Below are 57671 nucleotides of genomic sequence, written 5' to 3' on the forward strand. Positions count from 1 at the left end.
ACGCAGGTCTCGTGGGCTCGGAGATGTGTATAAGAGACAGCGTAAAAGCCAGAGCAGAAATAGTTCCCAAGACACCTAGGAGAGCTAAACTTAACTTGATTTTTTTCATCAGCTTATTAAATTTTAAACAGTTAATAATGAGCTATTTATTTGAATTTTAGTCTATAGGCTTTCATTTGGGGTCCGATAATTATCACAGACCCCATCAGAAAACTTATTATCAACTAACTTATTATATTTACTTTAGTCGTTTTGAACCATATATGGATTGGCCTGTATTTCTCGTCTTGGAATTAAAAACTGCCACCTGTTATCTCCAGCAGGCACTTCCATTGATGCCGATGTAGCCAATGTAGAGGTTGTTCCCGTACCATTTCTATTCAATGTCTTGTCTAATCGCTTCAAGTCCAGAAAACGGAAACCTTCGCCCCATAGTTCAATTCTTCTTTGAGTTAGAATGATTTCCAATATGCCTGAAAGATCCTGTGGCGTTTCGTATGAAGGATCTCTGTTAATGGCCAGTGTTTTAAGGATGGCTTCTGCTTCTACATTTAAACTTCGATGTGCTTTTGCTTCTGCTGCGATCAAGTACATTTCAGCTGCACGCATAAAAGGAATATCACCGGCACTAACGGCAGGATCGGAAACCACAAATTTCTTTTGCATGTATAATGCCCTAACTTGTGAAGGTTCTGACAATCCGGTACCGGCGTTGATTACTCCAGGAAAGTTTAGATAATCATTCACATTATTGCAGAAAAGTTTTTTCCTAACATCTGTATTGGAAATTTCGCCATATAATATTTGATTAATTTTTTTGGGATTTGGCCTGGTATGTGCCGAATTAAAATTAGAAGACATATAAGCATAAAAGGACCCATAAGTAGGCAATTGCTCAGGCAATTGATGTGCGCCCCACATCCACTCAGAATTTTTCATATCGGTAAAACCATCCAAGTATGCTGCATTTGACATTAATTGATACCCTTGAAGTGCCTCAAGTGCATATTTTGCGGCATCTTCCCATTTATCCTGGGTTAAAGCTACCCTAGCCTTAAAACCCTTTGCTACGCTAACATCCACATGGGTCCTATATATACCTCTGGCCGATGCACCTGTTAGATAAATAATCGCCTGATCTAAATCCTTATTAATTTGTGTATATACCTCTTCTACTGTAGCTCGTGGTTGTGGCGCTTCAGAATATGTGGTCATAATGGGCACTCCTAGATTCGGTTTACCAGAAGCGTCATTATTAGCTGGAACTCCATTTACAACATTATATCTTTTTGCAAAAAGCTGTACCAACATGTGATGTGCCCACCCCCTTAAGGCTAAGCATTCACCCTTGATGGGATTTTTTTCTGCATCAGTAGCGCCTGGTACCGTATCAATGCCATCCAATATGCGATTAATATTAGCAATTACACGATAGTACATCCGATAAGAAAAATACGGCAGATCATTAGTAGCTGCACGATGATCGGTCCATTTGTAGGCTCCCCTAAAATAGCTCGTTCCCGCCGCAGTATGTACAATATCTTCGCCCATAAAATCCATCACAATCATAATGGCTGCATGGCCATCCTGTTCCTGATCAGAATATTGCATATAAAGTAATCTGTATACACCGTTAAGTGCCACCCTTACATTATTGATATTATCGAACAGTTTATCTGAAGAAATCTGATCCGAAGGTTCTGTATCTAAATAACTCTTCTTACATGAACCCAAGCTAAAAAATAGAAGGGTTAATATCAGATATGGAATATATTTTTTCATTGTATTAAATACTTATAATGTTAAATTAAGGCCAAAACTAATAATACGAGAAGGTGCATAGGTATAAGATGCCGACCCCGTATAAGTTTGTGTTGGATCTAAACCTTTTCTCTTAGAAGTAATGAAGATGTTCTCTCCATTCACATATGCCTTTGCATTGGTTAGCTTTAACCTAGACAAGAACCTTTTAGGCAGGTTATAGGTTAGCGCTACTGTTCTAAGATTTAGATAATCGGATTTTATCAGCCATCGGTCACTTTGGGATAAGTAAGAAGTCGAATTGGTGAGTTTATTGATATCTGTTACATCTCCCGGTTTTTGCCAACGTTGTAGCATATCTTTATGCAGGGCCCTACCATTGGTAGAGGAAGAAGTACTTCCCCTATACATTAAAGACTGATAGTCATTATCATAGGTATATCCACCCACCTGATAGATAAACAACATTTGCAGAGACCAGTTTTTATAGGTAAAGGTATTGTTTATGCTACCAAAGAAATCGGGTATGGCACTACCAGCAAAATACTGTCTTGCATAGGTACTACTGGATGACAAAGTATCTCCATTTATGATCACCTGGCTTGCCGTTGGCACATCGCTACCTTTTTCTGGCCTATAAAGATTTGTACCTGTTGCAGGGTTTACCATAGCCCAATCATCTAACCAATATTCATACATAGACTGACCAGTCTGATATTTTTTGGTCACATTGATACGGCCTTCGTATGACGATGGTAATGAAAGTATCTTATTGCTGAACTTGGTCCAGTTTATATCTATATTCCAATTAAAATTCTTAGTCTTTATAGGAACTCCCGTCAACTGTACCTCTATTCCCTGATTGCGCATACTTCCAAAGTTATCTTCACGTGTCAATACCCCTGAAGTTAATGGCATATTTACATCAAACAATAGATTTTTAGATTGGCGCCTAAATAATTCAATGGTAGCTCCTACCCTATTCTTAAGTGCAGAAAATTCCAAAGCCACATCGGCATTCATATTCGTTTCCCATCTTAGGGAATCATTCCCTAATTGTCCAAATATCATCCCTGGCTCCGTTCCATTATTATAACCTAAGGTATATAGGGTCTGATAAGTAAAATAAGAACCTGTACGATCGTTACCTACTTCTCCATACGAGCCTCTCACTTTCAACTGGTCGATCCATTTCACTTTGAAAAAAGCTTCCCGATCTATATTGTAGGCACCACTAACCGACCAGAAATTACCCCAGCGATAATCTGGGTGAAACCTTGACGATCCATCACGTCTAAATGATCCGGAGAGTAGGTATCTTCCTTTATAACTATAATCCAATTTCGAGAAATAGCCTTCAGTTTTATAATCCCTATCGTAAGACCCTAAGCCAGTTGTAGTGGTCATGTTATCTAAAACTGACAATCCACTTATCCCTTCACTTCTCTTGGCACCACTTAGGTAATCATAGTAGCTCCAATAATTTTCATGACCTAGCAATACGGTAACTTTATGTCCGTTAATGTTTTTTGTCCAATTTAATAATTGGTTAAAGTTCAGATAGTAGCTTGTGCTATTCACGCGAGTAGTACGCCCAACACCTACAGCATCTCCCATCACGCTATTATCATAAACGTTACTTCTATAATTACCTAAGTTTACACTTAGATTCGAGGTAAACTTAAAATTCTTTAAAAACTTAGCTTCTACATTTGTTACTGCATTCACCGAGTTTCTACGAACCTGATTGATATTGTACAATGTTTCATAGACTACATTCCTACCAGTAAACAATGGTCTGTAATCTCCCACATCATACACCTTGTTTCCCTGCGCATCAAGAACATAAGCACCCGTTATCGGATCGTGCTTAAAAACGGGATATATAGGAGCAAGTATTAAATCGACATAAAAAGGATTTTCATTGATACCGCTACTTTCATTGGCCTGATCTGATTTGGTATAATTACCAAATACGTTCAATCCAAATTTCAGCCAGTCTCTTGGTGTTGAATTTACTCTTAACCTGCCCGAAAAACGTTTAAAATCGGAACCTTTTACATAGCCGTTCTCATCCAAGTAGTTGACAGAGACATAATGGTCTGTTTTAGCAGAGCCTCCGCTTAAGGTAACAGACATATCGGTCCTCATGCCCAGTCTCTGCAGTTCCTTTCCAAAACTTAGGTCATCAGGATATAGTAATCTGGCATTTGGGTTCAATCTCCCATTTGCTAAAACAATCTCATCATCTGCCACATTAAAAGGGTTCCATCCCACATACCCCTTTAATCCTAGTGTAGCCGTATTAGCTGCATTAACACTATCCACCGGATTAGTACTGGTGCCTAATGTACCATTTCTCAAAGCTTCCCAAACCACAGGGAAATACTCATAAGTATTTAAAGTCTCATAGTTTGGTAAACCTCTTTCTGAAAAAGCTTGTGTTAGCTTTGCTGTAATATTGTTTTTACCACTTGTTCCTTTTTTGGTTGTGATTAAAACTACACCATTGGCAGCCCTTGCCCCATAAAGTGCGGTTGCCGATGCGTCTTTTAAAATTGAAATATTGTCAATATCTTCCGGATTAATGTTGCTGATCACCCCTTCATAAGGAGCGCCATCTAGCACATACAAAGGAGCATTATCTCCCGTTATAGAACCAAAACCTCTAATCCTGATATCCGGTCCTTCGCCCGGCTGTCCGCTACCTGCTGTAGTTTGCACACCAGGAGAGGCACCTACAATGGCAGAATTCAAGTTACTGATAGGTCTTTGCTCAATATCTTTGGCAGAAATTTTTGTCACAGAGTTGGTCAATTCACTTTTTGTAGAAGTCCCAAATGCAATAACCACCTCGTCCAATTGTTTGCTATCCTTTACCAGAGTAACTTCGTATTTGATAAGTGCCGTAAGTGGAACTTCTTTGGTTACATAACCAATATAAGTTAACAGCAATATTTTGTCGCTAGCCTTAACATTTAAAGAGAAATTACCTTCTGCGGTACTGATGGTACCTGCTTGGGATCCCTTTACCCTTACGGATACACCAAATAAAGGCGATCCATCTTCTTCATCTGTAATTTTACCGCTAATTACCCTATCCTGCTGAACTACATTATCCTCCGTATTTATCGTTTCACGTACAGAAATCGGTTTAAGGGAAATGATCTTGTCTTCAATGGTATAATTTAATGACATTCCCTTTAACAATGTTGTTAATACGACATCGATGGGTGCATTGGAAAAATTCATTGAAACGATCTTTTTATCTGGCACTTCTTTACTGTTGTAAATAAAGTAATAACCAGTTTGGACACGAAGTTCCCTGAACACTTCTTTTAAAGTAACGTTCTGTTTTTTAATGCTTACATTTTGGCCTGATGTTTTGGCACTTACATGTAGGGCAAAAACAAACACAATGATGGCAATGATTCTCATAACCAATAAGGCTTTTTTTAATAGTAGTTTTTGTTTGGTCGAAAAATCGGCTCTAAAAATAGAACCAGACAATCTACAATGTATTTTTTCTTTCATACATTTGTACATAAGGGTTTAGGATAAATAGTGTTCTCGTTATTATTTTTTTAAGCCTGAATTTTGCTTTTCCTGGTTGCCGCCAGGAAAAGCTTTTTCTTTTCTTATTTTTTCATGCAGGTGATTACATTGTTATCAATGCCAAACCTAACGTCTCCAGTTGATTCCAATGCTTTAAGCACCTTCGAAACATTTGAATTTCTAGGTATAACTCCGGTAAAGGAAATATCTGGTTTATCACCTTCATACTTTACCTGAACATTGTACCACCTGGTCAAGTCTTTCATAATTTCGTCAATATTGGTATTGTTGAATACAAAAAGGTCGTTCTTCCAAGCCATTACCTCTTCGATATTGGCCTCTACCTGCTTCGTCTCTTTCGTATTTTCCGTATATAAAATTTGCATTCCAGGTTTTAGTATCTCTGAATGTCCATTTTTGGAAAATTGTACCGAACCTTCAAGTAGGGTAAGTTCAGATCGATATTCATCTGGATATGCCATTACGTTAAAATGTGTACCCAATACCTTAATTTCTGAACTACCATTCAATACATAAAATGGTCTTGTTTTATCTTTTGCTATTTCAAAATAGGCTTCACCTTTAATCTCCACTCTTCTATCATCTTTTGCAAAAGCAGCAGGGAACCTAATAGCGGAAGATGCATTTAGCCATACCTTACTTCCATCAGATAAGACCACGCTAAAAACACCACCTGCAGGTGTTGACAAGGTGTTTATCTTCTGTATTTCATCTTTCGTATCACTATTCTTTACCCGATAAACCACCTGTCCGTTATGGTCTCTCTCGATCATGATATCCCCTTCGCTAGCCAATTCCCCCTTTGCATGTTGATCCAATATGATCTTAGAACCATCAGCTAAGGTCAAGGTTGCTTTATTTCCTCCGGGAACCACATCATTACGGTACGAAAGCGCAACTTTTTTACTATTTTCTTTTGAGCTAGAAATATGCAACAAGGTAAATCCACCAATTAAAAACAACATAGCTGCAACTGCATATTTCCATATGGCAGTATATTTTGTAACCATACGGCTTTTCTGTTGGGTAATATTGGCATACATGGCATCCCAGTCTATTTCATGAACCTGAACATCAGATTGAACCTGTTTATTGTGCTCGTCCATAAAGGACAACACCCTTTCTTTGGTATCTGGATCATTGATGTAAGCAAACAGTTCTATGTACTCTTCCCGGCTTATAGTTTTAGCTATATACTTCTGAAAAAGTTCATTTAACCTTTTGTTTTCGTCTGCCTGCATCTGATGTTCTTGATTGTTCATTTTATATTTTTTAATGGTTGCTTTTACTTCACCACCAATAAAGTTTGCTTCTGGGCATGAGCTCCACCTTTGTTAATCCATAGGATATAAGCCCCCGTTGGTATTCCAGCTAAATCTAACTTTACATTTTCACGTAAACCTACCTGAGCAAAACTCTTGGTCAGTACTATTTTTCCGGTCAAAGATATCAGATTTAGGGAAATGATACCATCTAATGAAGATGGTGATTTTACCCATACATAGGCATTAGCTGGATTGGGATATATAGTGGTCTTTTCGCTATTGATGCCAAAAGTTAAGGCCTCTATCCCTAAAATTGTAGGTTTGCCATCATTATCGTATTGCGTTAGTCTATAATAATTTGTACCTGACAATGGCCTTGAATCTGTATAATTATATAAGCTAGCCTCGTCGGTATTGCCTATAGAAGCGATAGTTTTAATGACTGTAAAATTATTTAAAGAAGAACTTCTCTCTAAAGTAAATTTTTGGCTATTACTTTCATTCAGTGTTTTCCAACTTAGAATAGCACTACTACCCTCTTTTTTCGCTTTAAAGTATTCGAAAGTTACCGGCAAGGTACCCTGAAATTCATATGCCCCCAAATCTACAGCTCCATCAGCAATACGTGGGTTTCCACCCAAATCTGTAGTAATACTCACAGGAATTAGGGCATTATCTCCTTTTTGCGTAGCTGCACCTTCAACCAACCTTAAGAAATTTACATCACTTGAACTTGTACTAGCAAATAATTTCGTAGGAGATGCATTAACTATATTGTTTGAAAAGGAATCATCCGAACCGGCGGTCATTGCATATACCTGAAAAAGATTATTTTTAAAGGTTAGGATAGCAGTAACAGAAGCCCTTATATCTGCATAATTACTTGTAGAAATGTTGCCATTAAATATATTATTATAAAGCGCTATTGTAGAATTTGCCGCATTGGCAAAAAAAGATATCGCGCCACCAGAACCATTGGAGGCCTTATTTTGGTAAAAAGTACAGTTTATAATCGTGGCGGTTGTCATTACCCCTGAGCTTCCAGCCGAAACATATACTGCCCCTCCACTTGAACTGCTTTCATTGTTGTAAAACAAACCATTATATATGTTTGCAATTCCAGAAGCCAAATATATAGCCCCGCCTACACCACCATTTGATTTATTGGTTAAAAATTTTGTATTGAGAATATTTAGCAAACCTGTAGAACTATTAGAATAATATATAGCTCCTGATGTAGAAGCAGCCTCATTTTCAGAAAAAGTGCAACTTTCTAACGTAAAACTAGGTGTATTAGTTGTACCAGATACCCTAGTAATGTAAATTGCCCCTCCAGAAGTCCCACTTTTATTACTTAAGAATTGAACATTATTAAACAGTAATATTCCTGATCCAGAAGTATATAAGTAAGCAGCACCTCCTGCTCCCGTACCTTCATTATTCTTAACCATCAAATTGCGAAATTCTATCTTACCTGAAGCTGCTGAACCCCTTAAATTGATAGCAGCTCCTTGATTTTGGTCCAAATCAAGCCCAGCAGTTACTGTTCCTGTACCATTTGCATAGCCATCTTGAATAGTAAAACCATCCAAAATAGCTTTTTCTGTGCCATTATCACTTATCCTAGCCGTTATTATATGATAAGCATTGTCTGTTTTATCGCCAATTGCGCCTAAATCTCCACTCAATATTGTAATATTGGATATGTAGTTTCTATTGTTCAATGACACTTCTGAAAGGTCACCTAGAAATCCTCCATATATTTTGACACCAGTCCTTAAAATAAACGCCATGTCTCTATCTGTAGTCGATGTGGTTCCATCAACTAAAGTAGAAGAAATTTTCTCCGTAGGCTTATAGGTCCCTGCGGCCACCCAAACTTCGTCTCCAGATGCGGATGCATTGATCATACCCTGTAGATCTGCCGAGGCATTGGTCCAAGATGAACCATCTCCTGTTCCCGTTGCTAAAGGTTTTACATATCTGACTGTTTGTGCAAAAAGCGACAAAGAGGTGAGAGCGAGAAAGATAAAAATAAGGTAAAGTTTTTTCATAAAAGTTGGTTTAGGTTTGTTGTTGCTTATATAGACTGACCAAACAAACAGACGGACCGTTTAAAACCGATTTTTTTCAAAAAACTTTAAAACTTGGCAAGAAAGTTAAGGGAAGGGTACTAACTGCCTTAAAATATGAAGTAACCTACTTTTACGAAAACAGATTCAATACTATTAATAAAGAATGGTTGTTATAAGAAAAACTTCCAAAACAGCATAAAATAAAGGATGTTATTATGTCTGGAAATATGGTATTTCAAGTGCTTCAATACTTCAACGATGACATTCTTTACCCTGCTCTTAGACAAACCTACTGTTTGGGCAATTTCTTCATGGCTCATATTTTGGTACCTGCTCATGTTAAATATTTCCTGTTTCTGAACAGACAGTGTTTGAAGAATCCTAGATATCAGCAAAGTACTTTCCTTTAGGTTAATCTGCTCATCAATATTATTTAACGATATAGAGGTATTGATCCAGGCATTATTTACCATTTTTTCATTTCTGCTAATCTTGGCAAGATAATCGTAAGTCTTATTTCTGGCAATGGTATAAATATAATTCCGGGGATGTTCTATGGCCAATAATTTCTCTTTGTTTTGCCAGATTACCAAAAAGGTCTCCTGAACAATTTCTTCTGCATCTGCTTTACTGTGCACAAATGAATCAACGAAAGACAATATCTTAGCTCGGTAAAGGCTAAACATTTTACTAAAAGCCAAAGAATTTCCATCCGAAATCTCCTTTAACAATAGTTTTTCTGCTGTTAAATCGTATAAAGCCATTAAAATTATTCAAGTATGAACCGAACAATCCATTAGAGATAGATATATTACGGTTAGTTTGTCTGTTTAGGTTGAATAAAATTAACAATCTTATTTATTAATCAAAAGAAAATTTTATAAGTTTTAATTTTTTTGAAACATTAATGTTAAAAAGATAATCAATTACATAAAAGAACAGCCCTTTTCAAGAGGCTGTTCTTTATACTTGACCTTAGGTTATTTTGAAAAGTTAAGCTTAACCCCCAATTCTACCCCCCCATAGGTGTATTTTTTAAGGTTACTGTTAATGGGCATCGTGTAAGATGCTTGCATTTGATATTTTTTCAACACATTATAACCTAATCCAAATGACAGGCTATTACTGCTATGGTAGAAAGCCATCAAGTTAAATTTATCTTCAGAAAACTGTGCATTCACACCAGCGTCGATAATATTATCGTATCCTTTTAATCCACGATAGAATATTTTTGGAGTTAAGGTTACCGGACCCTCCAACAGTTTATACGCTGCAGAAAAATAAAATGTGCTATAGCTATAGCCATCGTTCACCTCTTCACTGTAAAACACGCTTCTTAAATTAGGAGCAACCGCACTTAAGCTTAAGTGATCGTTAGCATAATGAACACCAAAATCACCATCAAAAATATAACCCTGATCATTAAATTGCTGTACCAATTGATCATCTACTTGTCCAATAATATTGGCGGCATTGATCTCTAAAGAACTTACTCCAGCCGAAATACCAAACCTTAAATTTCCTTTATCGGATAGTTGCAAATTATAGGCATAGGAAGCAGCAAACCTATTTACATTGATTAATCCATCCTTATCAGTATTAACATATAAGCCAAATCCATTCTTTCCTTTTCCATAATCAAGTGTTGCAGTATTTGCAACCGACTGGCCATTATTTCCTGTTAGATTATTTTTATAAGACAGCCCCAAATTCAGTCCTTGTCTTTTCCCTGCAACAGCAGGATTATATAAATATTCGTTTAAAAAATACATGGATATCGGTGGGCTCACCTGTGCATTAAGTTTTAGGGTACCTAAAAGAATTACAGCATAAACTGCAGTGCTATATAGAAGTATTCTATTTCTTTTCATTGATGTTTGGTTAAACATATATGGTTAAAATTATTTAGTCTAATAATGGTTTTGGGAAGCAGGTCATCTACCTTTTATGATGGTAATGGTTCCTTTGATTGGCTTAAGTCCGGCTCCGATATTGATTTCGTAGTAATAACTACCAGTATCAAGTACACCACCATTATAGGTACCATCCCAATCATTTTGATAGTTATTTTTTCTAAACACTACCTTTCCTACCTTATTGTATACCATCACTTCGTTTTTAGGATACATCAATGTAAGATTTTCAACTACCCAAAGATCATTCTTGCCATCTCCATTTGGCGTTAAGATATTATTTGGTGTCAGTTGGCCGCTATATAATTTCAAGGTCACTGATACTTTTCCGCTCGGGTTACTTGTTCCCAAAGTAGGTTCGCTAGTAACAACATAAAAAGTGCGAAGACCAGCACGTAGTTCCTCAACAAAGTTAAAGTTCCAAACGCCCCTAGCATTCGTTGTTGTGGTTGTAGGATAGGCTACACCATCAACATAGATAGTAACCGTACTTAATGGCTCTCCTAATCCACTCAATTTAGGTCTATAACTGGTTAATACACCATTTACTACATTGGCCACAGCAGGTGCCCCCGGATCTTCCATTAAATTATTAATGTATACTTGAACATATACATTTTCATCTTCATTTAAATTATTAACGGGCTTCAATCTTAAACTAAATAATTTCTTAGTTTCATAATCTATTGCAGCACTATTGTTTACCACAATGACCCCTGTAGCTGGATTGATCGCAAATGCATCATTTGAGTTTCCCGCAATAATTGCCCATGTAATCGTACCTGTCAGATTTGTAGTTGGACTGGCTACTCGCGTACCTTGCGGGCTATTTTCGTCAATGTAAACTTTTAAAGGATCGGCAAGAGGGCCATTATACTCTATTGCGCCTAAATCTACCACTCCATGAGCTATCCTATTGTTGCCTAAAATATCGGTAGTTATTATTGATGGGACAAAAGTATTCTCCCCAGCATTTACTGCCTGGCTAATTTGTTGTAATTGAAGAAAATCGGGATTGTTTACATCTTCGCTATCAAATTCTGGATTAATGCCCACCATATTTCCATTTACACCATCCTGTCCATATTGTTGCGTTATGGTATGTTTTACCTCTAGATTGGTGCCTGCTGCTAAATTAATCAAATCAGGGCCATCTATCGCAGCTGTATTTGCATAAACGATACTATTGTATATCTTAACTAATGATGTGCCATATCCAGCTACAACAGCTCCACCTTTATAAGTCGCGGAGTTTCCGTAAAAAGTTGAGTTAATAATGGTAGGGGCTGTATTAGATGATACAAACACTGCACCTCCCCCAGCAAGCGCTGTAGCAGATGCACTAGTATATAAAGATGAATTGTTATAAAAAATGTTGTTCACTAGGATGGGAGAGCTTACCGAAGATGCTGATAAACTATAAATGAAAAGAGCACCTCCACTACTGGTGGCTTTATTCCTATAGAATTTATTACTTTTTAGAGTTGTACTGTTAGAAGAAAAATAAATTGCTCCAGCACTAGTTGCCGCTTCATTACCCTCAAACCTTGTATTTTCAATGATGCAATCCTTAGTATTAGTACCCAAATAAATGGCACCTGCATTGGCCGTTAGAGACTTATTATTTAAAAATGTTGAACCAGTTATATTAAAGTTTCCGGTAAGGACACTGTATATAGCCCCTCCAGCAGCATTAGCAACGGTGTTATTCTCAAAGGTACTGTTCTCTATTACCAATGAGTGGGTGCTGGACCTCGCATAAATAGCACCACCGGCAGCCACAGATGAATTTCCTTTGAAAGTATTGTTGCTAAAAATAACTGTAGGTGTACCACTACTTGAATATAAGTATACTGCACCTGCGCCGTAAGTCGTTCCACCAGACTTATTACCTATAAACTGTACATTAGTAAACTTATAACTTCCAGTTCCAGAAATATATAGATAGACAGCACCTGCATAATCTGTCGCCTCATTGTTTTTAATAATAAGGTTAGTATAATCTACAGCAGTTGTAGTTCCTCTACTTGCTATTGCTGCCCCACAATTCTGCGGAATTGATAAAGTACCCGAAAAATTTACACTCCCTTCTCCATTGGCATAACCATCTTGAATGGTAAAACCATCGAGCGTACAACCTGCGGTAACACTATTACGCGTACCAACAACATGATATGCATTATCTGATTTATCTCCGATAACCCCTAAATCGCCGCTTAGTATGGTAATATTAGCGGTATAGTTTCTAGCTGTTAACGCTGTTTCAGTGCCATTAAAACCTCCGTATATCTTAACACCCCCCTTTATGATAAAAGACTTATCTCTATCAGTTGTTGGTGCTGGGGGCGTGCCAGTTGCTAATGTGGCAGCAGCAAGTTCGGTTGGATAATATGTTCCTGCCGCAACCCAGACTTGGTCGTTTGCAGCTGAAGCATTAATCATGGCTTGTAAATCCCCAGAAGCATTAGCCCAAGAAGCTCCATTACCTGTAGCCCCGGCTTTAACATAGCGAATAGTCTGTGCTATTGCATCTGTAACCAGCAGTAGAGAGAAGAAAAAAAGCAATGTGTAAAGTTTTTTCATCTGTAATAATTAGTTTTTAGTGATGATAAAACCACCCTAACGAGAGATAAGGATAGTTTCATATTAGTTAATTAGTTTGTTAGGTTTATTGTAAAAAGAGGCAAACATATATTTAATCAAAAACAACGGCTATTCATAGACGTTCGTTTTTTCATCATTTACAGGTTTAATCCCTTAAAACTATATGATAGACTGTTATAAAAACAAACAGGACCATTTTAATCTATTTTTTTTGATCCGCAGTCAATTTCTGTCTGTTTACCCTACTTTATTTTAATAATTTTCGGTACAATAGCCAGTTATTATAGTCTATTGTTAAAGCTTTAAGGCTTTTCAATAAAAATTTAAAATTATATAAAATGAAACTTTTAAAACTGAGTCTCTTCTTTCTGGTATTTGCAGCTAACATGGCATATGCTCAAAAATGGGAAGTTGGAAAAACCTACACTGACGAAGAAAAATGGACAGAATTTGTGGTTGGTGATATGCCTCTTATAATTAGCGTACCGCACGGGGGAACCACCTTGTTAACAGATGCTGCTATCAGGAGTTGCAAAGGAGCGGTCACGGTAACCGACACCCGTACCATTGAACTGGCCAAAGAAATAGAAAAAGCTTTTTTAGCCAAGTACCACGTTCGTCCGTTCATTATCATTTCTAACCTATCGAGAAAACATTTAGATCAAAATAGAGACCTAGAGGAAGGAACTTGTGGGAACGAATCTTTGAACAAAACTTGGAACCAATTCCATGATTATATAGATACAGCCTTAGCTATAGCTACCAAAAAGTTTGGTAAGGCCATTTATATTGATCTACATGGTCACGGACATAGCAAGCAGCGTTTAGAGTTAGGTTATACCCTATCGGCCGATGAACTAAGGGGATTGGACAAAAATCCATCTAAAAATAGCAAATTAGTTGCCAAGTCATCGGTAGCCAATTTACTTGCCATCGATAAAAAATTGGACATCAATCAACTTTTAATCGGCGATAATTCATTTGGCACCTTAATTACCGCTGCAGGTTTTGAAGCAGTGCCATCTAAACAAGATAATGCCCCACTTGAGGAAGATAAATATTTCAATGGTGGCTACAATACCAGAAGATATACTTCAGAAAAATATCCCAACGTTTTCGGCTGGCAGATCGAAAGCAACTACAAAGGTGTTCGTGATAAGGCGGGCAGCCCCCTATTTGCCAAATCATTTGCCGAGGTGATAGCCAGTTATCTTAAAACCTATCTAAACATCAACCTTTAATCTAAAATAAGCTCAAAAACAAAAAAGGTTCCAACAAAATTTGTTGGAACCTTTTTTTAGTCTGGTATAAAATCGTTATACTTTGATTTCTACTTCAACACCACTAGGCAATTCAAGCTTCATTAACGCATCAACTGTTTTTGAGTTTGAGCTATAAATATCCAAAAGACGTTTATAGGCACACAATTGAAACTGCTCACGAGCTTTTTTGTTTACGTGTGGTGAACGCAATACAGTGAAAACTTTTTTCTCTGTTGGCAACGGAATAGGTCCGCTAACTACTGCGCCTGTAGGCTTTACAGTTTTTACGATTTTTTCAGCAGATTTATCTACCAAGTTATAATCGTAAGATTTTAATTTGATTCTAATTCTTTGGCTCATCTTATTTATTTAATTAAAACCGATAGTTAGAGCTATTAATAACTAGCGGTGGATTTATCTTTTTTAGTAGTTGGTATTCAGTACTTAGTATATAGAAAGTCTTTTCCTTCTGCAACTAAGTACTAAATACTTTGTACTAAATACTTTTTATTCTACTGATCCTTTAACTCTACCTTTAGATTTTGCGATTACTTCTTCCTGTACGTTTTTAGGTGCAGCCTCGTAATGATCAAATTCCATGGTAGATGTTGCACGACCTGAAGTAATGGTACGTAATTGCGTTACATAACCAAACATCTCAGAAAGTGGAACTAATGCTTTAATAACTTGCGCACCGTTACGTGTATCCATACCTTGAAGTTGACCACGACGACGGTTCAAGTCTCCCATTACGTCACCCATGTTTTCTTCTGGTGTTAATACTTCTACCTTCATGATCGGTTCCATCAAAGTAGGTTTACATTTTGGTAATGCTTCGCGATAGGCCATACGAGCAGCAAGCTCGAATGATAAAGCATCTGAATCGACTGCGTGGAATGAACCATCAATCAAACGAACTTTCATATCAGGAAGTGGATAACCAGCTAATACGCCATTAGCCATTGCACCTGCAAAACCTTTTTCAACTGAAGGGATAAATTCACGAGGAATTGAACCACCAACAATCTCATTTACGAATTGTAAGCCACCTTTTTCATAGTCAGCATCAATTGGAGAAATGACCACTTGAATGTCTGCGAATTTACCACGACCACCTGATTGTTTTTTGTAAACCTCACGGTGTTGGGTAGTTCCGAAGATTGCTTCTTTGTAAGCTACTTGCGGCGCTCCTTGATTAACTTCTACTTTAAACTCGCGACGTAAACGGTCGATCAAAATATCTAAGTGAAGCTCACCCATACCAGAGATTACAGTTTGACCAGTTTCTTGATCAGTCTCTACCCTAAAGGTTGGATCTTCTTCCGCCAATTTACCTAAAGCGATTCCTAGTTTATCAACGTCAGCTTGAGTTTTAGGCTCGATAGCTAAACCGATTACTGGCTCAGGGAAGTTCATCGACTCTAAAACAATTGGATGTTTCTCATCACAAAGTGTATCTCCAGTTTTGATATCCTTAAAACCAACTACCGCACCAATATCACCAGCCTCAATAAAAGGAATAGGATTTTGTTTGTTAGCATGCATTTGGAAGATACGAGAAATACGCTCTTTGTTTCCAGAACGGGTGTTCAATACGTAAGAACCAGCATCTAATTTACCAGAGTAAGCACGGATAAAGCATAAACGGCCTACAAATGGGTCAGTTGCAATTTTAAAGCCTAAAGCTGCAAATGGCTCGTTTACATCTGGTTTACGTATAATTTCAGCATCAGTTCTTGGATCTATACCTTTAACACCTTCTGAATCCATTGGCGAAGGCAATAATTCCATTACTAAATCCAACATAGTTTGTACACCTTTATTTTTGAAAGATGAACCACAAACCATAGGAACGATAGAATTATCCAATACTGCAGCACGTAAAGCGTTCAAGATTTCACGCTCAGTTAACGAATTAGGGTCGTCGAAGAATTTCTCCATTAACGACTCATCGTAACCAGCTACTGCTTCCAATAATTTTTCACGGTATTCAGCAACCTCATCAAGCATATCAGCAGGAATTGGCACTTCGGTAAAGGTCATTCCTTTATCATGCTCATTCCAAACGATACCACGGTTGTTGATCAAATCAACCACACCAGTAAAAGAATCTTCAGCACCAATAGGTAATTGTAAAGCTACTGCATCAGAACCTAACATTTCTTTTACCTGCTTAACCACTTTTAAGAAGTCTGCTCCTGAGCGGTCCATTTTGTTAACAAAACCGATACGAGGCACTTTATAGTTATCAGCTAATCTCCAGTTGGTTTCAGATTGAGGCTCTACACCATCAACAGCTGAAAATAAGAACACTAAACCATCAAGTACACGTAAAGAACGGTTTACCTCTACGGTAAAGTCCACGTGTCCCGGAGTATCGATAACGTTTACTTGGTATTTATCGCCACGGTAGTTCCAGAAAACGGTAGTTGCAGCAGAAGTGATGGTTATACCACGCTCAGCCTCTTGTACCATCCAGTCCATGGTTGAAGCACCTTCGTGCACTTCACCAATTTTGTGGTTAACGCCTGCGTAATAAAGAATACGCTCGGTAGTTGTAGTCTTACCAGCATCGATGTGGGCAGCGATACCAATATTTCTTGTAAATTTTAAATCTCTTGACATCTTTTTTTTATTAGCTAATAAGCCAATCAGAAGATTAGCCTATTAGTTATATTTTTTCTTAGAATCTGAAGTGAGAGAACGCTTTGTTGGCTTCAGCCATTTTGTGCGTATCCTCTTTTTTCTTAACTGCTGCACCTTCACCTTTAGCTGCTGATACAATCTCTGCTGCTAATTTTTCTTTCATGGTTTTTTCTCCACGTCTACGAGCGTAAGAAATTAACCATTTCATACCAAGGGCAATTTTACGTTCTGGTCTTACCTCTGTAGGTACCTGGAAGTTTGCACCACCCACGCGACGAGATTTCACCTCTACTGAAGGCATAACGTTTGTTAAAGCACGTTTCCATACTTCTAAACCATTTTCGCCTACTTTTTTCTCTGCAATTTCTACTGCATCATAAAAAATAGCATAAGCGATAGATTTTTTACCATCAAACATCATGTTGTTCACAAATCTTGTAACCTGAACGTCGTTGAATTTAGGATCAGGAAGAATAATTCTCTTTTTTGGTTTTGACTTTCTCATTTCTGTTTCCTCCTAATTATTTCTTTTTACCTTTTGCTGGTGCTGCAGCTGCCTGTCCTGGTTTAGGACGCTTAGTACCATATTTACTACGACGTTGGTTACGGCCCGCTACACCTGATGTATCTAATGCACCACGGATGATGTGATAACGTACACCTGGTAAATCCTTAACACGACCACCACGGATTAACACGATGGAGTGCTCTTGTAAGTTGTGACCTTCTCCTGGAATGTAGGCATTCACCTCTTTACCATTGGTTAAACGTACACGGGCAACTTTACGCATTGCTGAGTTTGGTTTTTTAGGGGTAGTGGTATATACACGTGTACATACACCTCTTCGCTGTGGACAGCTGTCCAATGCTGGAGACTTACTCTTGAACTCCAGTGCTACTCTACCTTTTCTAACTAATTGTTGAATGGTTGGCATTTCTTGCTTTTTGTTTTTCTTTTCTGTTTAAAAACTACCTTAACGGCCAAGCTATTTCTAGCCCACGCTAAGGGACTGCAAAAGTATGAACTTAATTTATGATAATCAAGGCTTTGTGAGAGTTTTTTAAATTAGACCGATTTCTTAATTTTCAGTTAATCCAAAGTAGAGATAAGCCAAGAGAACAACAAATAGACTAAGACTGGATGAAATAGCGAAAAAAAAGTAGAACTTACATCCAAAATAACCTTCACATGACCCATAGATATCGTTTATACCTATTCTCTTTTGCAATAATATTAGCTTTCACCACTTTTGAAGAGCTAAAACTTAGGCCTTATCTCTTCAAAAATCACTTGTTCCAATTTGGAATTGCAGGATCTCTTCCTAATTTCCTAGCCCCTTTAGTTCTTCTGTTTGGCTCATTAGTGCTTTTAATGTCTAGACCAGACAGACTGCTTTTAAGAACAACACTGTCTTTTGTAGTTGGAATGATCATTTATGAATTGGTACAACCCTTTATCCCCGGCAGGGTTTTCGATATCAATGACATTATCGCTTCTATACTGGGAGGCTTGTTTGGTTATGGCTGGGTTTTGGCGATTAAAAAGCTATCGCCCTTAAAAGAAAAAAAATGATAATTAGCGGAAAAGACAACAAACAAAACCCATACACTTACTTATAAACAAATTATAGTTTATGGACCCTATAATTGGAAAGCAAGGAACACTTTGTAAAATTTTGACTGCTATGGATTGATTTTTATATATTTACTTACAGCTAAAAGCACATTCTCATGAAAAACTTTCTTACAGCCAAAAAAATGTCAGGTATCTTATTGGGCACCTTAGCTTGGTATGCCGTTATTTTGCAAGCCTGCATTACAACCGAAAGCTACCTTAACTTTTTGAGCTATTTTACCATATGGAGTAATATAATAGTAGCTTTTAGCCTTACTTTCTATGGCATTGCACCTTCCACTAAACTGGGAAAATACTTTTCATCTGTTAATGTCCAATCGGCAATTGCGCTTTATATTTTCATAGTTGGTTTGGTCTATAACCTCGTACTCAGGGGAATTTGGACACCAACTGGTTGGCAATTACTTGCTGACAACCTATTACATGTAGCTGTACCTATTTTATATCTCTTATATTGGATTATTTTTATCCCAAAGGGAAAACTAAACTGGAAAAGCTGGATCATTTGGACGATCTTACCTTTGGCCTATCTGTTCTATTCGTTAATTCGAGGTCACTACACAGGCTGGTATCCCTATCCATTTTTAAATGTAGCTAAGTTAGGCTACAATAAGGTTTTTATAAATACTGCATTAATCGTTTTGGCATTTATACTAATAAGCCTATTGCTAATAATGACCAATAGATTTTCAGGGAAGAACAAAACAATTGAAAACTACAAATAATAGCCAGCAATACGAGCTATTTTTTATTTTCATCTATCCTAGAAACGCTTTTACCTAATGGCTATTCCTACTGTATATCACCTTATCATCGTGTTTCCCTATTATTAATCTTCACCATTCCATTATTCTTTTTTTTGTATGCTAAATCGGTAAGACTTTTTTATTTTTATAACATACTTCAACCCCATTCAAACTATTGGTTATCTTATAATTAACCCGAATGAACGCTTTCAAAAATCAAAAAAAGGTTATCCTATATAACTATATAACCTATATCTTCATTTCTATCTTGCTTATAGTAAGCGTTAATTACTACGGATTAAAAGCTATAGATGGCATGAGGGCATTTACCGCAGGCGAATCATTTTATATGAAAGCCCAACAAGAAGCATCGCGGCAGCTTACCAATTATATATTCACGGGAAACAAAACCTATCGCCATCAATTCTTAGACAACCTACAAGTTCCCATAAACGACAGTTTAGCCCGAATTGCCCTCAATCAGCACCAAGATGACCGTACAGTAGCACAGCATTTTATTTTAGGTGGAAATAATCCTAAAGATGTTGGTAATATAATATGGGTCTACAAACGCTTCAAATCTTTGTCGCGTTTCAAAAAAGCAATAAAAATATGGCAGGAAGCCGACTTATTGATTATACGGCTGGAGGCAATTGGCAAGGAAATAGAACATGAATTAACAGCTAACAATATCATTTCCGCTTCAAAAAAAGAAACATTTATTAGACGGATAAATGACACCAGCGAAATGCTGGCACAGAAGGGCAATGAATTTGACGAGGTTTTGGGAGAAAACATTAGGCTGGTCAATAAAATAGTACTGATCGTCAACTCCCTAATCGCACTGATCATTTTTGCTTGTATTGTTGGAATATCCATCAAATACATCAATAAATTATCTGAATTGCAAAAAGACACCATGGCACAGAATGAAAAGCTCAAAAAAACCAATGAGGAATTAGATTTATTTACCCACAGTGTTTCTCATGATCTAAGAACCCCCATTACTTCATTAAAAGGTCTTATTGCACTTGCCGAAACAGAAACGTCAAAGACAGAATTAACCACATATTTTTCCTTGATGAAACAAACATTATCCAGGCAAGATGATTTTATCTTAAAGATTATACAGTTCTTTAAAAACAAGAGAATGAGCGAGGACATACAGGAAATACACCTGCCCACTTTTCTAAAGCCTATTGTTCAGGATCTACGTTACGGAATTGGCCATGAGCTAAATATTATATATGAAATAGAGCCAAAAACCATAGGGATCGATTCTTTTAGGTTAAATATCATATGCACCAATATGATATCAAACGCTATAAAATATGCCGATCTACAAAAAGAATACCCTTTTATCAGGATATCGGCAAAAACGATGGGCGGCTATCTACACATCATATTTGAAGATAATGGTATTGGTATAGACACCCAGCATCTGCCTAAAATATTTGATATATTTTATGTCACTTCCCATCACAATAAGGGCAGTGGAATTGGACTATATCTCGTTAAGGAAATGGTCTCCAAATTAGATGGCCATATAATGCTGACTTCAGAGATTGGTAAGGGAAGTACCTTTTCGATCAAACTTCCCATTTCCGAATTATCTTTTGATCAGAATTTCCCTACCTGTAATTAAAACAAACTTGTAGATACGGTAAAGTCCATCATCCATTGTTTCCACACTTTCTACCAAGCCCGTCTTGCTGAAGGTATCGGTAATTAGATTGCCTTTCTTGATGTCGTTCAGCACCTCAATTGGCGTCTCTTCATTTACTCTGATCATAGCTATTGGTTATTGGGTAAACATCAAGCCGAAACCGACATAGTCTGCTTCTGTATTGTGTATATATATTTTAGATTGCAATGCCAGCCAGTGATTTAAATTGTATTTCATTCCTGCAGTCCAATAAGTATTCATTGGTTTAAGGCTGTTATAATAAAGATAATAACCATACTTGGCCATTACCGCCAACTTTCCCATCCATAGATCTGGACCGATAGCAGCCCCTACCCGCCACCTGTCAAAAGAACTTGCGTTAGACTGATAGGTTTCTAAATTTCTTGCCGGATCATATATAGAATGATAATATACCGCATCTACACCTGCACTGAGACCAATAATCGTATTTAACCTATAGTTGTAACCACCATAAAATCCTGTTTTATATAGACCATCCTTACTTCTGTAAACCCCTCTACGTCCTATGTTCACCCCTAAATCGAAAGTATGCTTTTTATAGTTGTTTAAATACTTACTTGATTCTTCTCCCGTTGACGCATTTTTTTGAGAAGATTTAAAATAATGAATGGCACCAATGCTGTAGCTACTGATGTTCATCCCATTATTAGGCACCCTTACCCCGGCATTTGAATAGTGCAGAATATCCAAGCCTGCAGTAACTTCAAAATTAGAAGTTAGCGGTGCGACTACTTTTAGCGCCGCTCTTGAAGCAAAATTCAAATGGCTTCCTATAATTGGGTTTTCATTGGTAAACCAAGTTTCTCCTGCATAGGCAAAGCCAAAAGCTGGAGAAAAATTCAATTTTACTTTCTCTACCTTTAACAAGGGAATGGTCAAACCTGCAAATAAGGCATACGAATTGCCAAACTCTCCATCAATAGGATTGGCCACTCTTTTAATATTGCCCATGTTTTTATAGTTGGCTATCAGATCGATACTCTGCAAGTTAATGGCCTTCATCCAGGCCCTAGGATTATTTGTGGTATTGATATGATAAATAACTTCGGCCCCAAAAGCTTTTCCCTCCAATTTATTGGATTGTGCAGAAAATAAGCTTAGTGTTCCCTGCGGCGTTATTTCTAGGCTGTTGCCTGTTTGTTGAGCATAAACTCGGGTATTTATAAATATTGAGGTTAAAAAACAAGCGACAATTAATCTTCGATTGCCCTTAGAGCGGTAACTTTTCATGTAAAGGTTGTTGGTATGAATATTTTGCCAAATTTAATTTTTATACTTGGCTTATAAAAATGTGGGTATAAAATAACTTCCACGCATAAAAAAACCTCTATGGCCTAAGCCACAGAGGTCTAAATTAAACCCAAAATTAAATTATTTTTTAATTTCAGCTTTTTTCTCTTCTTGTTTTTTATGTGCTTTTTTCGCAGGTTTTTCAGCTTTTTTAGCCTCTACCTTTTCTGTAGCAGCAGGTGCCGGAGCAGGTGTAGTTGTTTTAGCAGTAGCTTTTGCTGGACTGGTTTGAGCATTTGCAACATTAACAGCAAATAAAGCTACAAGAGCAAGGGTCAATACTTTAAGTGTTTTCATTTTCTTTGATTTTAGTATTTTTTTTAATTGATTAACAATGCTAATTTCAAACTACAAAATGAAGATTTGATGAAGTTGTTAATCGATGCAATGAATACCATTTATTTCATTGTCCATTGCAGGCCTAACAGCAAATGCTTTAAGAAATAAACATCTTTATAAGCAGCTTCTGTATGCCCCAAGGCGGTATAGAAAACCTTACCCCCTTCAAAGTTTTGGTACCAAACCACCGGATGGTCATTATTCATTTTCCCTCCCTGATAGGAAGCTTCATCTACCCTAACTAGTACTTTTACGTCTTTGTTAAAAGATTTAAAATTATACCACTCATCGGTATGCAACCAATCTTGAGGTAAACCTTTATTAAGCTTATCTTTCGCATTAACCACTACTAATTTAGCTTGTTGCACTTTAGGATGGTTAGTAAAGTAAGCCCCTACCATTTTCCCATACCATTCCCATTCATAACAGAAATCTGTTGCGGCATGAATTCCAACAAAGCCACCTCCTTTGTTGATATAACTCTTAAAGGCTTGTTTTTGGTCTTCATTAAAAACATCGGATCCCGTTGGATTAAGAAAAATAACCGCTTTATATTTCTTCAGGTTGCCTTCAGTGAAAGAAGCTACGTTTTCAGAGGTATCCACAGTAAAACCATTTTCTTCTCCTAATTTCCTTATCGCAGCAATACCTGCAGGTATAGATTGATGTCGATAGCCTTTGGTATATGAAAAAATCAATATCGCTTTTCTTATTTTTATCCTACTTTCAGATGGGGAAGTCAAAAACAAGCACAACAACAGCGGCAAAAATATTTTTTTGAAAAATTTCATCTTTAGGGATTTTAATTAAAAGTATCTAAATATAATTTCTCTACCTTCTTTCTTGCCCACTCCTGCTTGCGCAAAAATTTTAAACTGGATTTAATACTCGGATCTTTAATGAAACACTCAAACCTCAATAAATAGCCCAGTTCTGCCCAGCCATAATGTTCAAAAAGCTGCGTAACGATAAACGCTAAGGTTTTACCATGTAATGGGTTGTTTTTTTGTTCTTGTATGGACATACACAAATATAACAGAAAGTCATAAGCACGTGAAATGGCCAACAGGAATAATTTCCTAGCCTATTCTGTCCCTTAAAGCTTATGACTTCCTGATTTGTTATTTATCCAACGGTATTTCTCGGATTAGACCTGGTGTTGCTAGCCCCAGCCTTGGAAATCTTATAATTAAGAGATAGATAGAAATAACGCGTAATGGTATTATAACGAACATCTTCCATTCTACTTGCATTTACGGTCCTGTCTATATTGGTATTCTGATTAAGTATATCAAACCCTTTAAATGCAAGGGTAATTCTACGTTGCATCATATACTTTTCTAAGCCCGCATTTAACAAAAACACATTATTATTAAACCCATCAGCCCGACCAGCCGTTCCATTATGCTGCACCTCGGCATTTACACGGACATTCTTTACAAATTCCCAACTTGTGGTGATATTATTAAAGAAACTGAAATATTTATTATCTATAGCTCCCGGCTGAGAATTGTTCACCTTGCTGTATTGCACGCCCAAATAGATACCCGCATTCAGCTTGTCATCAATATCATAACTAAAATTAGTATTTGGCCCGATGTTATACCTATTGGTAATATTCTTTTGTGCATTGATAAATGAGGAAGTATGAGACATAAATAGGTTAAGCCCATACCCCATCCTCAATCCCTTAATTTTGGTAGGTTTTCCAAAAAATGTACCTGTGTTTACATAATAGTTCCCATCTACGTTAACTGGCTGAACATATTGTACACCGTCTACATAACGCACATTGTTGCCTATATCGTCCATAGCATAGTTGATAAGGAAATACCCGTTCCAATACCTATTATTATCAGGACTAAAAGTATTAAAGTTAATGGCCATTCGATGGCTTTTTCTAGCTTCCAAATTTGGATTACCTATTCGCTGATAAAGTGGGTTATTATTATTCTGCACTGGCTGGAGATCATTAATAGAAGGCAGGTTCACACCAGCGTTATAATTTAACTGAATGGTTTGATTTGCTTTGTTCTTAAAGCTGATATTTAACCTTGGAAGTATATTATAATATTTCTTGCCAATATTGTTAACATTGGCGCCTAGGCTATTAAATGCATTGGCATCTAATCCGGTCTCCTGAAAACCAAAACCAAAATTATAAGTCCATTCGGTTCGGGTATAAATAAAGCCTAGCCTAGCCGCCTGCAGCCATGTCGTATTTTCAATGGTATTAGAAAAGTCGGGCACAATGGTTTCATATCTATCGGTTACGGCATTATAGTCATAGGTAAGCTGTTGGGCATCTACCAAGCCCCTATTATATACATAACCTACATTGGCACTCCATTTTTTGTTGAATACCGGACGCATATAGTTTAGTCCTAAGGTATAGGTCTTTGAAACATTCTCCTGTTCTGCCTGCTGGTCTAACTGCACGGCTACAGGTGACCCATTGGTATAGGTATTAATTAACGAACGATTTAGCCAATTGGCATTAAATGTATTCTGCGTACCATTTAACCGTAAAGAAACAGACCCTTGCGCCAATCTACGTAGCACAACGAACTCGCCAAATAGTGATGGGGTTACATTTCGCTGTTTAAAATACTGATTTCCATCATTACTCTTTCCTGCTATATCAAAAGCAGAATTAAAGTTCTTATTGTTGATGTTGGTGGTATAATTGAGAATGACATTTGGCCTAAAAGTAATATCGGTCAAAGAATCGGGATGATATTCGGCCTTAAAATTAAAACGATGTGCTTGGTTATCGGAATTTCTATCAGACCATTCTGCAGTCCTCAAAACATCTTTCTGATTAATATCCTGAACATTTGATAGCCGATTGCCTATACCATTTGAAAAATAAGTAAAATAACTACTGCTAATGGACAGTTTATTATTCTTGCCCCAACTATTGCTGTAATTTATTCCCCCACTATGTGTTGAGACCTCGCCAAAAGCATTATTATCAAAAACACCCGAGCCACCAATGGTGGTTCTTCCGTTATTTACGCTGATCGAAAAACTACCTCCTGCAGGTGGGGCAAAAATATTTCCCAAGTTACCTCCAGTAAAGCTATTCAGATCTTCATATTGAAAGCTTGCGTTACTAATATTATTACTCATGCCCAATACAGCAAACTGCAAATTCTTGTTGAAATGATTGGCGCTTAAATAACCATTGTATTTATCGGTAGTACCCCCTGCTAAATTGGCATTACCAAACCAACCTCTTTTCTTATCTTCTTTTATGGTGAGGTTAAGCACTTTCTCTCTTTGTCCATCGTCAATTCCAGTGGCCTTTGCCTCTTGCGTTTTACTATCTACGATCTGTACTTTTGCTATCGCATCAGCAGGCAAGTTTTTTGTTGCCGTTTTAGGGTCTGTTCCAAAAAAATCTTTTCCATCTACGGTCAATCGGGATACTTTTTGCCCTTGCACCAGAATATTTCCATCTCGATCTATTTCTACACCAGGAAGCTTTTTGAGCAATTCTTCTACTGCCGCATTGGGCTGTGTTTTAAATGCGGTTGCATTATACTCTATGGTATCGCGTTTGATCTTCACATTAGCTTGTTGACCAGTAATGTTAACCTCTTTTAATGACACCGCATCTTCATCCATTTTCAAAATGTCCAAATCTGTATCATTTGAACCTATGTTGATCTGCCTATGCATTGTTTTATAACCTAATGCCGACAATTTTAGCAGATACCTTCCTTCCTTCACGCCCTTAAAAACAAACGTTCCATTAAAGCTGGTTAACGCCCCACTCTTTTTTGTCGAATCGGCTGTTTCTACAAGAAGCACAGCAGCATAGGCAATAGGTTCATTGCTTTGACCAGCAACTAATCTTCCCGATAGTTGACGCCCATTTTGTGCGAAAGACTTCGTACATAAAAGATAAAAGAAGAGTAAAATAATTCTTGACTTCATTGACACAGTTTCTTTGGATTAACCTTGACCTCTATTTTTTAGATAAGACGCAAGCTCCAACAAAATGTGACAGTTTTTTTTATTTTTTGTTTTAAAATGATAGCCAATTACAAAAACGATAAGTCGTTACAACGTTTTTTCGCTACCAGTTGAATTCCTTTTTCTTATGCTATCCAACTCCTTCTTTTGGTAAGTTGTGTCTACCTCTCCACTGCTGGGCTCTAGCAATGGCTTATCTTGGCTTTTGTTCGGCATCATTAAAATAATCAAACCCAAAAACATCAGCACCATAATTAAGACAACATATCGTAAAATAGACTTTCTTGGCTTAAAGCCTTCATTCACTATGGCATTTAATAAGTAGCCTTTTTTGGGAACAGTTTCAATTATCTTCTTATCTGTATCCCCCATCAATTTTCTCAATGCAGATATTGCCTGATTTAGGCCCTCTTCTGCCCCACCATAATTACCCCAAATGTCATTGATAAGCTGCGCTCTAGAAACCACTTCGTTTTTTTGCTTGGCCAAGAGAACGATTAACAATACAAGTCTTAACTCCAAACGGGTAGTTGTACCTGTTTGTACATCTTTTAAAGTATGAAGATCCTCATCTATAACAAACCTTTGGTTAATGATCAATTTATGTCGCTGCATACTTAAATATAGGCAAATGTGAAAACAAAAACCATGTTTATAAAATCTAAAGCTTTTCTTCACTTATTCCAAACCTTAAAATTTAATGGGTATTGACATTACATCATAGCTTTGCCTAAAAGGAACTGTTTAGAAACGGAAGAGATATTTGACAGGATAAATTTGGCAAGATACCAAACTCCAACTATGGCCTATAGGTAGGCCCAGTTTAAGTATTTTCTTTCATTAAAATTTAAACAGTTCCTAAAACTATCCCACTTTTCAGGTTACTGAACAATTGTGGTAGTTCCGTTTACTTTGGACACCAATAAAAATTTAAACTGATGAAATATTATTACATGTTAGCAATAGCTGCAATCACCCTCTCTGCTTCCGCTCAAAATCCAGTTTCTTATTTCCGATTAGAGATGAAATACTATATAGAAGGGAAAGAGAAATATCTTGGCACATCGCCAGAAATAAGAAATGATGCCCCAGGGGTTTTAGGAGAAGGAATGCGTAAGTACCCCAGGCGCTTTAGGTTCATACTCGTAAACAGGAGCAAGTTTCAGAACATTTATGAAAATCTATATCCAGATACTGCTCAAATCAATCGGCTTTATACGCAAAGTCTTTCTGCGGATACATCATTTATGGGATATTTTTCGGAGCTGTCCCTTCCATTTCAAAATCCAAACTATAAAAAGATCAGCATCGACACCAAAGAATTAATGCTTGTGGCCTCTAGATTCTTCTATTGCGAAAGTGTAAAAAGTGATTCTACCATAAATGCTTATGTATGTGTTAACCTAAATGGCCTAAGAAATGTATTTGATAAAGACTACACCTTAATTGAGGCATTTTGTTTTGAAGCCATCTTTGAAAGTTTTAGACGGGATGGCAAACCTGCCCAATTTATGTCAAACTTTAAATCATATATTAATGAGGCAGAAAAAAATGAAAAATCTATATTTAAAGACAAATTATCTTATTTAGAAAAAATCAGACAATATTGTTTTGATCAGATGGCCAATGACACTGAACTAAAAAAGGCATTGATCAGCTACTATCAACTCCATAAAAGCAATCTACCCTTCGAACTTCTAGATTAACCATTAAATGAACGTAAGTTTTGGACAAAAATGGTTACTGGTTTAATTAAGGGCTTTCAAAATAAGACACTAGCAGTTGTCCATCAGTTTAAACCCGCGATCAGAAACAATTGATGCGGCAGGAGAGATATCATCCAAATAGGGTTTTCCCCTTTCTTTGGGAGATTTACCAAGAAACATCGCCTTCTGTCCGTTCAATTTAAAATTCCCAGTAGCATCTACTTCTACGGTGGCCCAAAGTGGTGTTGTATAAGGGCAAACTTCTTTAAGTTTTGGATATTTTGACATTATTTCTTCGCCATAAGTGTTTGCCATGTATTTCTTCCCAATAAAGTAATAAGACATGCTATTGATTTGAATATAGCGAATGCCATTAATCGTATTCATATAGTCTTTATGATGATGCCCAGAGAAAACCATATGTACCTTTTTTCCATTTGCAGATAAATTAGCCTGTTCTAGGATGTAGCGCACCTTCATCGCATTCTCTACACCACTGTCGTTATCCAAGCCTTGATGCAGAAATACCATGCTTGGTAGTGGAGTAATCTTCAAATCCTTTTCTAGCCAAGTCAATTGCCGATTACTAAAGTTAGAAGGATATTTTCTTTCGGTAGTTACCTTACCTTCATTGGCATTGAGCACAATAAAATGAAATCCGTTCATGTCGAAAGAATAATAAGGTTCTTTTGCTCCCCAAAAATCAAGCACCTGTTCAAAAGTAAAACCACCATCCATATCATGATTGCCCAATACGTGATGTTTAGGGCCTTTAAACTTATTCCAGGCATCCAATAGTGGCTTATTGTTGTGATTTACTTTACAAAAATCGCCCATCTGAATAATAAAATCTACTTTTTCAGCATTCATTTGGTTTATAAATGCATTTATTCTATCTAAACCATCAGGCATAATATCATAATGCAAATCTGCACATATCCCGAATTTGAGCTTTTTGAAGGAAAGATTTTTTGACATCGAAGCTTTTAGTGGCCAGCCCATGCCAGAAACTAATGCAGCTATAGATGTTCCTTTTATAAAAGATCTTCTGTTCATTTGGTTAGGTTTAATAGAACAAATTTAAGAGGTGGTCGCCTATTTTTGGTCTATTAACTTATCATGCTTCGATATTATTTTATCATAAAAAATCCCGTGAGGCTTAACTTCACGGGATTTTTTATGATAACGTTAGTTTAATTACCTGCGCTCCATCTATTATTGCTTGTATTGCTATCGGGCAATACCTGCTCAGGATCTAACACCACTTCAATGACCTCTTCTGTAGTAGGATATCTCACCAACCAACTGGTATTTTTCATCCATACATCAACTGGAACCTTTATAATATCTGTTTTGCCACTTTTAGTTTTAATGGCCAAAATAATTGGCATTGGCATTTTCTCCAGATTATCCACTTTAATGGTATAACCCGTTATCTTATCATTATCCTTAACTTCCTTAACTTCTGCAATAGCCTGGTCCATTTTCCAGTTATTCAAGAACCAACTCTTCCAAAACCAGCTCAAATCTTCACCTGCAGCATTTTCCATCGTTCTAAAAAAGTCAAATGGAGTAGGATGCTTATATGCCCAGTTATTAATGTATTGTCTAAAGGCAAAATCAAATCTATCTTTTCCTAAGATCTGTTCTCTAAGTATATGCAATGCCCAGCTTGGTTTAAAGTATAGGTTAACACCTATATTTGCTTCCGCCATACCATCGGGCATGAGCATCATATTTTCATATTTTGGATTTCCAATAATAGATTTACCTACGGCGTTCATATTCGTTACCCGTGGCTTGTATTCTCCATTATTAAAAGCAGTACTAGAAATATCATTGATAAAAGTATTAAAACCTTCGTCCATCCATCCAAATTTACGTTCATTTGAGCCTACGATCATTGGAAACCAAATATGGCCAAATTCATGGTCAATTACCCCCCATGCATCTTGTTTTTTAGCTTTCCAACCACAGAAAACTATGCCTGGATACTCCATACCACCAACATTGCTAGCTACATTAACAGCCATTGGATAAGGATACTCATACCACATCTTAGAGTAATGCTCAATTGATGCTTTAACATATTCTACCCCTCTACCATAACCGTCCATCCCATTGCTTTCTACCGGATGTGCAGAAACTGCCAAAGATTTTTTCCCGCTGGGCAAATTGATACGTGCAGCATCCAAAACAAAGGCTTTCGATGAGGCCCAGGCTGCATCACGTGTATTTATCATTTTAAATTTCCATGTTAACTTAGCACCTGCAGGGCGGGATTTGGGATCTGTAACCTCTGCTTCTGATCGTATATGGATAGTTTTGTCACTATTTTTCGCTTCATTCCATCTTTTAAACTGTTCGGCAGTAAATACCTCCTGTGGGTTCAATAATGTTCCAGATCCCATTACAATATGATTGGCAGGAACCGTAACCTCATAAGTAATATCACCATATTCACAATAAAACTCGCCCCCGCCCCAATAAGGTAAAGTATTCCATCCCATAACATCATCAAACACACACATCCGTGGAAACCATTGGGCTATGGCAAATATTTCTCCGTTCTTTGTTGTCAAATGCCCCGTTCTATCTGAACCTAACTTAGGCAGCACATAAGTATAATCCATTTTAATCGTTACCAGATCGCCGTTAGCAGCCATTGGCTCATCCAAACGGATCTGCATACGTGTATCTTCAACTATAGAGCTAAACTTTACCGCTTTTGCCTTTTGTACAACACTGATATTACTAATTTTATAACCCGCATCAATCTTTTCTCCCTGAGCTCCATAACGGCTACGTTGGGGGGTTACAGCAGCTCCTCTAGAATCTTCTTTAAATGAATTCTGATCTAGTTGAAGCCATAAAAAGGGCAATTTCTCTGGGCTATTATTCTTATAGGTAATGGTTACCGTAGCTGTAATCTTATTGGTGGCCTCATCTAAGCTGGCACTAATGTGATAATCAGCTCTGTTCTGCCAATACTTAGGTCCTGGAGCGCCACTGGCCGAACGATATTCATTACCATTCTGTGTATAAAATAAGGGACTGAAAGCTTCTCCGGGCACGTAGTTCGTACCAGATGTTTGTTGAGCAAAGCTCAGTTGGCTCCACAGCACAACCACAACAACCATTAAAGATTTAAAAAATGTTTTTCGCATGTTCAATTATGAATTTTGTGTTAAAGGTAGCTTGAATTGAAATTGATTAAAAGCAGGAAACAGTAATTTTACCTTATCTATTCATTCGCTTTTAACTTGGGCAATGGGGGCAATTTCCTCATTCCTGGCGGTAATTTTTGCCATTCATGAAATGATTTCACAATATAATAAGTATAGTTAAAGGGTTTCTCTGCCCTTACCTGGTTAATGGTTGGACGGTACAAACCTATAAAATCTTTCAGATCGTCTTCCTTATAGTTTACCAGCTTTTGTATTACTTCTTTATTAAAATTTTTCAGTATCTCTTCCTGAATTTCATCTTCGGCTTCCAGCTCTTGTATTTTTGCCTGTTGCCTCCTATATTTTCCGTAGCCTAGGCCAAAACGCAGCCCCCCTCTATTTTTCGAATAATCCAATTGCCTTGCAGGGCTAGCTTCGGGATCTTTCCCATCAAGAAAAGGAGAAACTTTTGCAGTGGTAATGTTAACAGGGTTCAGGTTATTTATTATCATCCTCAGGTAAATATTCTTTGGAAAAAGGTTGACCAGATAAACGGTGTCTGTTTCATATCCCGCCACACCATAAGAAAGCAGGTCACCTGTTTTTGCGCCAATGGCATAATGCCCCTCCTTATCTGTAAAAACTACCGCTTTGGTACTTAGGTTTCTTACCGAAACTCCCTGCAACGCCGTATTCCTATTTTCATTATCAAACACATTCCCTGTCATATAACTGCTCTGTGCCAAAGCAATGAAGGGGAACAACAAAAAACACAACGACCATAGTTTTTTAAGCATATCCAAATTTAAAGCAGTTTTATTTCGGGCTTTCCTTTTTAACAATATTTAACAATAGTTATTTATTAAATACTGACCGATATTCTTCCTCCTTAAAACCAATCAGCACAGCCTTACCATCCAGCTCAACAATAGGACGCTTAATGGCACTTGTATGTTGGGTAAGATAGGCATTTGCCTTATCGGCAGAATCAATAGAAGCCTGCTCTTCCTTGCTTAGCTTTTTAAATGTCAATCCTGCCTTGTTCACTACTTTCTCCCATCCAAAAACAATAAACCATTCATTTAGTTTTTCCGGACTGGCACCTTTTTTCTTAAAGTCATGAAATTCAAAAGCTATATCATTTGCCTTGAGCCAATCTTGCGCTTTTTTAACTGTATTACAATTGGGTATTCCGTAAAGTATCATTGATGAGTATTTTTTTGCGGCTAAAGTTAATAAAAACTATGGCTTTATATAATTTCAACACTTTGTTCCAAATCCATTTTATGGATTACTCCTTTAATGTTTATCTTAGCTTATCCTTTTAATTTAAAAAACGGCAACAACAATGCTTAAGCTATCCTTTAAACAACAAATACTTACCGGTTTTATCATTTCATTAATATTTGTCCTCATTTCTGCGCTAGCCTCTTATTTAAGCATTAGATCGTTAAATGATAGTTATGTATGGATTGAGCATACCCAAGAGGTTGCCAAAACGGCCGAACGTTTGGAAATAGAGCTTCTAAATGCCGAAACAGGATTAAGAGGTTATGTAATTACAGAAAAAGACTATTATAAACAACCTTATAACCAAAGCATAGACAAGATTCTCCCTTTAATTGAGCGCTTGAGAAACCTTGCCCAAGGAAATGAAGCACAGATCAAAAAAATTGATTCGATAGCCTACTATGCCGGATTAAAGGTAGTAGACATGAAACAAATCATGACAAAGGCTACCAATGACAACTTTGCTGGTGCAAAGCAACAAATCCTCACAGATAAAGGCCGTACTTATAAAATCAAGTTCCTTAATGTTAACGACTCTTTAATCAGACAAGAATATGAACTGCTCAAGGAAAGAAGAAGCATAAGTGCTACCAGAAGTGCCCGCACCATTGCCGTAGTTACCTTAAGTTCATTGATTATTTTTGGTCTGATCTTATTTTTACTCAAATATATCCGCAAAACATTTGACCAACAAAAGGAAACGGAAAGGCAAATCCTAGAGACCAATAAAGAACTCGAGGAGATCTCGGCCATAAATGAACATAATAACTGGTTGTTAGGTGGTGAAGCCAAAATAAATGAGGTAATGCGGGGAGAACAAGACCTAGATAGCCTCAGTGAAAAAATAATTACCAGAATATGTAATTTCCTCAACCTTCCAATAGGTGCTTTCTTTTTAGTTAACCGCACAGAAAAAACTCTAAAAATAAGAGGCAGTTATGCCTTTGAAAAAAAATTAAACGATAAACAATATTTTTTTGGCGAAGGTATGGTGGGCCAAGCTGCACTGGAAAAGGAAATCAAGTTTTTCAATGAAGTGCCCAACGAGTATATCAAGATCAATTCAGGCTTAGGTGCTATAAAACCTAGTTATATTACCTGCTTGCCTATCTTGTTTGAAGAAGAAACAATAGCCGTACTGGAAATAGGCGCCATGGTTCCGCTTACCAGTAAGCAAATAGAGTTTTTGCAAAATATATCCGAAGATATAGGTATTGCCGTGAATGGCGTGATTTCGAGAATGAAGCTACAAGCGTTGTTCGAAAAAACACAGCAGCAAGCCGAAGAACTGACCAGTCAACAAGAAGAACTTCGCGTAACCAATGAAGATCTTATACACAAAACAGAAGAATTACAAGCTTCGGAAGAAGAGCTGCGTGTACAACAGGAGGAATTACAGCAGGCCAATTCGGAACTGGAGGAGAAGGCCCAGCTATTGGAAGAAAAAAACGCTTCTATCAACCAAGCCAAAGAGGCCATTAGCCTAAAGGCCCAAGAACTTGAATTGAGTAGCAAATATAAATCTGAGTTTTTGGCCAATATGAGCCATGAACTTCGCACCCCTTTAAATAGTATTTTAATATTAGCCAGAATTCTAAAAGAAAATAAGCTAAGCAACTTATCGGAAGAACAAATCAAATATGCCGGCGTAATCCACAATGCCGGATCTGATCTTTTGGCATTGATTAATGATATTCTTGATCTTTCCAAAATCGAATCGGGCAATATTGACCTTATTATTGAAAATGTAAAACCAAAATCAATTAAAGACCATACAGAAGCCTTGTTTACAGAACTGGCCAAACAAAAGAAAATAAACTTTGAATTTAAACTGGCGGCCGACTTACCCAGCTCGATTTCAACCGATCAGGTAAGGTTAGAGCAAATTATTAAAAACCTTCTGTCAAATGCCTTCAAGTTCACTTCAGAAAAAGGGAGTGTTACCGTAGAAGCTGGTTTGGCAGATCCTACCCATTTCTTCTCCAATAAAAACCTGATGGAAAATGGGACCAGCCCCATTTACTTTTCGATTATAGATACAGGCATCGGCATTTCAAAAGATAAACAGCAAGTTATTTTTGAGGCCTTTCAGCAAGAAGATGGTTCTACCAGCAGAAAATATGGCGGTACAGGACTGGGCTTATCCATCAGCAGGGAATTGGCCAACTTACTGGGAGGTGAAATTCAATTAAGCAGCGAAGTAGGTATGGGAAGCACGTTTACCTTGTTCATCCCACAAAATATAAATGTCCATAAAGCTGATGCTGTTGAAGAACCCATAAAAAGTCTTGAAACTCCTGAAGAAGATAAGAAAGTTGAATTTTCAACCCTTTTAAATCCGCAAATGAAGGAAGGCCACAACAGGTTGCTCATTGTAGAAGATGACCAAAATTTTGCCGAGATATTAAAAGCTTATGCCATAGAAAAAGGGTTCGAGCCCATTTTAGCCCATAGCGGCGATCAAGGTTTAGAATTAGCGATCACAGCACTTCCCGATGCCATTGTTCTCGATATCATGCTACCCGTAATGGACGGATGGTCTATCTTAAAACAGTTGAAAGCAAATCCAGCGACCCAGCACATCCCTATACACCTTATGTCTGCAGGTGACGAGAAGACCAGTAAAGCCAAAAAGGAAGGCGCCATCGGCTTCCTAAAAAAACCGGTAGAAAAGGACAAATTAGACCAAGCTTTTGAGCTGCTTTCCAATCAGTATAAATATGACTTTAATAATGTGCTCGTTATTGAAGATCAGGTTTTACAAAGTAATGAGCTTACAGAACAACTGATAAAAAAAGGCGCCAAAGTATCGCAAGCCTACACTGGAAATGAGGCAAGGCAAATGCTGGCAGAAAACACATTTGACTGCATTATATTGGACCTTAAGCTTCCCGACATATCGGGTTTTGACTTACTGGATGAAATCAAATCGAATACCGACTACCAAGATATTCCGGTAATCATCAATACCGCAATGGAGCTCGACAAAGATAAAATGGCCCATATCATGAGGTATTCGCAAGCCATGGTCCTAAAGAGCAACAAGTCGAACGATAGGATTTTAGATGAGGTAAGCCTATTTATGAACAAATTACAAGCCGACTCGCCCGAAGACAGGATAAAAACAAAAAAGACACCAAAAAACTATGCCCCTACCATAGAAAAGGCCCTTCAAAACAAGACCATTTTAATTACAGATGACGATATGCGGAATATTTTTGCTTTATCATCTGCCTTGAACGATTACGATATTAAGGTAATTATCGCCACCAATGGTGTCGAAGCGCTAGAAAAATTGGAAGAGCATACAGAAATAGACTTGGTGCTCATGGACATTATGATGCCCGAAATGGATGGATATGAAGCCATGAGAAGAATAAGGGCCAAAAGGCAATGGGCCAATCTTCCGGTGATTGCCCTAACGGCCAAAGCTATGAAAAATGACAGGGAAAAATGCATTGAGGCAGGGGCAAGTGATTATATTTCAAAACCTGTCGATGTAGACAAATTACTTTCAATGCTTAGGGTATGGCTTAGCTAGATGACAAAATGGAAAAATTTAATGCCTCAATAAACGAGACGATAACCGAAAACCAACTAGATGAGGTCATTCTACTCACCAAAAACATTTATGGATTTGATTTTGAGGGGTATTCTAAAGCCTCTTTAAAAAGAAGGGTAAGCAGGATTATGGTGCTAAAAAGGTTTGATTTTTTTGACCTTAGGAACACATTAACGAACGATCAAAATTTCTTTCATGATTTCTTGAACGAGATTACCGTGAATGTGACCGAAATGTTTCGCGATCCTAAATTCTTCAAATCGTTAAAAGAAAATGTATTGCCTTATTTAAGTTCTTTCCAGCATATCAAGGTGTGGAACGCAGGCTGTTCTACTGGAGAAGAGCTTTATTCTTTTGCTATACTATTTGAGGAATTGGGCATCTACAACCGTAGTTTCTTCTATGGTACAGATATTAACCACAAGGTATTGGAAACGGCAAAGGAAGGCATTTACGACCTTCAAAAAATGAAGCAGTACTCGGAAAACTATTTGGCCATTGACAGTGGCAAATCGCTGGCAAACTATTACACCGCAAAGTATGATGCAGCGTCCTTATCGCGTCAATTGAAAAAAAACATATTATTTTCCATGCATAATCTAGTATCTGATGGCCCATTCAACGAGTTTCAGGTCATTTCATGTAGAAATGTATTGATTTATTTCAATCCTTCCCTTCAAAAAAATGTAATTAACTTATTTTACAATAGTCTTGCTAACTTTGGCTTTTTGTGCCTTGGTGGAAAAGAGACCATACGCGACCATGAAATTGCCAAAAATTTTAAGGTAATAGATAAGAAAAACAACATATACCAGAAAATTAGCTAACCCATACAAGAACATGAGTAAGATTAATCTCTTAATTGTAGATGATAAAGAAGAAAATATCATAGCATTAGAAGCTTTGCTAAATAGAAATGATATTAACATTATCACGACAACATCTCCTAATGACGCTCTACGCATCTGTTGGGAAAAGGATATAGCTATAGCCTTGGTAGATGTTCAAATGCCTGAAATGAATGGTTTTGAGCTTGTGGAAATCCTAAAAAACAATACCAGGACCCAAGACATCATGATCTTATTTGTAACCGCCATATCTACAGAAGCAAAATATGCCCTTAAAGGCCTAAATGCTGGGGCTGTAGATTACCTATATAAACCTTTGGATCCCTATATCACCTCTGCAAAGGTAGATTCCTTTATACAGTTGATCAGAACCCAAAGGGAGATAAAGCACAAAAACCAACAGCTGGAAAAAATCCAAGGCGATTTAATCAAAGCCAAGGAAGAAGCAGAACAAGGCAAAAGAGCAAAGGAAAATTTCATGGCCAATATGAGCCATGAAATCAGAACCCCTATTAATGGCATTATTGGATTGGTGCATCTCTTACAGAAAAGCCCTCTCGATGAACAACAAAAAGAAATTGTAGGACTACTTGATGTTTCTTCCAGTTCCCTTCTGGGTGTAATCAACGATATCCTAGACTTATCTAAGATCGAAGCTGGCAAATACAAAATCAGTTTTGCCGAAACTGACATCAAAGACTTAGCTACTCAAGCCACAAACCTACTCAACATCAAAGCCATAGAAAAGAACATTAGCTTAAAACTGGTGATAGATGATAAGTTGCCAAAATTTATTATGGCCGATTCGCTAAGGTTAAACCAAATCTTCATGAATTTATTAAGCAATGCAGTTAAATTCACCAATGAAGGAGAGGTAATCTTCAAGATAGAAGTCTTGGAAGAAAAATCAAATACGGTCTACCTTAAGTTTTCTGTCATCGATACAGGAATTGGCATTTCCAAAGAAAACATCGAAACGATCTTCCATTCATTCGAACAGGTTGAAAACATCCATACCAAAGTTTATGGGGGGACAGGCTTGGGACTTTCCATTGTAAAAAAGCTGGTAGAGCTGAAGGGTGGAGAACTTGATGTTCAAAGCGAACTAGGCAAAGGAAGTGTCTTTTCTTTCTCTAAGTGGTATAAATTTGTAGAAAAGGAAGGGAAAGAAAAAACCGACAAAGTACCTGAGCAACTGGCTACCTTAGATGGACTGAAAATATTAGTTGCCGAAGATAATTCGATAAATGTATTCCTTATTGTGAAAATCCTAAATGATTGGAAAGTACAAACGACAGTAGTAACCAATGGCGCTGCGGCTTTAGAAGCTTTGGAAAAAGAAAATTTCGATTTGATCTTAATGGATACCTACATGCCTGTAATGAATGGCCTAGAAGCCATTAAAAGGATAAGAGATGGGCAGATACCAGGTAAAGAAAAAACACCTATCATTTCATTTTCCGCAGGAGTATTAGATTCCGATAAGGAAACGGCCAAACAGGTAGGTGCTGATGATATTATCGGTAAACCCTTCAAGGTCACCGCACTGCACAAGAAAATAAGTAATCTTGCTCGAAGATAACTACTATTTATTGAACAAAGTCATGGTTTGCGCTGCGCCTATGGTAGCAAAGCTCTTAATCATACTTACGGCTCTGTTAATCAACACTGGCAGCTCTTTCTTTTCATTCTTGTCGAATTGACCGAGTACAAAATCTACTTGCCTTCCTTTTGGAAAATCATCACCAATGCCAAAACGTAAACGTGCATAATTTTGCCCTCCACAAAGTTCTTCTATGCTTTTAAGGCCATTATGCCCTGCACTGCTACCTTGCAACTTCATCCTCAATTTACCTAATGGAAGTGCTAAATCATCAACCAGTACCAATACATTTTCTGGGACAATCTTCAGTTCTTTCATCCAGTAGTTAACAGCCTTGCCACTAAGGTTCATATAGGTAGTAGGTTTAATGACATGTAGCTTTTTCCCTTTATAACCTACTTCTGCGTAGTAGGCCAAGCGTAAAAGCTCAAAACCACCCTCCAAGTTTTCAACCAGTTCATCCGCAATATCAAACCCGATATTATGGCGCGTACCCACATATTCCGGACCTATGTTGCCTAGGCCTACGATAAGAAATTTCATGGCGGCAAAGATAAAATTTTGAATTGAAATTATGGTATTAGAGGCTGATACTTCAAGACGACAGTAACTATTAGCAAAAAAGCAGTATTCGCTTTTGGCAAATACTGCTTTCTAATACTTAAAACTATCCAGGATTATTTTCCTTTAGCGTTTTCTGCTTGTTTCAATGCCCTAGACATACCTACAGAAACGATAGTATCTTCAGGTGTATTCATTACGAAGAAATCTCCTTTTTCTAGATCACGTACGCGGAACAAACTACCTACTTCTAATTTAGAAATGTTCACTTCAACCACTTGAGGCATATTTTTAGGCAATGCTTTAACACGTAGTTTACGTAACTTTTGTACTAACTTACCGCCCATTTTTACACCTGGAGAAGTTCCTGTCAATTTAACTGGAATTTCCATAGTAATTTCCTTATCATCAAATAATTGAAGGAAATCTACGTGTAATAACAAATCTGTTAAAGGGTGGAACTGAGTATCTTTTATGATAGCTTTTACTGCTTTTCCTTCAACAGTGATCTCAATAAAGTTCGCTTCTGGCGAATAGATAACTTCGTTTAAATCAGTTCTTTCGATAGCAAAGTGTGCTTGCTCTTTACCACCATACAATACCGCAGGAACTTTACCTTCATAGCGAAGCTCTTTAGCATCGCGTTTCCCTACGTTCTCTCTAAGAGAACCGCTAATAGCGATTGTTTTCATCGTTTTATATATTTATTTATTGTTTAACTGGCTACCTGTTCAAATCGATTAATCGAATAACCGATTACACAATTAACCCTTACTTACACCTTAAAAAGGTCACTGATCGAACCATGCTCGTTAACATTGGCAATGGCCTTTGCAAACAAACCTGCTGTACTCAGCACCCTAATTTTTTCACTCTGCTGTTTTAATGGAATGGTATCTGTAACGATAAGTTCCTCCAAAACAGAATTTTCTATCGTTTCGTACGCTTTACCCGATAAAACGGCATGTGTACAAACTGCCCTAACACTTTTTGCACCATTTTCCATAATCAATGCTGCTGCCTTGGCCAAAGTACCTGCCGTATCGCAAATATCATCGATCAATACAATATCCTGTCCGGTTACATCACCAATAATAGACATCGATTCGATTTCATTGGCACGTTTACGACGTTTATCACAAATGACCACTTCTGCATTAAAAAATTTGGCAAAAGTACGGGCTCTATATGAGCCACCCATATCTGGCGAGGCAATGGTTAAATTCTCTAGACCCAAGCTTTTGATATAAGGAACGAATATCACCGATCCATCTAAGTGGTCTACCGGAATATCAAAGAAACCCTGTATCTGGGCTGCATGCAGGTCCATGGTCATGATACGATGTATACCTGCAGCTTTCAATAGATTGGCTACCAATTTTGCGCCAATGGCTACCCTAGGTTTGTCTTTCCTATCTTGACGGGCCAAACCATAATAAGGAACAACTGCGGTAATATAATGTGCCGATGCTCTTTTCGCAGCATCAACCATTAATAAAAGCTCCATTAAATTATCACTTGGCTGATAGGTAGATTGTACCAAGAATACATCACAACCTCTAATTGATTCGTCAAAAGAAGGCTGAAACTCTCCATCGCTAAACTTACTTAAGGTTACATCTCCTAGTGGTTTGCCATAATCTTTGGCAATTTTAGCGGCAAGTTCTTTGGTTCCACTTCCGGCAAAAATTTTAACTGGATTAAATTGCAATGGCATGATTTGCGGGGTATCAATGCTGGTTAAAAAAAATCGGATTGTGGTTTTATTCACAATCCGAAAAGATTTGTTGTCCGACCTGGATTCGAACCAAGACAAACGGTACCAAAAACCGTTGTACTACCCTTATACTATCGGACAATTTTCCTGTTTCAAAATCACTTTGCTGAAACGGAATGCAAATGTACGCACTTTTTTCACATCTGCAAATAACATTGAAAAAAAAATTAAAATATTTTTATTTCAATCTTTGAAGAATTAAAAACCGATTAATTTTTGTTAAATAAGCCAGCATTATAATGCCTATGTCAATCTATTTTTTTATTTTCGGCAGCATTTTATGTATCAAATCGCTTAAAATATTTATCTATATATAGTAACATGAACTATTCAAAAGTAAACAATATTATTGGCTGGATATGCTTCTTAATAGCCACCATTACCTATGTACTCACCTTGGAACCTTCGGTAAGCTTCTGGGATTGCGGCGAATTTATTGCATCTGCCTACAAGATGCAGGTAGTGCACCAGCCTGGAGCTCCGCTATTTCTAATGATCGAGCGTTTTTTCTCGCTATTTGCGTTTGGAGACACCACCAAAATAGCTTACTTCATGAATTTTGGCTCGGCAGTTGCCAGCGGAGCAACCATCCTATTTTTATTTTGGACCATTACCGCACTGGCCAAAAAAGTATTGGTCAACAAAAATGAAGACCTCACCAAAGCCAACCTTATTAGTATTATGGGAGCTGGTATTGTAGGTGCATTAGCTTATGCTTATTCCGATAGTTTTTGGTTTTCTGCAGTTGAAGCTGAAGTGTATGCCCTTTCCTCTTTATTTACCGCCATTGTATTTTGGGGTATTTTAAAATGGGAAGCGGTAGCCGAAGAGCCCAAAGCAGACAGATGGCTACTATTCATTGCCTATGTAATGGGCCTATCCATCGGTATACACTTGCTTAACCTATTAACCATACCTGCAATAGCTTTCGTTTACTATTTCAAGAAAACACCAAAGCCAACTACAGCAGGCATTTTTAAAACATTAGGTATTGGCATCTTGATTTTGGCCGTTGTACAATATGGTATTATCCAATATTTGGTATCTTTTGGAGCTTATTTCGATTTATTTTTTGTAAATACATTGGGACTAGGTTTTGGAACTGGCGTTTTGTTCTTTGCCATCCTTATCATCGGCGGATTAGTTTGGGGGATCAGGTATTCCATTAAGCACCAAAAAAGAGTCTTAAATCTTGCTCTATTATCAACCGTATTGATCATTTTTGGTTACGGTTCTTTTGCCATGATTATTATCAGGGCCCAAGCCAAGCCTAATCTAAACAATAGTGATCCAGATAATGCATTCTCCTTCCTTAGCTATTTAAACCGTGAACAATATGGAGATAGGCCATTGTTATTTGGCCCTAACTACAACTCTATACCTAAATACAATGATGACGGTTCCGCTCCCGTATTTGTAGAAACAGGAAAGACTTATCGCAAGGGCAAAACCAAGTATGAGGTTTCGGGCGTCAAAAGCAAACGCATATATGGGGAGAATGAAAATTTCCCAGACAGCATTCGTCGCTTACAACATGAGGTATTATTTCCAAGAATGTACAGTGATGAGCAAAGACACATCAATTATTATAAGGACATGATGGGGTTTAGCGATGATCATTTCCCAAATTTCTTTGATAATCTAGGTTTCTTTATGCGTCATCAGACCGGCTTTATGTATATGCGTTATTTTCTATGGAATTTTGCCGGACGCCAAAATGAGGAACAGGGACAGGGTAGCTTGTACGAAGGTCAATGGATCAGCGGAATCAAGCCAATTGATGCCATGCTATATGGTGACCAAAGCAACCTACCTCCATCCATTACCGATAGCAACTCTTATAACCGCTTTTACTTCTTGCCATTAATATTGGGGATCTTAGGTGCAGTGTGGCACTTTAATCGCAAACCTAAAGATGCAGGAATTATAGGCTTACTTTTCTTCTTTACCGGACTGGCCATTGTACTATACCTCAACCAGAAACCAATGGAACCTAGAGAGCGTGATTATGCCTATGTAGGCTCATTTTATGCCTTTGCCATTTGGATTGGACTGGGGGTACTCTGTTTAAAAGAATGGGTATTCAAAAAACTAGATGCCAAAACTGCAGCTATAGCGGCAACTGTAGTTGGCCTGTTTGCAGCTCCTGTTTTAATGGCTAAAGAAGGTTGGAATGATCATGACCGTTCTACCAAAATGGTGGCCCATGATATTGCCGTGAGCTATTTGGAATCATGTGCTCCAAATGCTATTTTATTCACTTATGGTGATAATGACACCTATCCTTTGTGGTATGCCCAGGAAGTAGAGGGTATTAGACCGGATATCAGATTAGTTAATCTAAGTTTATTTGATACAGATTGGTACATTAATGGGATGCGCCGAAAAGTACATCAGTCAGAAGCGCTGCCTATCAGCATGAAAGAAGACCAGTATGTTTCTGGTGAACGGGATGTAATGTACTATAAGGATATGGGAATTAAGGAACCTGTAGAACTTAAACAAATTGTTGATTTATTGCTATCTGATGATCCAGAAGACAAGTTACCTCTTCAAGATGGCTCAAAGGCAAATTTCATTCCTACCAAAAACTTTAAGTTGACGGTAAACCCTGAAGAGGTAATTAACACCAAAACTGTTTCCGAATCTCAGCGCAACAATATCGTTCCTGCCTTAGAATGGAAATTCAACAAAGGCTATGTGACAAAAGGCACTTTGGCCATGTTTGATATTTTGGCTAACAACCATTGGAAAAGGCCTATTTATTTTTGTACTACTGTACCATCAGAGCAATTTAATGGTTTAAGTGATTATTTGTACAATGAGGGTCTTGCCTATAGATTGTTACCTCTAAAACCCGATTCTTCTACCATTGAAAGTGGCGAACAGGGTATTAATTTAGATCCGATGTACGATCATGTGATGAATAAATTTAAATGGGGCAACATTAAAACTGCCAAATATTTAGACATTCAATCGGCTGATGATATTTCTATTTTTAATAACATCTTCAATAACCTAACCAGTGGATTGATTAAAAATGGAAGAATGGAAGATGCTAAAAAGGTCATGAAAAAATATGATGAGGTGATGCCTACAAAAATATATGGTATACGCACTGTGATGAGTGTACCAACCATGGCGCAAAATCTTTATATCCTCGGTGAAACCGAAAGGGCCAATAACCTACTTAAAAAATATGCAACTTACGTAGAGAAAGAAATCGGTTACCTAGCAGATGTTTCAAAAAGCAAAAACCAGGTAATAGGAGGCCAAAATATCCAAATTGGATTGATGTACGGACTGGATCCAATGTCGAAGGTGGCAGCACAATATAAACAGACCAAACTTGCTGATGACCTTAAAAAGCAATTTGAAAGTCTATATGCCAGGTTCAATCAATTCTTTGGACATTAATTAAATCCTTAGGAAGGAATAAAATGGGCCGATCAAATTCTTTGATCGGCCCATTTTATTATACACCTAAACCATCACTGGTCACCGGTATGATCTTGCCTTAACCATAAATGAACATTGTAACCCGTAAAAACATTATTAACAACCTCATCTTCTCCAATAAAAAAAGGATATCCTTATGGATATCCTTTTTTTATATTAAGCTATTTAAACAGATTTGGCTAACCTTCGTTCACCACACCCATTGCACAAAATTTGTCTATTCTTTTAGCAATAAGCTTATCTGTATCTACCTTTTTAAGCACCTTCAAGTCGATGAGAATTTGATCCTTTAAAGTTTGGGCCATCAGTTCAGGGTTTTGATGTGCTCCACCAAGCGGCTCTTTAACCACACCATCAATCAATTGATTTTTAAACATGTCCTCAGAGGTCAGCTTTAAACACTCAGCCGCTCTTTCCTTAAAATCCCAGCTTCTCCACAAAATAGAAGAACAAGACTCTGGTGAAATTACCGAGTACCAAGTATGCTCCAACATATAAACTTTGTCTCCTATACCAATACCTAAAGCACCACCTGATGCTCCTTCTCCTACTATGAAACAAAGAATAGGTACTTTTAGTACCGACATCTCCAATAAATTACGTGCAATTGCCTCTCCCTGTCCACGCTCTTCAGCTTCCAAACCAGGATAAGCACCCATGGTATCGATGAAGGAAATAACAGGTTTATTGAATTTCTCTGCCAAACGCATCAAACGCAAGGCTTTCCTATAGCCTTCTGGATTGGCCATACCGAAATTACGATATTGGCGTTCCTTGGTATTCTTTCCTTTTTGATGGCCTATAATCATTACTGTTTGCCCATCAATCGTGGCAAAACCACCAATAATTGCCTTATCATCCTTCACCGTCCTGTCGCCGTGAAGTTCTATAAAATCATCACAGATAAGACTAATGTAGTCTAAAGTTTGCGGACGTTCGGCATGACGTGACATTTGTACTTTCTGCCAGCCGGTCAAATGTTCATATAAGTCCTTGCTGGTCTGCGCAACTTTTTCGTCTAGTTCTGCAAGAGTGGCCGACATATCAACCTTGGTTTTATCGGCAATTTGCTTTACCTTTTCGATTTGCTGATACAAATCGGCCAAAGGTTTTTCAAAATCAAAAGATGTTTTCAGTTGTTCCATATTGGGGCGGTAAAAATAAGCATTTATCTGGAAACAATTCATAATAAAATTTAATGCCCTTATCTAAGCTTAGGCCGGCTACTTTATACATGGAAAAAGACAGTCTTTTTCCATTAGGCATTACTTAAAAGCAATTCGATTATGAAAATTAATCCCTAGAATTTAGCTGACTGATTGGATGTAGGCAATGATTTTTTAATGAACGCCCTAATATGTTCATTTCCCAAGGCCAGATCAGGCTTTCTCAGATACATCATGTGACCGCTTTCGTAACCTTCCCAAGTCATCCTATCTTTAAGTTTCCCACTGGGGTCCATTTGCCATAGGTTATATTTGGCATTGAAGTAATCACAGGCCCCATCATAATAGCCAGACTGCACCAATACATGCAAATATGGATTTTGAGCCATGGCTGTCCTCAAGTTTTCTCCGGTGTTGTCTCCTGTCCTATCCCAAGGATAAACCGATCCAAACATATTATATTTCAAATCGGTTTTATAATTTAAGGCATTGCGCAAGTACATATTAATTGCAGGTGTAAAGGAATGTAGCCAAGAGGTTAATTCTGCATTGTAATCAGGTCGTTCGCCTGCATCGGCCCTATCAATTCCTCTATATCTGGAATCCAGTCTGCCTACAGTAAATCCTTTATCACGCAATAGCTCTTTCCAAAATAAATTTGTAGAAACATCGAGGTTATTCTGCAAGATCACTTTTTCTGAAATACCTGAAAACCTGGCCATTTTAACCGCAATTTTCTTTTTCTCATCAATAGCTAAAAAACCACCTTTAGCCATGGCAGGGATCAACTCATCAATGGTGAAGCGCTCTACTTCTGGCAACATGTCAATGAGCTTTTTACCTTGAAGGTCTGCGGGTAAAGCTTTATGATACCAAGCTGTTGCTGCATAATAAGGTAAGCGTAAGGCTGCATTCATCACAGTTCCCCTTTCAATTCCCAATTCTGTGGGAGAAACTAAAATTACCCCATTGAGATACATCCAGTGGTTACTTTGCAATTCCAAGGCCAGACCAGAAACTCTTGTTGTACCATAACTCTCTCCAATAAGGTACTTGGGAGAGGCCCACCTGTTCGTCCTAGTTACAAAGGTATTGATCCATTCGGCCAAGTATTTGATATCGGCCTTTACACCAAAGAATTTATTGGTAGGTATATCTTTATTGACAGCTCTTGAATAACCTGTATTCACAGGATCTATATAAACAATATCGGCAATATCCAAAATGGACGTACTGTTATCCTTGTAGCCATAAGGTTGAATTGGATAGCCTTCATCGTCGATATTCAAAACAACCGGACCTGTATAAGCAATATGCATCCAAACCGATGCTGATCCAGGCCCCCCGTTAAAGGAAATTACCAACGGCCTGCTATCCTTATTTTGGATATCGGTTCTTTCATAATAAGTGTAAAACAAGCCCGCTATCGGTTTCCCCTCTTCATCCCATACCGGCAAAGTGCCAGCCGTAGCTTTATAGGGAACCGTCTTGCCATTGATCGCAACGGTATGATTAGTAACTACTGCACTTTCGGTAACGATAGTTCTAGAAGCAATGTTGGTGGAACGGGTTGGTGCTTCTTCTTTAGGTGCCTGTTGATTTGTTGCCGTTCCTTGCTGTGGTACACGTTCTGGAGAACGTTGACGTTCCTGGGCAAATGCCCCACCAAAGAGTACTAGGGTAAAATAGGTTAAGGTAAAAATTTTCTTCATTTTATAAATTTTAGGTTTGTGTAAATATAAATATCAGCAAAGAGAATGGCATCGACCAAACCACACTAAAATGTTACTTATTTTTATTCACTCGAAGATATGTTTATATAATGGCAGGAACATATTCACAGCTATATATGCAAATCGTATTTGCCGTTAAAAGACGGGCAAATATTATCTAAAAGGTTTGGAAAGATGAATTGTATAAGGATATTTGGGGTATCATTATTGCGAAAGGCCATAAATCTATAATCATCAATGGCTTTACAGACTAAAGAAATTATTTCAGAATTGGATTCAACACCTTAATATTTCCATCAATCTTATGGGCGAAAGGTAGTCCCAAAATTTTCGCTATCAGCGGATATACATCTACATTTTCAAAAGATCCTATTTTCAATCCATTTTTAAATGCCGGACCCCAAGCATAGAAAGTAGCCTGCATATCTTGCAGGTCATTATCAAATCCATGTTTACCTACTGTGGTTACTTTAGGTGTCAAATTGAAAACCTTTGGCAAACGCGGTATGAGGATAATATCGCCAATCCTGCCATCTCTATTATCTTTACTGGAAAAATGCCAACGCTTTGGCATTTTTTTGGCCAGGTATACATCATAGTCTACCGCTTCGTGTTTTAATTTTCGGTAAGTGGGCTCGATGTCTTTTTTATCTTTTGCATACAATTGCAATAATGCGTCGCCATTGGGTATTATGATCTTTTCTTTATCTATAGATTTTGGTAAGGACAAAGTGCTAACATTATCTACGCTTGTCATTCCATGATCGGAAACAAAGATAAAATTCACATCAATTCCCAATTTTTTGGTAAGGCTCACCATTTCCCCTACACAGTCATCAACAAGCTTCACGGCCTCAGCAGTCTCCCTAGAATCGGGACCAAAATGGTGTCCAGCTACATCGACCTCTGGAAAATAGAAGCTAATTAAATGAGGCCTCTTTTCTTCGGGCAACATCAGCCAATTTTTTACGGCTTCAATTCTTCTATCAATAGGTATAAGATTATTAAAATTGTACCAGTACGTAGGCCTTACACCCTGTACAGCTGTTTCTGAACCTAGCCAATAAAAAGCTGCCGAAAGCATCTTATGTTGTTCTGCCAATACCCAAATAGGTACCCCACCATACCATGTGCTATCTTTTATGGCATTGGGATCTGTTTTCACATATATCTGCTGTTTCTTTGGATCGTAAAAGGAATTATTTACTATACCATGGTGCGAAGGATACATTCCTGTGGCTAGGGTGTAATGGTTCGAAAAGGTAACCGATGGAAATGAAGGTTTCATAGAGCTGGCCTGAACACCTTCCGCTCTCAGCTTCAAAAGATTTTTGGCCTTATATTTATCCGCATAATCGTATCTGAAACCATCGGCCGATATATAGATCACATAAGGTTTATTGATTTGCAAAGGTGCATTTTCACGATTTGGCACTACTTGCTGCGTGGTATCCTGCGCAAACAAGAAACCATTTAACAATAAAAAAAACTGGACTAAAATCAATTGCCTATAACTCCACAATCTTGTCATCTGGTATAATTTTAATCAAAAATAGAATTATACCATTAATATAAAATGAACTTCGGGGATTATAACAGATTTATTTATAATTCCAGGTATGATTAGACTTCTATAAATGATCTATTGGCACCATTAAAAGCAAGAATTTAGTACGCCAAACCCTAAGTGGGCGATTGCCCTCAGCCCTACACCCAAAAATATTTCTTCCGATGGATCTTAAACAGCTTCTATTTATTAAGGATTTAAGGCCAACTTACTGTAAACATGATATTCTCCAGGAGCAAGAGTCAAAGTGTATAAATTAGTAGTTAAATTAAGATTGCCACCAAATGCATCAAGCCATGTGCCGTTATTACCAAAATCAATATTTGCCGTTTGGGGCACCACATCGAAATTACCGACCACCACCACTGTGTTATTACCTTCGCTCAGTTTAATGTACTTAACGGCACCTGCCAAGCTATAGCTAGAATTTGCAGCATTAAATATGCTATTGGCTTTCTTTAACTTTATTAACTTGGTATAAACATTATAAAGTTCTTTTCTATTGGGTTCGTCAACATAGTTCCACCTAATTGGCTTATCGCCTGTCCTTCCATTATAATCAATATTTACATCATAACCGAGCTCACCAAATTGCCAAACCATTTTGGGCCCTGGAATGGCCAGCATAAATGCAGCTGCCATTTGTTGTCTTTTCAAGGCTGTATTCAACTCTTTTATAGAATAGGTTCCCGATGCATTTCCATAAGTCAAGTTCTTATAGTTTAAACGTTCCTCATCATGACTTTCGATATAGGTGACCAGGTTTTCTGGTTTTGAAAAGCCATGATTGGTATAAAATCCCCATTGAAAATTAGCATTTCCCAGCCATCCCATTGTGGCTTCGTTCATGTTATGGTTAATGTTATTCCATAACATCATCCCTTCGTCTGCCAGCACTTTCTCCTCGGCAGCATCGGCAAAATGTTCTAAAATCACATAAAAATTATTGGGATCGATGCTTTTAATATGCGAATTGTAGTCTTTCCAAATATTAACACGACCAGCATCGTAGGCAGAAAAGCTAGCATTATCAGTAGATCGTTTTTGTGTAAATCCTTTTGACAAATCGAATCGGAAACCATCGATTTTATATTCCTGCATCCAAAATTTCATTACATTTTTGGAGAAGGACCTGGTGGCCCCACTTTCGTGGTTAAAATCATATCCTACATTATAAGGATGTTTGGCATCGGTATTAAACCATGGACTATTAGCTGTAGGCTTATTCCCATCAAAGTATAATTGCACCATAGGCGATTGGCCAAAAGAATGGTTAAGTACCATATCTAAAATTACGGCGATTCCTTTACCATGGCATTCGTCTATAAATTTTTTCAAGTCATTTTTTGTGCCATAGTATTTATCTGGAGCAAAATAAAAAGAAGGGTTATAACCCCAGCTCAGGTTTCCCTCAAATTCATTAACCGGCATTAGTTCGATGGCATTTACACCTAAGGCCACCAAATAATCAAGTTTTTGCAAAGTAGAATTGTAACTATGTTCTACCGTAAAATCTCTGATCAAGAGCTCATAAATAACGAGATTATTTTTAGCTGGACGAACAAAAGCATTATTTTTCCAAGCATAACCGGGCTGATTGGCTTGCATTACGCTTACGATTCCCGTAGTTTTTCCTGTTGGATAAGCTTTAAGGTTAGGGTAGGTAACCTGATTAATATAGGGATCATTTATAGGATCCAATATCTTCTCGCAATAGGCATCTGCAATTCTCAGGTTATCATCTACCAAGAACTGATAAGCGTATTCTGTATCGACGTTCAGGTTGTCTATCCTTATCCAAAAGTAATTTCCATCCGGTGTTTTGGTCATTTTAGAGGCCGTTGCCGACCAATTGTTAAAATCGCCCATTAATGACACCGTATTTTTACCCGGCGCATATAAGGTTACAATGGCCGAGGTTCCATTATTGATAAAAACAACTCCTTCTTTAGCACCTGCTGGAAGCGCTGTTGAAGGTGGAACAACTGGAATAACGGGAGTTGGAGCTGTTTCTTCTACATTGCTTTTTTTGCATGAAAAACTTAGACCAGTGCTCACAATTAGCAACAACAAAAACAATTTTTTCATCACATCAATTTTATTTTACTATACTGTTCTATGCTCTTCTATACCCAGTTCGCTTGCCAAAATCAGCTCTTCTTTTTTATTATCCTTTATCCACAAATAGCAGATGATCCCAGCCAAAACCATTAGTCCTCCTCCCAATTGCACAGCCAATAAACGATCGTTGTGGAGCACGTTACGCATTAGCCAGCCGAAACCCAACGAAGCTATAATTTCGGGCATCACAATAAAGAAATTAAAAATCCCCATATATATGCCCACTTTAGCCTTTGGCAAATGTCCACTTAACATGGCATAAGGCATAGAGAGAATACTTGACCAAGCTACGCCCACTCCCGTCATGCACAAATACAACATGTACTTGTCATGAACCCATGCCACACTGATCAAACCTAGAGCACCACATAATAAACAAAGGCTATGAGTAGTCTTTCTGCCTAAAGCATCGGCTATTTTAGGGAGCACTAGGGCAAATAAGAAAGTAACCACACTGTAATAAGCCAAAGTCAAGCTCCCGAAATCGGCTCCCGCCGCATATACCGGGTCACTGGCATCTTTACCACCAAATACATTTACCGCAACCGCAGTAGTATAATAAAACCACATGAGGAACAAACCGGGCCAGGTAAAGAATTGCACCAGAGAGATCACACGCATCTGTTTGGGCATTTGCCTAAAAGCATCTTTAATTTCTCGAGCACCATGAATAAATCCCTTACCCGCTTTATTAGTGGCTAGTTCCTCTTCGGTTGGTGGGTATTCTTTGGTGGTTATAACTGTATATAAAACCGCAGCAAAAAAGAAGAAAGCACCTAAATAGAATGAATACTTCACGTTCTGTGGTATATCGCCAAAAGCTGCCAGGTTACTTACCTTGAAGATATTATTAAAAATCCATGGCAAAGCCGATGCAATACTGCCGCCCAATCCAATCATCATACTTTGCATAATAAAACCACGGTTTACCTGATGGTCTGGTAGTTTATCAGATACAAAAGCCCTAAATGGTTCCATGGCTACATTGCCAAAAACATCCAATATCCATAATAAACTAGCAGCCATCCAAAGGGTACTGCTATGCGGCATAAAAATAAGCGCTATTGAACTGATCAAGGCCCCAATAAAAAAATAAGGCCTTCTCCTTCCCCATGTAGGATGCCAGGTTCTATCACTAAGGTAACCAATAATAGGTTGCACAATTAAACCTGTAAGCGGCGCGGCCAAAAACAATAAGGGCACTTGGTCTGGATTGGCACCCAAATTTTCGTATATACGCCCCATATTGGCCCGTTGTAAGTCCCAGCCAAACTGGATACCAAAAAAACCTACGCTCATATTAATAATCTGCGAAAGGCTTAACATAGGTTTTTGTATTGTTTTTAGGCTCATTGGTTTTCTTGATTTAACTTAAAATTGTATGATTTGTGCTGAAACTGGCAATAATTGTATAGCAAGTTTCCCCTCTTTTATGACAATTGATTTTTCATTTAACAAGTCCACTGCTTTTGCTGGAGCTTTTAATTTTAGCAAGTCTGAAGGTAACTCGATATTTCGTTGTAACGTCTCTTCCCTATCAAAGTTTACCACTACCAATAATCTTTGTTGGGCCGTATATCTTATATAGGCATATGCTTTTTTCCCAGTTCCAAGTGGTATTTCAAGTATCTTTCCGTCTGTAATTGCATTGCTATTGGCTCTTATCTGCATCAATTTTTTGTAGAATTGGCGGGTTTCAATCTCTTCCTTGTTCAGTTTTGCCCCATCAAACTTCCCATTATTGAGCCACCGCTGATGGCTTGGTACCCCCCAATAATCGAAAATAGTGGTTCTATTATCGTCGCCTCCAAAACCTTCTTTTCCAACACCTGGTTCAGCCACTTCCTGGCCAAAATACAACATTACCGGGCCCTTACCCAAAGTAGCAGAAACCACCATTGCGGGAAAAGCTAACTTAGCCTTTCCGGCAAATCCTTTTGATGCAATCCTTTCTTCATCATGGTTTTCGAGAAAACGTAGCATCTTTTGGTCAAAACCCGCACTTTCCTTCTGCCAAACCTGCCTAATATCCTCCACGTCTGCTTTTTCTTCATTTTTAATCAATCGCTTTAAGCCATCATACAGACCAACTTTATCATATAAATAATCAAACTTACCTTCATTAATATATTGGGCATAGACTTTTGGATTATAAGCTTCTCCTATAAAAATTAAATTTGGATTAACCTTTTTTACCTGAGGAATTACCCAGCTCCAAAATTCTACAGGCACCATTTCGGCTACATCACAGCGGAAACCATCAACGCCCTTCTTTGTCCAATACACCAAAATATCTTTCATTTTTACCCATACAGGTGGAATAGGATCCAAATGCTTGATTTCTTTTCCATCCAAATATTCTACGCCATAATTCAGTTTTACGGTTTCATACCAGTCATCTGCCGAAGGCTGTGCTTTGAATACGTTATTTCCTGTGGCTTTCGCTGGATTTTCTAGATATTTTCCATCCTGCAAAACCGATAACGTATTTTTAGCACGATTAGAAATAGGTACTTGAAAAGCTTGGTTTGGAATATAGTAAAAATCATTTTTAGTGCTGAAGGCAACCGTCTTGTCATCTGCTACACCAAAATCGGCCACTCCTTTGGGTTTAGCCCTAGACTGGTAACTACGCGCTACATGATTGGGAACAAAATCAATAAGTACCTTTAGTCCTTTATGGTGTGTACGCGCAATAAGTGCTTCAAATTCTGCCATTCTATGGTTAACCTCTACAGCCAAGTCGGGATCTACATCATAATAATCGCGGATTGCGTAGGGCGAGCCTGCTCGTCCTTTCACTACGTCGGCATCGTCTTTTGCTATACCATATCTGCTGTAATCGGTCAAACTGGCATGGGCAATCACACCAGTATACCAAACGTAATCTACCTGCAATTCTTTCAATCCATCTAAAGCTTTGTCGGTGATATCGTTAAATTTTCCGCAACCGTTCTGCTCTATGGTACCATAAGGAATATTTGTGGTCACGCTATTTCCAAATAATCGAGGTAAAAGTTGGTAAATAACAATGTTATCCTTTTTATCAACCCCCTTATTTTTAGGGGCCCCGCATGATATGGCAAACACTCCCATAAGCAAACAGACAATTTTATTTAACACCTTTTTTTGCGTACACCACATTTTTTCCAGCCACATAGGCACATAGATTTTATTTACCAATTCTCCTTTTAGAAGACCAGGATATCTTATATTTCTATCCCGAATGCTGGGGACAAGTAATGATTTTATCTTTTGTGCCGTACCAAGTAATCGTTTATTCATTATTTTCTACAAAATACTAAACTAATAAAGAGTTGGCCACTTTCAATTGCGCATGCCCATCAAGCTGGTAATCGTTTTGATGAACAACCAAATTAACGGCCTGCTTGGTCATATTAAGGATACTGATTTCGGAGGCATTGATATTTACCTTGATATTTGCTCCCCTAAAGCCTACGGTAAAAGAAAAGGATTTCCATTTTTCCGGTAGAAAAGGATTAAATACCAACTTATGGTTACGCACACGCATACCGGCAAAACCTTCAACCACACTCATCCAGGTACCTGCCATAGAAGTAATGTGCAAACCATCTTCGGTATCATTGTTATAGTCGTCCAAATCTAGTCGTGAGGTTCTTAAATAAAATTCATAAGCTCTGGCTTCATCATTTAATTTAGCTGCTAAAATACTGTGTACACATGGCGACAATGAGCTTTCATGCACGGTACGTGGCTCGTAAAAATCGAAATTACGTTTATGGGTATCGAAATCGAAGTCATCCTCGAAAAAATACAGGCCCTGCAATACATCGGCCTGCTTGATGAAACAAGAGCGCAGAATCCTATCCCAGCTCCATTTTTGGTTTAAAGGCCGTTCATTTACCGGTAAATCTTTCACCAATATTTGTTCCTTGTCCATATAACCATCCTGCTGTAGAAAAACATCCAATTTTTCATGATGTGGATAATACATATTTTCTACAATATGCCGCCAATCTGTAAGTTCATTTTCTTTGATGTCCAACTTCAATACCAATGATTGATAACGCTCTGCATTTTTATCTGCAACCAATTCTATAGCTTGCTTTGTATATTTTAAACACCAAACCGCTAAATAATTCGTGTACCAATTGTTATTGACATTATTCTCATATTCATTTGGACCAGTAACGCCCAACATTACGTATTGCTGCCTATCAGTGCTCCAGTTTACACGTTGTTTCCAAAACCGGGCAATTCCCACCAGGACTTCCAGACCGTATTGCTGTAGGTAATCTTCATCGGCAGTATAACGAATATAGTTGTATATGGCGTAGGCAATGGCTCCGTTTCGATGGATTTCTTCGAACGTAATTTCCCATTCATTATGGCATTCTTCGCCATTGATCGTAACCATTGGATAAAGGGCTGCACCATCTTTAAATCCTAGTTTTTGTGCATTTTCTATAGCTTTAGCCAATTGCTTATAGCGGTAGATCAATAGATTTTTACTGACTTCTTGCGGAGCTGTAGCCAAATAGAAAGGCACACAATAAGCTTCAGTATCCCAATAGGTAGATCCTCCATATTTTTCTCCTGTAAACCCTTTCGGACCAATATTTAGGCGGTCATCTTTACCTGTATAGGTCTGAAAAAGCTGAAATATATTAAACCTAATAGCCTGCTGTGCAGCCACATCCCCTTCAATTACGATATCACTTTCTTCCCATTTTGCCGCCCAAGCCTGTGTTTGTTCTGCAAGTAAAACTTCAAAGCCCTTATGGGCTGCTTTTGTTAAAGTGGCCTTCGCCTGATTTAAAAGCTCATCTTTAGCATAATTCTCTGAGGAGAGGTTTGCCACAATTTTAACGATACTCACTTCTTCATTGGCTTTAAGCCCTACAGAAAACTGTTGGCCAATGTATTTTTCCTTTTTAATGGTTTCTAAGATTGCTTTAATCGGTTCTGCATGCTTATAGATAGTCATCTCGCTTGCAGTGCACACCTCAAACGCAGTCTTCTTGGTCCTTAAGGTCAAAAAGGTTTGATTTTCTTGTACTTCATCGGCAACAAAGTCCCAAAATTTCTCATCGTAATTACTGTCCTGGTTCTTAATATCTCCATCAATAAAAGAGGTAATGGTTAGTGTACCTTCAAAGTTCAATGTCTTTACCGTATATTTAAGCGCCCCCACCTCGTCATCCGCTATACTGCAAAAACGAGTAGCCGATACCTGAACCTGCTTACCATTTGCTAAAGTTGCTTTAAACTTACGCTGCAAATAGCCTTCTTTCATATTCAATTCACGAGAGAATTCTTGTATTTTAGCTTTAGCCAAATCCAATTCCTCACCATCGATTTTAATGCTCAATCCAATCCAATTGGCTGCGTTGAGCACTTTGGCAAAATATTCTGGATAACCATTTTTCCACCAACCTACACGGGTTTTATCTGGATAATAAACGCCCGCTATATAATTGCCCTGCAAGGTTTCTCCGGAATAGGTCTCTTCAAAATTGGCTCTTTGTCCCATTCGTCCATTGCCCAAACTAAAAATACTTTCAGATATTTTATTCAAATGAGGATCAAAACCTTCCTCAATAATACTCCATTCGTGTGCCTTAATGTAATTCTTCATCTATATTGCTCTTTCTACTTCCTTTTATAATTCGCTCAATTGTTGTAGCTGCCTTACCGTAAGCTGATCCAAGTTCTTCACCACCAAATCTGCTGCCATAAGTACGGTTGGACTACCAATACCAACCGCCTTCATTCCGCCCCGCTTGGCAGCTTCTATTCCCGCTACCGCATCTTCAAAAACCACACATTCATTTGGCTGTACGCCTAAAAGCGATGCACCTTTCAAGAAAACCTCGGGATCTGGTTTAGATTTACTGACCAAGTTTCCATCTACTATTTCGTCAAAAAAGTGGCCAAGAAGTGTTCTTTCTAAAATTAATGCCGAGTTTTTACTGGCCGAGCCTAAGGCTGTTTTATAACCAGCCTCCTTTACGGCCTTCAGGAATGCTACGGTACCTGGTAAAACCTCTGATGGTGTCATTTTCGAAATCATTGCTACATACCATTCATTCTTTTCGGTCGCTAACGCTTGCTTTTCTTTATCCGTTTTCTCTATCCCTCCCCATGCTAAAATCTTGTTCAGGCTTTCTATCCTACTAATTCCCTTAAGTTGTTCATTCTGTTCTTCAGTAAAATCTAAATCTAAACTGTTGGCCAATTTTTTCCAGGCCTTATAATGATATACCGCTGTGTCTACTAAAACACCATCTAAATCGAATAAACAAGCCTTCAGCCTAGCATGGTGTA

General features: G+C 37.8%; 42 protein-coding genes (1 of these 42 running past the window's edge). 9 read left to right on the forward strand and 33 right to left on the reverse strand.

Features of this window, described 5'->3' with window-relative positions; translation table 11 throughout:
- Window positions 1–243: 243 nt before the first annotated feature.
- The 7 genes from JHD79_RS05185 to JHD79_RS05215 form a co-directional block, all read right to left on the reverse strand.
- Window positions 244–1782, reverse strand: coding sequence for a RagB/SusD family nutrient uptake outer membrane protein (locus JHD79_RS05185; RefSeq protein ID WP_199118148.1), 1539 nt, complete (start codon window positions 1780–1782; stop codon window positions 244–246).
- Window positions 1783–1794: 12 nt separating this feature from the next.
- Window positions 1795–5295 carry a SusC/RagA family TonB-linked outer membrane protein gene (locus JHD79_RS05190; RefSeq protein ID WP_199118149.1) on the reverse strand — a complete coding sequence of 1167 codons (3501 nt, stop codon included), beginning with the start codon at window positions 5293–5295 and terminating at the stop codon, window positions 1795–1797.
- 104 nt (window positions 5296–5399) lie between these two features.
- The gene (locus tag JHD79_RS05195; RefSeq protein WP_199118150.1) at window positions 5400–6599 is read right to left on the reverse strand and encodes a FecR family protein; all 1200 of its coding nucleotides are present in this window, start codon (window positions 6597–6599) and stop codon (window positions 5400–5402) included.
- Between the two features lie 23 nt (window positions 6600–6622).
- Window positions 6623–8656: a T9SS type A sorting domain-containing protein gene (locus tag JHD79_RS05200; RefSeq protein WP_199118151.1), complete on the reverse strand. Its 2034-nt coding sequence runs from the start codon at window positions 8654–8656 to the stop codon at window positions 6623–6625.
- A 191-nt stretch (window positions 8657–8847) separates the two neighbouring features.
- Window positions 8848–9441 carry a sigma-70 family RNA polymerase sigma factor gene (locus tag JHD79_RS05205; RefSeq protein ID WP_199118152.1) on the reverse strand — a complete coding sequence of 198 codons (594 nt, stop codon included), beginning with the start codon at window positions 9439–9441 and terminating at the stop codon, window positions 8848–8850.
- A gap of 216 nt (window positions 9442–9657) precedes the next feature.
- A complete protein-coding gene (locus tag JHD79_RS05210; protein ID WP_199118153.1) occupies window positions 9658–10548 on the reverse strand; it encodes a PorP/SprF family type IX secretion system membrane protein in 891 nt (296 codons plus the stop codon).
- A 63-nt stretch (window positions 10549–10611) separates the two neighbouring features.
- Window positions 10612–13173 carry a gliding motility-associated C-terminal domain-containing protein gene (locus tag JHD79_RS05215; RefSeq protein WP_199118154.1) on the reverse strand — a complete coding sequence of 854 codons (2562 nt, stop codon included), beginning with the start codon at window positions 13171–13173 and terminating at the stop codon, window positions 10612–10614.
- A 359-nt stretch (window positions 13174–13532) separates the two neighbouring features.
- Here JHD79_RS05215 and JHD79_RS05220 point away from each other — a divergent pair, with 359 nt between their 5' ends.
- Window positions 13533–14435, forward strand: coding sequence for a hypothetical protein (locus JHD79_RS05220; protein ID WP_199118155.1), 903 nt, complete (start codon window positions 13533–13535; stop codon window positions 14433–14435).
- Window positions 14436–14510: 75 nt separating this feature from the next.
- Here JHD79_RS05220 and rpsJ read toward each other — a convergent pair whose 3' ends face one another.
- From rpsJ to rpsL, 4 genes are all read right to left on the reverse strand, one after another.
- Complete coding sequence (gene rpsJ / locus JHD79_RS05225) at window positions 14511–14816, reverse strand: 30S ribosomal protein S10 (RefSeq protein ID WP_084237698.1); 306 nt, start codon at window positions 14814–14816, stop codon at window positions 14511–14513.
- A gap of 147 nt (window positions 14817–14963) precedes the next feature.
- Entirely contained in the window at window positions 14964–17081 is a 2118-nt protein-coding gene (fusA, locus tag JHD79_RS05230; protein WP_199118156.1) for an elongation factor G, read from the reverse strand.
- 58 nt (window positions 17082–17139) lie between these two features.
- The gene (gene rpsG / locus JHD79_RS05235; protein WP_199118157.1) at window positions 17140–17607 is read right to left on the reverse strand and encodes a 30S ribosomal protein S7; all 468 of its coding nucleotides are present in this window, start codon (window positions 17605–17607) and stop codon (window positions 17140–17142) included.
- Window positions 17608–17623: 16 nt separating this feature from the next.
- A complete protein-coding gene (rpsL, locus tag JHD79_RS05240) occupies window positions 17624–18037 on the reverse strand; it encodes a 30S ribosomal protein S12 (RefSeq protein ID WP_010599925.1) in 414 nt (137 codons plus the stop codon).
- Window positions 18038–18291: 254 nt separating this feature from the next.
- Between rpsL and JHD79_RS05245 the strand changes: the two genes are divergently transcribed.
- From JHD79_RS05245 to JHD79_RS05255, 3 genes are all read left to right on the forward strand, one after another.
- Entirely contained in the window at window positions 18292–18675 is a 384-nt protein-coding gene (locus tag JHD79_RS05245) for a VanZ family protein (protein ID WP_199118158.1), read from the forward strand.
- A gap of 158 nt (window positions 18676–18833) precedes the next feature.
- Window positions 18834–19463 carry a Pr6Pr family membrane protein gene (locus tag JHD79_RS05250; protein WP_199118159.1) on the forward strand — a complete coding sequence of 210 codons (630 nt, stop codon included), beginning with the start codon at window positions 18834–18836 and terminating at the stop codon, window positions 19461–19463.
- Window positions 19464–19683: 220 nt separating this feature from the next.
- Entirely contained in the window at window positions 19684–21129 is a 1446-nt protein-coding gene (locus JHD79_RS05255; RefSeq protein WP_199118160.1) for a HAMP domain-containing sensor histidine kinase, read from the forward strand.
- Here JHD79_RS05255 and JHD79_RS05260 read toward each other — a convergent pair.
- From JHD79_RS05260 to JHD79_RS05290, 7 genes are all read right to left on the reverse strand, one after another.
- Complete coding sequence (locus tag JHD79_RS05260; protein ID WP_199118161.1) at window positions 21094–21276, reverse strand: hypothetical protein; 183 nt, start codon at window positions 21274–21276, stop codon at window positions 21094–21096. The genes JHD79_RS05255 and JHD79_RS05260 overlap by 36 nt on opposite strands.
- 9 nt (window positions 21277–21285) lie before the next feature.
- Window positions 21286–22422, reverse strand: a complete 1137-nt coding sequence (locus tag JHD79_RS05265; RefSeq protein WP_199118162.1) for an acyloxyacyl hydrolase — start codon at window positions 22420–22422, stop codon at window positions 21286–21288.
- A gap of 141 nt (window positions 22423–22563) precedes the next feature.
- Window positions 22564–22779 carry a hypothetical protein gene (locus JHD79_RS05270; protein WP_199118163.1) on the reverse strand — a complete coding sequence of 72 codons (216 nt, stop codon included), beginning with the start codon at window positions 22777–22779 and terminating at the stop codon, window positions 22564–22566.
- Window positions 22780–22880: 101 nt separating this feature from the next.
- Window positions 22881–23612, reverse strand: coding sequence for a ThuA domain-containing protein (locus JHD79_RS05275; protein ID WP_199118164.1), 732 nt, complete (start codon window positions 23610–23612; stop codon window positions 22881–22883).
- A gap of 11 nt (window positions 23613–23623) precedes the next feature.
- Complete coding sequence (locus tag JHD79_RS05280) at window positions 23624–23845, reverse strand: VF530 family DNA-binding protein (RefSeq protein ID WP_199118165.1); 222 nt, start codon at window positions 23843–23845, stop codon at window positions 23624–23626.
- A gap of 101 nt (window positions 23846–23946) precedes the next feature.
- Complete coding sequence (locus JHD79_RS05285) at window positions 23947–26763, reverse strand: TonB-dependent receptor (RefSeq protein WP_199118166.1); 2817 nt, start codon at window positions 26761–26763, stop codon at window positions 23947–23949.
- A gap of 126 nt (window positions 26764–26889) precedes the next feature.
- Window positions 26890–27417: a winged helix-turn-helix domain-containing protein gene (locus tag JHD79_RS05290; RefSeq protein ID WP_199118167.1), complete on the reverse strand. Its 528-nt coding sequence runs from the start codon at window positions 27415–27417 to the stop codon at window positions 26890–26892.
- Between the two features lie 323 nt (window positions 27418–27740).
- On the opposite strand from JHD79_RS05290, the gene JHD79_RS05295 reads away from it, so the two are divergent.
- Window positions 27741–28508: a hypothetical protein gene (locus JHD79_RS05295; RefSeq protein WP_199118168.1), complete on the forward strand. Its 768-nt coding sequence runs from the start codon at window positions 27741–27743 to the stop codon at window positions 28506–28508.
- A gap of 69 nt (window positions 28509–28577) precedes the next feature.
- On the opposite strand, the gene JHD79_RS05300 is transcribed toward JHD79_RS05295, so the two are convergent.
- The 4 genes from JHD79_RS05300 to JHD79_RS05315 all read right to left on the reverse strand — a co-directional run bounded on the left by JHD79_RS05300 (window position 28578) and on the right by JHD79_RS05315 (window position 32881).
- The gene (locus JHD79_RS05300) at window positions 28578–29564 is read right to left on the reverse strand and encodes a metallophosphoesterase (RefSeq protein ID WP_199118169.1); all 987 of its coding nucleotides are present in this window, start codon (window positions 29562–29564) and stop codon (window positions 28578–28580) included.
- Window positions 29565–29701: 137 nt separating this feature from the next.
- Entirely contained in the window at window positions 29702–31675 is a 1974-nt protein-coding gene (locus tag JHD79_RS05305; protein ID WP_199118170.1) for a M1 family metallopeptidase, read from the reverse strand.
- 77 nt (window positions 31676–31752) lie between these two features.
- The gene (locus JHD79_RS05310; protein ID WP_199118171.1) at window positions 31753–32472 is read right to left on the reverse strand and encodes a hypothetical protein; all 720 of its coding nucleotides are present in this window, start codon (window positions 32470–32472) and stop codon (window positions 31753–31755) included.
- A gap of 58 nt (window positions 32473–32530) precedes the next feature.
- On the reverse strand, window positions 32531–32881 hold the full coding sequence (locus JHD79_RS05315) for a Spx/MgsR family RNA polymerase-binding regulatory protein (RefSeq protein ID WP_199118172.1): 351 nt from the start codon (window positions 32879–32881) through the stop codon (window positions 32531–32533).
- A gap of 142 nt (window positions 32882–33023) precedes the next feature.
- Here JHD79_RS05315 and JHD79_RS05320 point away from each other — a divergent pair, with 142 nt between their 5' ends.
- The 3 genes from JHD79_RS05320 to JHD79_RS05330 are packed head-to-tail and all read left to right on the forward strand — an operon-like array spanning window position 33024 to window position 38957.
- Window positions 33024–36506 carry a response regulator gene (locus JHD79_RS05320; RefSeq protein ID WP_199118173.1) on the forward strand — a complete coding sequence of 1161 codons (3483 nt, stop codon included), beginning with the start codon at window positions 33024–33026 and terminating at the stop codon, window positions 36504–36506.
- A gap of 8 nt (window positions 36507–36514) precedes the next feature.
- The gene (locus tag JHD79_RS05325; protein WP_199118174.1) at window positions 36515–37354 is read left to right on the forward strand and encodes a protein-glutamate O-methyltransferase CheR; all 840 of its coding nucleotides are present in this window, start codon (window positions 36515–36517) and stop codon (window positions 37352–37354) included.
- A 13-nt stretch (window positions 37355–37367) separates the two neighbouring features.
- Window positions 37368–38957, forward strand: a complete 1590-nt coding sequence (locus JHD79_RS05330) for a response regulator (protein ID WP_199118175.1) — start codon at window positions 37368–37370, stop codon at window positions 38955–38957.
- Window positions 38958–38960: 3 nt separating this feature from the next.
- Here the strand turns inward: JHD79_RS05330 and pth are convergent, their stop codons facing one another.
- The 3 genes from pth to JHD79_RS05345 all read right to left on the reverse strand — a co-directional run bounded on the left by pth (window position 38961) and on the right by JHD79_RS05345 (window position 41256).
- Complete coding sequence (gene pth, locus JHD79_RS05335; RefSeq protein ID WP_199118176.1) at window positions 38961–39521, reverse strand: aminoacyl-tRNA hydrolase; 561 nt, start codon at window positions 39519–39521, stop codon at window positions 38961–38963.
- Window positions 39522–39655: 134 nt separating this feature from the next.
- A complete protein-coding gene (locus JHD79_RS05340; RefSeq protein ID WP_199118177.1) occupies window positions 39656–40231 on the reverse strand; it encodes a 50S ribosomal protein L25/general stress protein Ctc in 576 nt (191 codons plus the stop codon).
- Between the two features lie 83 nt (window positions 40232–40314).
- Complete coding sequence (locus JHD79_RS05345; RefSeq protein WP_199118178.1) at window positions 40315–41256, reverse strand: ribose-phosphate pyrophosphokinase; 942 nt, start codon at window positions 41254–41256, stop codon at window positions 40315–40317.
- Window positions 41257–41637: 381 nt separating this feature from the next.
- On the opposite strand from JHD79_RS05345, the gene JHD79_RS05350 reads away from it, so the two are divergent.
- Window positions 41638–44733, forward strand: coding sequence for a protein O-mannosyl-transferase family (locus JHD79_RS05350; RefSeq protein ID WP_199118179.1), 3096 nt, complete (start codon window positions 41638–41640; stop codon window positions 44731–44733).
- A 221-nt stretch (window positions 44734–44954) separates the two neighbouring features.
- On the opposite strand, the gene JHD79_RS05355 is transcribed toward JHD79_RS05350, so the two are convergent.
- The 8 genes from JHD79_RS05355 to pgmB form a co-directional block, all read right to left on the reverse strand.
- Window positions 44955–45920 carry an acetyl-CoA carboxylase carboxyltransferase subunit alpha gene (locus JHD79_RS05355; protein ID WP_199118180.1) on the reverse strand — a complete coding sequence of 322 codons (966 nt, stop codon included), beginning with the start codon at window positions 45918–45920 and terminating at the stop codon, window positions 44955–44957.
- A 155-nt stretch (window positions 45921–46075) separates the two neighbouring features.
- Window positions 46076–47653 (reverse strand): S10 family peptidase, encoded by a 1578-nt coding sequence (locus tag JHD79_RS05360; protein ID WP_199118181.1) that lies wholly within the window; start codon window positions 47651–47653, stop codon window positions 46076–46078.
- A 280-nt stretch (window positions 47654–47933) separates the two neighbouring features.
- Window positions 47934–49205, reverse strand: coding sequence for an ectonucleotide pyrophosphatase/phosphodiesterase (locus JHD79_RS05365; RefSeq protein ID WP_199118182.1), 1272 nt, complete (start codon window positions 49203–49205; stop codon window positions 47934–47936).
- A gap of 225 nt (window positions 49206–49430) precedes the next feature.
- A complete protein-coding gene (locus JHD79_RS05370; protein WP_199118183.1) occupies window positions 49431–51329 on the reverse strand; it encodes an alpha-amylase family glycosyl hydrolase in 1899 nt (632 codons plus the stop codon).
- An 18-nt stretch (window positions 51330–51347) separates the two neighbouring features.
- Window positions 51348–52715 carry an MFS transporter gene (locus JHD79_RS05375; RefSeq protein WP_199118184.1) on the reverse strand — a complete coding sequence of 456 codons (1368 nt, stop codon included), beginning with the start codon at window positions 52713–52715 and terminating at the stop codon, window positions 51348–51350.
- Between the two features lie 18 nt (window positions 52716–52733).
- Window positions 52734–54647 carry an alpha-amylase family protein gene (locus tag JHD79_RS05380; RefSeq protein ID WP_233164580.1) on the reverse strand — a complete coding sequence of 638 codons (1914 nt, stop codon included), beginning with the start codon at window positions 54645–54647 and terminating at the stop codon, window positions 52734–52736.
- Between the two features lie 16 nt (window positions 54648–54663).
- Window positions 54664–56982: a glycoside hydrolase family 65 protein gene (locus tag JHD79_RS05385; RefSeq protein ID WP_199118185.1), complete on the reverse strand. Its 2319-nt coding sequence runs from the start codon at window positions 56980–56982 to the stop codon at window positions 54664–54666.
- Window positions 56983–57006: 24 nt separating this feature from the next.
- Window positions 57007–57671: the 3' portion of a beta-phosphoglucomutase gene (gene pgmB / locus JHD79_RS05390; RefSeq protein ID WP_199118186.1), read on the reverse strand. The gene runs 31 nt beyond the window's last position; only the last 665 of its 696 coding nucleotides appear in the window; its start codon lies off the right edge, out of view; the stop codon is at window positions 57007–57009.

The organism is Pedobacter sp. ASV28 (genome assembly GCF_016428855.1).
Lineage (GTDB): Bacteria > Bacteroidota > Bacteroidia > Sphingobacteriales > Sphingobacteriaceae > Pedobacter.

What these genes read in the sequence shown, in the direction of transcription:
- JHD79_RS05185 (WP_199118148.1), bottom strand. Translation starts at nt 1,782, where the DNA reads ATGAAAAAATATATTCCATATCTGATATTAACCCTTCTATTTTTTAGC.
- JHD79_RS05190 (WP_199118149.1), bottom strand. Translation starts at nt 5,295, where the DNA reads ATGAAAGAAAAAATACATTGTAGATTGTCTGGTTCTATTTTTAGAGCC.
- JHD79_RS05195 (WP_199118150.1), bottom strand. Translation starts at nt 6,599, where the DNA reads ATGAACAATCAAGAACATCAGATGCAGGCAGACGAAAACAAAAGGTTA.
- JHD79_RS05200 (WP_199118151.1), bottom strand. Translation starts at nt 8,656, where the DNA reads ATGAAAAAACTTTACCTTATTTTTATCTTTCTCGCTCTCACCTCTTTG.
- JHD79_RS05205 (WP_199118152.1), bottom strand. Translation starts at nt 9,441, where the DNA reads ATGGCTTTATACGATTTAACAGCAGAAAAACTATTGTTAAAGGAGATT.
- JHD79_RS05210 (WP_199118153.1), bottom strand. Translation starts at nt 10,548, where the DNA reads ATGAAAAGAAATAGAATACTTCTATATAGCACTGCAGTTTATGCTGTA.
- JHD79_RS05215 (WP_199118154.1), bottom strand. Translation starts at nt 13,173, where the DNA reads ATGAAAAAACTTTACACATTGCTTTTTTTCTTCTCTCTACTGCTGGTT.
- JHD79_RS05220 (WP_199118155.1), top strand. Translation starts at nt 13,533, where the DNA reads ATGAAACTTTTAAAACTGAGTCTCTTCTTTCTGGTATTTGCAGCTAAC.
- rpsJ (WP_084237698.1), bottom strand. Translation starts at nt 14,816, where the DNA reads ATGAGCCAAAGAATTAGAATCAAATTAAAATCTTACGATTATAACTTG.
- fusA (WP_199118156.1), bottom strand. Translation starts at nt 17,081, where the DNA reads ATGTCAAGAGATTTAAAATTTACAAGAAATATTGGTATCGCTGCCCAC.
- rpsG (WP_199118157.1), bottom strand. Translation starts at nt 17,607, where the DNA reads ATGAGAAAGTCAAAACCAAAAAAGAGAATTATTCTTCCTGATCCTAAA.
- rpsL (WP_010599925.1), bottom strand. Translation starts at nt 18,037, where the DNA reads ATGCCAACCATTCAACAATTAGTTAGAAAAGGTAGAGTAGCACTGGAG.
- JHD79_RS05245 (WP_199118158.1), top strand. Translation starts at nt 18,292, where the DNA reads ATGACCCATAGATATCGTTTATACCTATTCTCTTTTGCAATAATATTA.
- JHD79_RS05250 (WP_199118159.1), top strand. Translation starts at nt 18,834, where the DNA reads ATGAAAAACTTTCTTACAGCCAAAAAAATGTCAGGTATCTTATTGGGC.
- JHD79_RS05255 (WP_199118160.1), top strand. Translation starts at nt 19,684, where the DNA reads ATGAACGCTTTCAAAAATCAAAAAAAGGTTATCCTATATAACTATATA.
- JHD79_RS05260 (WP_199118161.1), bottom strand. Translation starts at nt 21,276, where the DNA reads ATGATCAGAGTAAATGAAGAGACGCCAATTGAGGTGCTGAACGACATC.
- JHD79_RS05265 (WP_199118162.1), bottom strand. Translation starts at nt 22,422, where the DNA reads ATGAAAAGTTACCGCTCTAAGGGCAATCGAAGATTAATTGTCGCTTGT.
- JHD79_RS05270 (WP_199118163.1), bottom strand. Translation starts at nt 22,779, where the DNA reads ATGAAAACACTTAAAGTATTGACCCTTGCTCTTGTAGCTTTATTTGCT.
- JHD79_RS05275 (WP_199118164.1), bottom strand. Translation starts at nt 23,612, where the DNA reads ATGAAATTTTTCAAAAAAATATTTTTGCCGCTGTTGTTGTGCTTGTTT.
- JHD79_RS05280 (WP_199118165.1), bottom strand. Translation starts at nt 23,845, where the DNA reads ATGTCCATACAAGAACAAAAAAACAACCCATTACATGGTAAAACCTTA.
- JHD79_RS05285 (WP_199118166.1), bottom strand. Translation starts at nt 26,763, where the DNA reads ATGAAGTCAAGAATTATTTTACTCTTCTTTTATCTTTTATGTACGAAG.
- JHD79_RS05290 (WP_199118167.1), bottom strand. Translation starts at nt 27,417, where the DNA reads ATGCAGCGACATAAATTGATCATTAACCAAAGGTTTGTTATAGATGAG.
- JHD79_RS05295 (WP_199118168.1), top strand. Translation starts at nt 27,741, where the DNA reads ATGAAATATTATTACATGTTAGCAATAGCTGCAATCACCCTCTCTGCT.
- JHD79_RS05300 (WP_199118169.1), bottom strand. Translation starts at nt 29,564, where the DNA reads ATGAACAGAAGATCTTTTATAAAAGGAACATCTATAGCTGCATTAGTT.
- JHD79_RS05305 (WP_199118170.1), bottom strand. Translation starts at nt 31,675, where the DNA reads ATGCGAAAAACATTTTTTAAATCTTTAATGGTTGTTGTGGTTGTGCTG.
- JHD79_RS05310 (WP_199118171.1), bottom strand. Translation starts at nt 32,472, where the DNA reads ATGCTTAAAAAACTATGGTCGTTGTGTTTTTTGTTGTTCCCCTTCATT.
- JHD79_RS05315 (WP_199118172.1), bottom strand. Translation starts at nt 32,881, where the DNA reads ATGATACTTTACGGAATACCCAATTGTAATACAGTTAAAAAAGCGCAA.
- JHD79_RS05320 (WP_199118173.1), top strand. Translation starts at nt 33,024, where the DNA reads ATGCTTAAGCTATCCTTTAAACAACAAATACTTACCGGTTTTATCATT.
- JHD79_RS05325 (WP_199118174.1), top strand. Translation starts at nt 36,515, where the DNA reads ATGGAAAAATTTAATGCCTCAATAAACGAGACGATAACCGAAAACCAA.
- JHD79_RS05330 (WP_199118175.1), top strand. Translation starts at nt 37,368, where the DNA reads ATGAGTAAGATTAATCTCTTAATTGTAGATGATAAAGAAGAAAATATC.
- pth (WP_199118176.1), bottom strand. Translation starts at nt 39,521, where the DNA reads ATGAAATTTCTTATCGTAGGCCTAGGCAACATAGGTCCGGAATATGTG.
- JHD79_RS05340 (WP_199118177.1), bottom strand. Translation starts at nt 40,231, where the DNA reads ATGAAAACAATCGCTATTAGCGGTTCTCTTAGAGAGAACGTAGGGAAA.
- JHD79_RS05345 (WP_199118178.1), bottom strand. Translation starts at nt 41,256, where the DNA reads ATGCCATTGCAATTTAATCCAGTTAAAATTTTTGCCGGAAGTGGAACC.
- JHD79_RS05350 (WP_199118179.1), top strand. Translation starts at nt 41,638, where the DNA reads ATGAACTATTCAAAAGTAAACAATATTATTGGCTGGATATGCTTCTTA.
- JHD79_RS05355 (WP_199118180.1), bottom strand. Translation starts at nt 45,920, where the DNA reads ATGGAACAACTGAAAACATCTTTTGATTTTGAAAAACCTTTGGCCGAT.
- JHD79_RS05360 (WP_199118181.1), bottom strand. Translation starts at nt 47,653, where the DNA reads ATGAAGAAAATTTTTACCTTAACCTATTTTACCCTAGTACTCTTTGGT.
- JHD79_RS05365 (WP_199118182.1), bottom strand. Translation starts at nt 49,205, where the DNA reads ATGACAAGATTGTGGAGTTATAGGCAATTGATTTTAGTCCAGTTTTTT.
- JHD79_RS05370 (WP_199118183.1), bottom strand. Translation starts at nt 51,329, where the DNA reads ATGAAAAAATTGTTTTTGTTGTTGCTAATTGTGAGCACTGGTCTAAGT.
- JHD79_RS05375 (WP_199118184.1), bottom strand. Translation starts at nt 52,715, where the DNA reads ATGAGCCTAAAAACAATACAAAAACCTATGTTAAGCCTTTCGCAGATT.
- JHD79_RS05380 (WP_233164580.1), bottom strand. Translation starts at nt 54,647, where the DNA reads ATGAATAAACGATTACTTGGTACGGCACAAAAGATAAAATCATTACTT.
- JHD79_RS05385 (WP_199118185.1), bottom strand. Translation starts at nt 56,982, where the DNA reads ATGAAGAATTACATTAAGGCACACGAATGGAGTATTATTGAGGAAGGT.